The sequence below is a fragment of the Pseudocitrobacter faecalis genome (genome assembly GCF_965231525.1).
Lineage (GTDB): Bacteria > Pseudomonadota > Gammaproteobacteria > Enterobacterales > Enterobacteriaceae > Pseudocitrobacter > Pseudocitrobacter faecalis.
This window is the reverse complement of the sequence record NZ_CBDDNJ010000002.1, coordinates 4601254-4658126: the sequence shown is the minus strand read 5'-3', so window position 1 is coordinate 4658126 and position 56873 is coordinate 4601254. Positions and strand designations below refer to the sequence as shown.

General features: G+C 54.2%; 55 protein-coding genes (2 of these 55 only partly in view). 30 read left to right on the top strand and 25 right to left on the bottom strand.

Going from position 1 to position 56873, the window contains the following annotated elements:
• A protein-coding gene (xylB, locus tag ACOXYR_RS22455) for a xylulokinase (RefSeq protein ID WP_421355867.1) crosses the window boundary here: on the bottom strand, positions 1–520 show its beginning. The gene continues 935 nt to the left of window position 1, outside the view; only the first 520 of its 1455 coding nucleotides appear in the window; its start codon is at positions 518–520; the stop codon falls past the left edge of the window.
• Between the two features lie 90 nt (positions 521–610).
• Positions 611–1933 carry a xylose isomerase gene (xylA, locus tag ACOXYR_RS22450; RefSeq protein WP_108476466.1) on the bottom strand — a complete coding sequence of 441 codons (1323 nt, stop codon included), beginning with the start codon at positions 1931–1933 and terminating at the stop codon, positions 611–613.
• A gap of 350 nt (positions 1934–2283) precedes the next feature.
• Between xylA and xylF the strand changes: the two genes are divergently transcribed.
• The 4 genes from xylF to xylR all read left to right on the top strand — a co-directional run bounded on the left by xylF (position 2284) and on the right by xylR (position 7296).
• Positions 2284–3276: a D-xylose ABC transporter substrate-binding protein gene (gene xylF, locus ACOXYR_RS22445; protein WP_113858359.1), complete on the top strand. Its 993-nt coding sequence runs from the start codon at positions 2284–2286 to the stop codon at positions 3274–3276.
• A 68-nt stretch (positions 3277–3344) separates the two neighbouring features.
• Positions 3345–4886 carry a xylose ABC transporter ATP-binding protein gene (locus tag ACOXYR_RS22440; protein ID WP_421355868.1) on the top strand — a complete coding sequence of 514 codons (1542 nt, stop codon included), beginning with the start codon at positions 3345–3347 and terminating at the stop codon, positions 4884–4886.
• Positions 4864–6045, top strand: a complete 1182-nt coding sequence (gene xylH, locus ACOXYR_RS22435) for a xylose ABC transporter permease XylH (RefSeq protein ID WP_113858357.1) — start codon at positions 4864–4866, stop codon at positions 6043–6045. The genes ACOXYR_RS22440 and xylH overlap by 23 nt, the downstream gene beginning before the upstream one ends.
• A 72-nt stretch (positions 6046–6117) precedes the next feature.
• Positions 6118–7296, top strand: a complete 1179-nt coding sequence (xylR, locus tag ACOXYR_RS22430; RefSeq protein ID WP_108476471.1) for a D-xylose utilization transcriptional activator XylR — start codon at positions 6118–6120, stop codon at positions 7294–7296.
• Positions 7297–7332: 36 nt separating this feature from the next.
• Here xylR and ACOXYR_RS22425 read toward each other — a convergent pair whose 3' ends face one another.
• The gene (locus tag ACOXYR_RS22425) at positions 7333–8187 is read right to left on the bottom strand and encodes a Vmh family MBL fold metallo-hydrolase (RefSeq protein WP_421355869.1); all 855 of its coding nucleotides are present in this window, start codon (positions 8185–8187) and stop codon (positions 7333–7335) included.
• A 114-nt stretch (positions 8188–8301) separates the two neighbouring features.
• Here ACOXYR_RS22425 and ACOXYR_RS22420 point away from each other — a divergent pair, with 114 nt between their 5' ends.
• Positions 8302–9183: a LysR family transcriptional regulator gene (locus ACOXYR_RS22420; RefSeq protein WP_421355870.1), complete on the top strand. Its 882-nt coding sequence runs from the start codon at positions 8302–8304 to the stop codon at positions 9181–9183.
• Positions 9184–9393: 210 nt separating this feature from the next.
• Here ACOXYR_RS22420 and ACOXYR_RS22415 read toward each other — a convergent pair whose 3' ends face one another.
• Positions 9394–10218 carry a protein bax gene (locus ACOXYR_RS22415; protein ID WP_421355871.1) on the bottom strand — a complete coding sequence of 275 codons (825 nt, stop codon included), beginning with the start codon at positions 10216–10218 and terminating at the stop codon, positions 9394–9396.
• A 314-nt stretch (positions 10219–10532) separates the two neighbouring features.
• Here ACOXYR_RS22415 and ACOXYR_RS22410 point away from each other — a divergent pair, with 314 nt between their 5' ends.
• Together ACOXYR_RS22410 and avtA are read left to right on the top strand one after the other, a co-directional pair.
• On the top strand, positions 10533–12566 hold the full coding sequence (locus ACOXYR_RS22410) for an alpha-amylase (protein WP_421355872.1): 2034 nt from the start codon (positions 10533–10535) through the stop codon (positions 12564–12566).
• 172 nt (positions 12567–12738) lie between these two features.
• Positions 12739–13998: a valine--pyruvate transaminase gene (gene avtA, locus ACOXYR_RS22405; RefSeq protein ID WP_108476476.1), complete on the top strand. Its 1260-nt coding sequence runs from the start codon at positions 12739–12741 to the stop codon at positions 13996–13998.
• 39 nt (positions 13999–14037) lie between these two features.
• Here avtA and ACOXYR_RS22400 read toward each other — a convergent pair whose 3' ends face one another.
• Positions 14038–14502: a 4Fe-4S binding protein gene (locus ACOXYR_RS22400; protein WP_421355873.1), complete on the bottom strand. Its 465-nt coding sequence runs from the start codon at positions 14500–14502 to the stop codon at positions 14038–14040.
• Between the two features lie 127 nt (positions 14503–14629).
• Positions 14630–15445, bottom strand: coding sequence for an IclR family transcriptional regulator YiaJ (gene yiaJ / locus ACOXYR_RS22395; RefSeq protein ID WP_108476478.1), 816 nt, complete (start codon positions 15443–15445; stop codon positions 14630–14632).
• A gap of 259 nt (positions 15446–15704) precedes the next feature.
• Between yiaJ and yiaK the strand changes: the two genes are divergently transcribed.
• Genes yiaK through araD form a run of 8 tightly spaced genes read left to right on the top strand, consistent with a single transcriptional unit; the run spans position 15705 to position 23251 of the window.
• A complete protein-coding gene (gene yiaK / locus ACOXYR_RS22390) occupies positions 15705–16703 on the top strand; it encodes a 3-dehydro-L-gulonate 2-dehydrogenase (RefSeq protein ID WP_108476479.1) in 999 nt (332 codons plus the stop codon).
• Positions 16704–16714: 11 nt separating this feature from the next.
• Positions 16715–17182: a YhcH/YjgK/YiaL family protein gene (locus ACOXYR_RS22385; protein ID WP_108476480.1), complete on the top strand. Its 468-nt coding sequence runs from the start codon at positions 16715–16717 to the stop codon at positions 17180–17182.
• A gap of 25 nt (positions 17183–17207) precedes the next feature.
• Positions 17208–18134 (top strand): DUF4862 family protein, encoded by a 927-nt coding sequence (locus ACOXYR_RS22380; RefSeq protein WP_421355874.1) that lies wholly within the window; start codon positions 17208–17210, stop codon positions 18132–18134.
• 37 nt (positions 18135–18171) lie between these two features.
• Positions 18172–19488: an MFS transporter gene (locus ACOXYR_RS22375; protein WP_189624083.1), complete on the top strand. Its 1317-nt coding sequence runs from the start codon at positions 18172–18174 to the stop codon at positions 19486–19488.
• A gap of 55 nt (positions 19489–19543) precedes the next feature.
• Positions 19544–21049: an FGGY-family carbohydrate kinase gene (locus ACOXYR_RS22370; protein WP_421355902.1), complete on the top strand. Its 1506-nt coding sequence runs from the start codon at positions 19544–19546 to the stop codon at positions 21047–21049.
• Positions 21046–21702, top strand: coding sequence for a 3-keto-L-gulonate-6-phosphate decarboxylase UlaD (ulaD, locus tag ACOXYR_RS22365; RefSeq protein WP_189624084.1), 657 nt, complete (start codon positions 21046–21048; stop codon positions 21700–21702). The genes ACOXYR_RS22370 and ulaD overlap by 4 nt, the downstream gene beginning before the upstream one ends.
• Positions 21702–22562: an L-ribulose-5-phosphate 3-epimerase gene (locus ACOXYR_RS22360; protein ID WP_108476485.1), complete on the top strand. Its 861-nt coding sequence runs from the start codon at positions 21702–21704 to the stop codon at positions 22560–22562. Before ulaD ends, ACOXYR_RS22360 begins: the two co-directional genes overlap by 1 nt.
• The gene (gene araD, locus ACOXYR_RS22355) at positions 22556–23251 is read left to right on the top strand and encodes an L-ribulose-5-phosphate 4-epimerase (protein ID WP_421355875.1); all 696 of its coding nucleotides are present in this window, start codon (positions 22556–22558) and stop codon (positions 23249–23251) included. The genes ACOXYR_RS22360 and araD overlap by 7 nt, the downstream gene beginning before the upstream one ends.
• A 5-nt stretch (positions 23252–23256) precedes the next feature.
• Here araD and ACOXYR_RS22350 read toward each other — a convergent pair whose 3' ends face one another.
• Positions 23257–24075, bottom strand: coding sequence for an AraC family transcriptional regulator (locus ACOXYR_RS22350; protein WP_350435527.1), 819 nt, complete (start codon positions 24073–24075; stop codon positions 23257–23259).
• 220 nt (positions 24076–24295) lie between these two features.
• Between ACOXYR_RS22350 and ACOXYR_RS22345 the strand changes: the two genes are divergently transcribed.
• The 3 genes from ACOXYR_RS22345 (at position 24296) to ACOXYR_RS22335 (ending at position 28077) form a co-directional block, all read left to right on the top strand.
• A complete protein-coding gene (locus ACOXYR_RS22345) occupies positions 24296–25696 on the top strand; it encodes an MFS transporter (RefSeq protein ID WP_113858343.1) in 1401 nt (466 codons plus the stop codon).
• A 10-nt stretch (positions 25697–25706) separates the two neighbouring features.
• A complete protein-coding gene (locus tag ACOXYR_RS22340; protein WP_421355876.1) occupies positions 25707–27665 on the top strand; it encodes a glycoside hydrolase family 127 protein in 1959 nt (652 codons plus the stop codon).
• Positions 27666–27765: 100 nt separating this feature from the next.
• Positions 27766–28077 carry a hypothetical protein gene (locus tag ACOXYR_RS22335; protein WP_108476490.1) on the top strand — a complete coding sequence of 104 codons (312 nt, stop codon included), beginning with the start codon at positions 27766–27768 and terminating at the stop codon, positions 28075–28077.
• Here ACOXYR_RS22335 and ACOXYR_RS22330 read toward each other — a convergent pair.
• From ACOXYR_RS22330 to ACOXYR_RS22320, 3 genes are all read right to left on the bottom strand, one after another.
• The gene (locus tag ACOXYR_RS22330; RefSeq protein WP_108476491.1) at positions 28074–28481 is read right to left on the bottom strand and encodes a type II toxin-antitoxin system HicB family antitoxin; all 408 of its coding nucleotides are present in this window, start codon (positions 28479–28481) and stop codon (positions 28074–28076) included. The two genes, ACOXYR_RS22335 and ACOXYR_RS22330, sit on opposite strands and share 4 nt — an antisense overlap.
• A gap of 16 nt (positions 28482–28497) precedes the next feature.
• Positions 28498–28683, bottom strand: a complete 186-nt coding sequence (locus tag ACOXYR_RS22325) for a type II toxin-antitoxin system HicA family toxin (RefSeq protein WP_421355877.1) — start codon at positions 28681–28683, stop codon at positions 28498–28500.
• Between the two features lie 216 nt (positions 28684–28899).
• Complete coding sequence (locus ACOXYR_RS22320; RefSeq protein ID WP_421355878.1) at positions 28900–29640, bottom strand: MipA/OmpV family protein; 741 nt, start codon at positions 29638–29640, stop codon at positions 28900–28902.
• Between the two features lie 124 nt (positions 29641–29764).
• Between ACOXYR_RS22320 and ACOXYR_RS22315 the strand changes: the two genes are divergently transcribed.
• Positions 29765–30739: a LysR family transcriptional regulator gene (locus tag ACOXYR_RS22315; protein ID WP_421355879.1), complete on the top strand. Its 975-nt coding sequence runs from the start codon at positions 29765–29767 to the stop codon at positions 30737–30739.
• On the opposite strand, the gene ACOXYR_RS22310 is transcribed toward ACOXYR_RS22315, so the two are convergent.
• The 9 genes from ACOXYR_RS22310 to ACOXYR_RS22270 all read right to left on the bottom strand — a co-directional run bounded on the left by ACOXYR_RS22310 (position 30736) and on the right by ACOXYR_RS22270 (position 40806).
• A complete protein-coding gene (locus ACOXYR_RS22310; RefSeq protein ID WP_421355880.1) occupies positions 30736–31872 on the bottom strand; it encodes an HlyD family secretion protein in 1137 nt (378 codons plus the stop codon). The genes ACOXYR_RS22315 and ACOXYR_RS22310 overlap by 4 nt on opposite strands.
• Positions 31873–31877: 5 nt before the next feature.
• A complete protein-coding gene (locus ACOXYR_RS22305) occupies positions 31878–32201 on the bottom strand; it encodes a DUF3302 domain-containing protein (protein WP_108476495.1) in 324 nt (107 codons plus the stop codon).
• Positions 32202–32356: 155 nt separating this feature from the next.
• Positions 32357–33895, bottom strand: a complete 1539-nt coding sequence (gene aldB, locus ACOXYR_RS22300; protein ID WP_421355881.1) for an aldehyde dehydrogenase AldB — start codon at positions 33893–33895, stop codon at positions 32357–32359.
• Positions 33896–33989: 94 nt separating this feature from the next.
• A complete protein-coding gene (gene yiaY, locus ACOXYR_RS22295) occupies positions 33990–35141 on the bottom strand; it encodes an L-threonine dehydrogenase (RefSeq protein ID WP_421355882.1) in 1152 nt (383 codons plus the stop codon).
• 167 nt (positions 35142–35308) lie between these two features.
• A complete protein-coding gene (gene selB / locus ACOXYR_RS22290) occupies positions 35309–37165 on the bottom strand; it encodes a selenocysteine-specific translation elongation factor (RefSeq protein WP_421355883.1) in 1857 nt (618 codons plus the stop codon).
• Positions 37162–38553 carry an L-seryl-tRNA(Sec) selenium transferase gene (gene selA / locus ACOXYR_RS22285; RefSeq protein ID WP_421355884.1) on the bottom strand — a complete coding sequence of 464 codons (1392 nt, stop codon included), beginning with the start codon at positions 38551–38553 and terminating at the stop codon, positions 37162–37164. Before selA ends, selB begins: the two co-directional genes overlap by 4 nt.
• 105 nt (positions 38554–38658) lie before the next feature.
• Entirely contained in the window at positions 38659–39267 is a 609-nt protein-coding gene (locus ACOXYR_RS22280; RefSeq protein WP_276219060.1) for a glutathione S-transferase, read from the bottom strand.
• 67 nt (positions 39268–39334) lie between these two features.
• A complete protein-coding gene (locus ACOXYR_RS22275; protein WP_421355885.1) occupies positions 39335–40471 on the bottom strand; it encodes an HlyD family secretion protein in 1137 nt (378 codons plus the stop codon).
• A 5-nt stretch (positions 40472–40476) separates the two neighbouring features.
• A complete protein-coding gene (locus ACOXYR_RS22270) occupies positions 40477–40806 on the bottom strand; it encodes a DUF3302 domain-containing protein (RefSeq protein WP_108476502.1) in 330 nt (109 codons plus the stop codon).
• A gap of 536 nt (positions 40807–41342) precedes the next feature.
• Here ACOXYR_RS22270 and mtlA point away from each other — a divergent pair.
• The 3 genes from mtlA (at position 41343) to mtlR (ending at position 45081) form a co-directional block, all read left to right on the top strand.
• Positions 41343–43250, top strand: coding sequence for a PTS mannitol transporter subunit IICBA (gene mtlA / locus ACOXYR_RS22265; RefSeq protein ID WP_108476503.1), 1908 nt, complete (start codon positions 41343–41345; stop codon positions 43248–43250).
• Between the two features lie 95 nt (positions 43251–43345).
• Positions 43346–44494: a mannitol-1-phosphate 5-dehydrogenase gene (gene mtlD / locus ACOXYR_RS22260; protein ID WP_113858329.1), complete on the top strand. Its 1149-nt coding sequence runs from the start codon at positions 43346–43348 to the stop codon at positions 44492–44494.
• Complete coding sequence (mtlR, locus tag ACOXYR_RS22255) at positions 44491–45081, top strand: mannitol operon repressor MtlR (RefSeq protein WP_108476505.1); 591 nt, start codon at positions 44491–44493, stop codon at positions 45079–45081. The genes mtlD and mtlR overlap by 4 nt, the downstream gene beginning before the upstream one ends.
• A 5-nt stretch (positions 45082–45086) precedes the next feature.
• Here the strand turns inward: mtlR and ACOXYR_RS22250 are convergent, their stop codons facing one another.
• Entirely contained in the window at positions 45087–45302 is a 216-nt protein-coding gene (locus tag ACOXYR_RS22250; protein ID WP_094311752.1) for a hypothetical protein, read from the bottom strand.
• Between the two features lie 271 nt (positions 45303–45573).
• Between ACOXYR_RS22250 and ACOXYR_RS22245 the strand changes: the two genes are divergently transcribed.
• From ACOXYR_RS22245 to trmL, 5 genes are all read left to right on the top strand, one after another.
• Positions 45574–45936, top strand: a complete 363-nt coding sequence (locus ACOXYR_RS22245) for a YibL family ribosome-associated protein (RefSeq protein ID WP_108476506.1) — start codon at positions 45574–45576, stop codon at positions 45934–45936.
• Between the two features lie 326 nt (positions 45937–46262).
• Entirely contained in the window at positions 46263–47918 is a 1656-nt protein-coding gene (gene lldP / locus ACOXYR_RS22240) for an L-lactate permease (protein WP_108476507.1), read from the top strand.
• Positions 47915–48691: a transcriptional regulator LldR gene (gene lldR, locus ACOXYR_RS22235; protein ID WP_108476508.1), complete on the top strand. Its 777-nt coding sequence runs from the start codon at positions 47915–47917 to the stop codon at positions 48689–48691. The genes lldP and lldR overlap by 4 nt, the downstream gene beginning before the upstream one ends.
• On the top strand, positions 48688–49878 hold the full coding sequence (lldD, locus tag ACOXYR_RS22230) for a quinone-dependent L-lactate dehydrogenase (RefSeq protein WP_108476509.1): 1191 nt from the start codon (positions 48688–48690) through the stop codon (positions 49876–49878). The genes lldR and lldD overlap by 4 nt, the downstream gene beginning before the upstream one ends.
• Positions 49879–50113: 235 nt before the next feature.
• Complete coding sequence (gene trmL, locus ACOXYR_RS22225) at positions 50114–50587, top strand: tRNA (uridine(34)/cytosine(34)/5-carboxymethylaminomethyluridine(34)-2'-O)-methyltransferase TrmL (protein WP_108476510.1); 474 nt, start codon at positions 50114–50116, stop codon at positions 50585–50587.
• 1 nt (position 50588) lies between these two features.
• Here trmL and cysE read toward each other — a convergent pair whose 3' ends face one another.
• From cysE to ACOXYR_RS22200, 5 genes are all read right to left on the bottom strand, one after another.
• Entirely contained in the window at positions 50589–51410 is an 822-nt protein-coding gene (gene cysE, locus ACOXYR_RS22220) for a serine O-acetyltransferase (RefSeq protein ID WP_015962494.1), read from the bottom strand.
• Between the two features lie 79 nt (positions 51411–51489).
• Positions 51490–52509, bottom strand: a complete 1020-nt coding sequence (gpsA, locus tag ACOXYR_RS22215; protein WP_113858326.1) for an NAD(P)H-dependent glycerol-3-phosphate dehydrogenase — start codon at positions 52507–52509, stop codon at positions 51490–51492.
• Complete coding sequence (gene secB / locus ACOXYR_RS22210; RefSeq protein WP_041686358.1) at positions 52509–52976, bottom strand: protein-export chaperone SecB; 468 nt, start codon at positions 52974–52976, stop codon at positions 52509–52511. Before secB ends, gpsA begins: the two co-directional genes overlap by 1 nt.
• A gap of 87 nt (positions 52977–53063) precedes the next feature.
• Complete coding sequence (gene grxC, locus ACOXYR_RS22205) at positions 53064–53312, bottom strand: glutaredoxin 3 (RefSeq protein ID WP_108476512.1); 249 nt, start codon at positions 53310–53312, stop codon at positions 53064–53066.
• 11 nt (positions 53313–53323) lie between these two features.
• Positions 53324–53755: a rhodanese-like domain-containing protein gene (locus tag ACOXYR_RS22200; protein ID WP_108476513.1), complete on the bottom strand. Its 432-nt coding sequence runs from the start codon at positions 53753–53755 to the stop codon at positions 53324–53326.
• 250 nt (positions 53756–54005) lie between these two features.
• Here ACOXYR_RS22200 and gpmM point away from each other — a divergent pair, with 250 nt between their 5' ends.
• The 3 genes in view from gpmM to ACOXYR_RS22185 are tightly spaced (at most 9 nt apart) and all read left to right on the top strand, a layout consistent with a single transcriptional unit that may run on beyond the window.
• The gene (gene gpmM / locus ACOXYR_RS22195; protein ID WP_421355886.1) at positions 54006–55553 is read left to right on the top strand and encodes a 2,3-bisphosphoglycerate-independent phosphoglycerate mutase; all 1548 of its coding nucleotides are present in this window, start codon (positions 54006–54008) and stop codon (positions 55551–55553) included.
• Positions 55554–55562: 9 nt separating this feature from the next.
• Positions 55563–56834, top strand: coding sequence for a murein hydrolase activator EnvC (gene envC / locus ACOXYR_RS22190; RefSeq protein WP_421355887.1), 1272 nt, complete (start codon positions 55563–55565; stop codon positions 56832–56834).
• Positions 56835–56836: 2 nt separating this feature from the next.
• Positions 56837–56873: the beginning of a divergent polysaccharide deacetylase family protein gene (locus tag ACOXYR_RS22185; protein ID WP_421355888.1), read on the top strand. It continues 896 nt past the right edge of the window; only the first 37 of its 933 coding nucleotides appear in the window; its start codon is at positions 56837–56839; the stop codon falls past the right edge of the window.

Here is a 56873-nt window from a genome sequence, read left to right as displayed (position 1 = left end):
TGCCCGCCGCGTCAGACATGTCGCTGGCGAATTCACCGGTAATACGCAGGCGCAAATAATCTTTTGGCAGCAGGACTTTATCGACCTGAGCAAAAATCTCCGGCTCGTGGCGCTTCACCCACAACAGTTTCGGCGCGGTAAAGCCGGGCATCATCAGGTTGCCGGTAATCTGGCGGGAATTTTTCACGGCCTCTTCCAGCAACTGGCACTCTTGCGCGCAGCGGCCATCGTTCCACAGAATTGCCGGTCGAAGTACGCGCTGCTGCTTGTCGAGAAGGGTTGCGCCGTGCATCTGCCCGGCAATGCCTAACGCTTTAACATCCTGTAGGCTGTGCTGTTGCGCGAGCGCTTTAATCGCGCGATCGGTCGCCAGCCACCACTGCTCCGGATCCTGTTCAGACCACAGCGGATGCGGGCGCGAAACGGTGAGTTTTTCCGTTTGCGAGGCGACAACGTCTCCTGCCTCATTGAGCAGGATAGCTTTGACGCCGGAAGTACCCAGATCAATCCCAATATACATAGCGATCGTTCCTTACAAAAAGCCCGGTTTCGCTCACGCTTACCGGGCCTGCATAATCAGGCCGGACGAAAAATCGCCCGGCGGCTTCCATTATTTGTCGAACAGGTAATGATTCACCAGGTTTTCCAGCAGTTCCTGATGACCGCTCTGATGCTGCGGTGCCAGTTGATGCTGCTCGGCATATTTTGCCAGTTCCTGCAGCGACATCTGCCCTTTCAGGATTTGCTGACCCAGTTCACCGTTCCAGCCCGCGTAACGTTTGGCCACACGTTTATCCAGCTCGCCGCCTTCAATCATACGCGCCGCCACCTTCAGCGACAGCGCCATGGTGTCCATCGCGCCAATATGGCCGTAGAACAGGTCATATTTATCGGTGCTCTGACGGCGAACTTTCGCGTCAAAGTTCAGGCCGCCGGTGGTGAAACCGCCCGCCTTGAGAATTTCGTACATCACCAGCGCATTCTCTTCCACACTGTTCGGGAACTGGTCGGTATCCCAGCCCAGCTGCGCATCGCCGCGGTTGGCGTCAACGGAACCAAACAGACCCAACGCAATTGCGGTAGCGATTTCATGGTGGAAAGAGTGACCTGCCAGCGTCGCATGGTTCGCTTCGATGTTCAGTTTAATCTCTTTTTCCAGGCCGAACTGTTTGAGGAAGCCATAAACGGTCGATGCATCGTAATCATATTGATGCTTGGTCGGTTCCTGCGGTTTCGGTTCGATAAGCAGAGTGCCCTGGAAGCCAATTTTATGTTTGTGCTCAACCACCATCTGCATGAAGCGGCCAATCTGCTCGCGTTCCTGACGCAGGTCGGTGTTCAGCAGGGATTCGTAGCCTTCACGGCCTCCCCACAGCACGTAGTTCTCGCCGCCCAGTTTGTGGGTCGCGTTCATGGCGGTGAAGACCTGAGTCGCCGCCCAGCTAAAGACTTCCGGGTCTGGGTTCGTTGCGGCACCTGCGCCGTAGCGTGGGTTAGTAAAGCAGTTCGCCGTACCCCACAGCAGCTTCACACCGCTCTGCTGCTGTTTTTCGGCCAGCACGTCTACCATCTGCGCGAAGTTGTTCAGGTACTCTTTTAGCGACGCGCCTTCCGGTGACACATCCACGTCGTGGAAGCAGTAATAAGGTACGTTCAGCTTATGGAAGAATTCAAATGCGACATCCGCTTTGCGTTTCGCCAGTGCAATGGCTTCGCCCGGTTGCTGCCACGGGCGGTCGAATGCGCCCACGCCAAACATATCTGCGCCATTCCAGCAGAAGGTGTGCCAGTAGCAGGCGGCGAAGCGCAGGTGATCTTCCATCCGTTTACCCAGCACCAGTTCGTCAGGGTTGTAGTGACGGAAAGCCAGCGGGTTTTCCGTTTTCGGGCCTTCGAAACGAACACGATCCAGTTGGTCGAAATAAGCTTGCATAATGAACTCCATAATCAGATACGCGGCGAGGAATAATTCGTTATCTAATACTGAGTTCAGATTTTCTGTTCCTCAATTACGTTATTTCACACTGCGATTAAGAGAATCCACAAACGTGCGCTGGCTCTCAAAATAAAACCGCTCGCAAAATTTATGTAAATTTCTCTTAGGCGATATATAAAACTCGATCAAGCTCATAAATTGACAATTAAACCAAATATCGTAATGGGAAGATAAAAATCTGTAATTGCCAGCACCGCGTTCTATGTTAAAAATTTGCTGCGTGTTAAGTCGTGCTTGTTTCTTTTATCGCCAATCTCATTACCTACCCTACAAAAGGCATTACGACTATGAAAATCAAGAACCTTTGCCTCACGCTCTGCGCATCCCTTCTGCTTACCAGCATGGCGAGCAGCGCAAAAGAAGTCAAAATCGGTATGGCCATCGACGATCTGCGTCTTGAGCGCTGGCAGAAAGACCGCGATATTTTTGTTAATAAAGCAGAATCGTTAGGCGCCAAAGTATTTGTACAATCGGCCAATGGAAACGAAGAAACCCAGATGTCGCAGATTGAGAATATGATCAACCGTGGCGTCGATGTTCTGGTGATTATTCCTTACAACGGTCAGGTACTCAGTAACGTTATTAAAGAAGCCAAACAGGAAGGGATTAAAGTTCTGGCTTACGATCGCATGATCAATAACGCTGATATCGATTTCTATATCTCTTTCGATAATGAAAAAGTGGGCGAAATGCAGGCCCAGAGTCTGGTCAATCAGGTGCCACAAGGTAACTATTTCCTGATGGGCGGCTCACCGGTGGATAATAACGCCAAACTGTTCCGCGCGGGCCAGATGAAAGTCTTAAAACCGTATATCGACAGCGGCAAAATTAAAGTCGTGGGCGATCAGTGGGCTGACGGCTGGTTACCGGAAAACGCGCTGAAAATTATGGAAAACGCCCTCACTGCCAATAATAACAAAATTGATGCTGTAGTGGCCTCAAACGATGCGACCGCCGGCGGTGCGATTCAGGCACTGAGTGCACAGGGGCTGGCGGGCAAAGTCGCTATCTCCGGGCAGGATGCTGACCTTGCGGGCGTGAAGCGCATTATGGCTGGTACGCAAACCATGACGGTGTATAAACCGATCACCACGCTCGCGACTACCGCCGCTGAAATCGCCGTTGAACTCGGCAACGATCAACAACCGAAATCTGACGCCACGCTGAATAATGGCCTGAAAGATGTGCCATCTCGCCTGCTGACGCCAATTGAAGTGAATAAGACCAATATTGATCAGACCGTCATTAAAGACGGGTTCCATAAGAAGAGCGAACTTTAATTCCCCTGCCCCGGCAACGGGGCAGTCGTTCTCGTTCGGCCTGAATGATCGGCTTACGTGGAGCAGCTATGTCTTATTTACTTGAAATGAAAAATATCACCAAAACCTTTGGCACGGTGAAAGCGGTGGATAACGTCAGCCTGCGTTTAAACCCTGGCGAGGTGGTATCGCTGTGCGGTGAAAATGGCTCCGGAAAATCGACGCTCATGAAAGTTCTGTGCGGTATATACCCACACGGCAGCTACGACGGCGAGATTATTTTTGCCGGGGAAAGGCTTACCCCGACGCATATTCGCGATACCGAACGCAAAGGCATCGCCATTATTCACCAGGAGCTGGCGCTGGTGAAACACCTTACGGTACTGGAGAATATTTTCCTTGGGGCAGAAATCAGCCGTCACGGCATTCTCGACTACGACGCCATGACCCTGCGCTGCGAAAAATTACTCGCCCAGGTCAGTCTGGCGATTTCACCCGACACCCGCGTGGGCGATTTAGGGCTGGGACAACAGCAACTGGTCGAAATTGCCAAGGCGCTGAATAAACAGGTTCGCCTGCTGATCCTCGACGAGCCGACCGCCTCGCTCACCGAGCAGGAAACTGCCGTGCTGCTGGATATCATCCGCGACCTTCAGCACCACGGCATTGCCTGCATCTATATTTCACACAAGCTCAATGAAGTGAAGGCTATCTCCGACACCATTTGCGTGATCCGCGATGGTCAGCACATCGGCACGCGCGACGCCAGCAGCATGAGCGAGGACGACATCATCACCATGATGGTAGGCCGCGAACTGACGGCGCTCTATCCCAACGAACCGCACACTACCGGTGACGAGATCCTACGCGTGGAGCACCTCACGGCGTGGCATCCGGTTAACCGCCACATCAAGCGGGTAAACGATATCTCTTTCAGCCTCCGGCGCGGTGAAATTCTCGGGATTGCCGGTCTGGTCGGTGCCGGACGTACCGAAGCGGTTCAGTGCCTGTTTGGCGTCTGGCGCGGGCGCTGGGAGGGGAAAATCTTTCTGGATGGCAAACCCGTAACCATTAACACCTGCCAGCAGGCGATTGCCCACGGTATTGCGATGGTGCCGGAAGATCGCAAAAAAGACGGCATCGTGCCGGTAATGGCGGTTGGTAAAAATATGACGCTGGCGGCGCTCGATCAGTTCAGCGGTGCGCTAAGCAGCCTTGATGACGCCCGCGAGCAGCAATGTATTTTACAGTCGCTGCAACGACTTAAAGTCAAAACTTCTTCCCCGGAACTGGCGATTGGCCGTCTCAGCGGCGGTAATCAACAGAAAGCAATTCTGGCACGCTGCCTGTTGCTGAATCCGCGCATTCTGATCCTCGACGAACCGACGCGCGGTATCGACATTGGCGCGAAATATGAAATCTACAAATTGATCAACCAACTGGTGCAACAGGGGATCGCCGTCATTGTTATCTCTTCCGAACTGCCGGAAGTACTGGGTCTGAGCGACCGGGTGCTGGTCATGCACGAAGGGAAACTGAAAGCAGACCTGGTGAACCACAACCTGACGCAGGAAAAAGTGATGGAAGCCGCATTAAGGAGCGAACGTCATGTCGAAAAACAACCCGTCTGAAATCAAGCTGGCGGTGCCGACGTCGGCCCCCACATTTAGCCTGAAGTCGCTGAACTTACAGGTTTTCGTGATGATCGCAGCGATTGTGGTGATCATGCTGTTCTTCACCTGGACGACCGAAGGTGCGTACCTCAGCGCCCGTAACGTCTCTAACCTGCTGCGCCAAACAGCCATCACCGGCATTCTGGCGGTGGGGATGGTGTTCGTGATTATCTCCGCGGAAATCGACCTCTCTGTCGGTTCGATGATGGGGCTGCTCGGTGGTGTCGCGGCGATTTTCGACGTCTGGCTCGGTTGGCCGTTACCGCTGACCATTATCGTGACGCTGGCGATGGGGCTGGTACTCGGCGCATGGAACGGTTGGTGGGTTGCCTATCGGAAAGTACCGTCGTTTATCGTCACCCTCGCCGGGATGCTGGCGTTCCGCGGTATTCTGATTGGCATCACTAACGGTACCACCGTGTCGCCTACCAGCGCTGCGATGTCGCAAATTGGCCAAAGCTACCTGCCTGATGGCATTGGCTTCTCCTTCGGGGCGATTGGCCTGATGGCATTTATTGTCTGGCAGTGGCGCGGGCGCATGCGTCGCCAGAATCTTGGGCTCGCCACACCAGCCTCTACCGGCGTGGTTGGGCGTCAGGCGCTGACGGCGATAATTGTACTGGGTGCTATCTGGCTGTTGAATGACTATCGCGGCGTGCCAACGCCGGTTCTGCTGCTGACGCTGCTGCTGTTGGGCGGAATGTTTATGGCCACGCGTACGGCGTTTGGACGTCGCATTTACGCCATCGGCGGTAACATCGAAGCCGCGCGCCTGTCGGGGATTAATGTCGAGCGCACCAAGCTTGCTGTCTTCGCCATCAACGGCCTGATGGTGGCCATTGCCGGGTTAATCCTCAGCTCGCGTCTTGGCGCGGGTTCACCGTCAGCAGGCAACATCGCCGAGCTGGACGCGATCGCCGCCTGCGTGATTGGCGGCACCAGCCTGGCGGGGGGCGTGGGTAGCGTTGCCGGGGCGGTTATGGGCGCGTTTATCATGGCGTCGCTGGATAATGGAATGAGCATGATGGACGTGCCCACTTTCTGGCAATATATCGTTAAGGGCGCCATTTTGCTGCTGGCAGTCTGGATGGATTCGGCCACCAAACGCCGCGCTTGATACGATGTAATAATGACAATACCGGCCATTAGGCCGGTATTGTCATTCATGATTCACCAGGGAAATTGAACCATGTTTGAAAAGCGTCACCGTATTACCCTGTTATTCAACGCGAATAAGGCCTATGACCGGCAGGTGGTCGAAGGGGTTGGCGAGTATTTACAGGCGTCGCAGTCGGAGTGGGATATTTTCATTGAGGAAGATTTCCGCGCGCGTATCGAAAACATCAAAGAGTGGCTCGGTGACGGCGTGATTGCCGATTATGACGACCCCCACATCGAAGCGTTACTGGCCGACGTGAAAGTGCCCATTGTCGGCGTGGGCGGCTCCTATCATCGCCCTGAGCAGTATCCGCCCGTCCATTACATCGCCACCGATAACTATGCGCTGGTCGAAACTGCTTTCCTGCACCTAAAAGAAAAAGGCGTGCACCGTTTTGCGTTCTACGGCTTACCAGGCTCCAGCGGCAAACGCTGGGCGGTTGAGCGCGAATATGCCTTCAGCCAGATTGTGGCTAAAGAGAAATATCGCGGCGTGATTTATCAGGGGCAAGAGACCGCACCAGAGAACTGGCAACACGCGCAGAACCGTCTGGCAGACTGGCTGCAAACCCTGCCGCCGCAAACCGGCATTATCGCCGTGACCGACGCCCGCGCGCGCCATATTCTGCAAGCCTGCGAACACCTGCATATTCCGGTGCCGGAGAAGCTGTGCGTCATTGGTATCGATAATGAAGAGCTGACCCGCTATCTTTCACGAGTGGCGCTGTCATCTGTTGCGCAGGGCGCGCGACAGATGGGGTATCAGGCCGCCAAACTGCTGCACCGCCTGCTGGACAACGAGGAATTACCGCTACAGCGCCTGCTGGTGCCCCCGATGCGCGTCATTGAACGGCGCTCGACCGACTACCGCTCGCTGAACGACCCGGCAGTGATCCAGGCGATGCATTACATCCGCAACAATGCCTGTAAGGGCATTAAAGTGGAGCAGGTGCTCGATTCTGTCGGCATTTCACGATCGAACCTTGAGAAACGCTTTAAAGAAGAAGTGGGCGAAACCATTCATGCGGTGATCCACAGCGAAAAACTGGAGAAAGCACGAAGTCTGCTGATCTCCACCTCGCTGTCGATTAACGAAATTTCGCAAATGTGCGGCTACCCTTCCCTGCAATATTTCTATTCGGTGTTTAAAAAAGAGTACGACACCACGCCGAAAGAGTACCGCGAACAACACAGCGAAGCACGGTTGTAGCCGCTTTAATGCCGGATGGCGCAACGCGCGTCCGGCTTACTTCCATGCCATCTCGCCGGTATTGACCTTTGCGCTCAGTTCCAGCGAACTCTCATCAGCGAGATCCGGATACGCCTTTTTCATCACCTTGATAACACCTGCAGAATCTTTCTGGCTGTTCAGCGCCAGCTCAAATTTCTGCAGATAATCAAGGGTAAAGGTGATGGCTTTCGCCCCGGATGGCAGCTTGCCGAGGTAATGGCCGGGGATCACCGTTTGCGGCTGTTCAGCCTGCATCGCTTTCAGCACGCTGCGCCATTCATTACGGCGCGTCACGGTCTGTGTATCAGCGCTCCAGATATGAATACCGGACGCCACGCCGGTGCCGCCAAGCATCGCCTTATTCGACGGGATCCAAACGTAGGCGGCATAGCTTTCCGGATGTTTGATTTCGACCGCTTCGCCATCAATGGTGAAACGCATGTCGTGTAGCGGTTTTGGCGTATACAGCTGATGCGGCGCATCCGCTTTAAGTTGTGGCCCCCAGTAGGCCAGCTTCGCATCACGCGTAGCCTCAATGTGAGAGACCACCGCTGGCGTCGCAACGATCTCTACATTCGGGAAGGCTTTCACTATCGGCTCAAGGCCAAAATAGAAATCAGGATCACCCGAGGTAATCACAATGCGCGAGAGTTTTTTACCGCTTTCACGAATCATGGCGACCAGCTTTTCACCGTCTTTCACGCTGAACTGGGCATCAAACAATACAGCTTCCGAGGGGCCATAGACCAGCGTTGACGAGACCGGGAAAACGGCATTTTCCTGAGGGTTGTAGGTCTTCATCGTCAGCGGGGCGGCAAAAGTCGTGCTGCTGATAACAAGGGCGGCGATGGCGGTGAATGCACGTTTCATGATGAACCTGATGTTGTTATGTGTGAGGCCGTCCATTTTACGGATTTCACCACCTGTCAGAATTCCCGAAAACCGATATGCTTGGTTTCATAAAACGATCAGCTGGAGCCGTTCATGGACAGAGTCACCGCCGCACGCGTATTTAATCGCATCTGCGAACTGGGCAGTCTGAGCGCCGCATCGCGCGCGCTGGGAATTTCGCGCCCCATGGTCAGCCGCTATCTGGAACAGATGGAACAGTGGGCGGGCGCGCGCTTGATTCATCGCACTTCGCGCCGTCTGACACTGACGCCTGCGGGCGAAGAGATATTGCTCAAGACGCGCCATCTGATTCAGCTGGCGCAGGAAATTGAGCTGCGTAACCAGCAAAATGAACCCTCTGGCGTGCTGCGCGTTGCCTGTGCGCACCTCACGGCCACCTGCATCATTGGGCCGATTGTCACCGAATTTCTGACGCGTTATCCGGCACTACGTCTGGAACTGGATGTGAATAACCATCCGGTGAACCTGGTGAGCGAGCGCATTGATGTGGCCGTGCGCATCACCAATAACCCAGAGCCCGGTACGATTGCCCGTCGCCTGGGCGAGTGCCGCTCAGTGCTTTGCGCCTCGCCGGGTTACCTGGCACACCACGGCACGCCGCTAACGCCTGCCGATCTCGCCCATCATAACTGCCTGCACTACAGCCGTTTCGCCGGGCAGAGTTGGCACTTTACGACTTCCGAAGGAACAGCGGTGTCGGTCGATATCAGCGGCAATTTCAGCGCCACGATTTCAACAGTGTTACTGGATGCCGCCGTGGCAGGCTGCGGGATAGCGATGGTACCGGAAATGGAAGCCAGAGACGCCCTGGCGAAAGGAAGTGTGGTTCCGCTGCTGGCGGAGAATGAACCGGCCAGGCTGGGAATTTATGGTATGTATTTGTCGCGGGAGTATCAGCCTGGAGGATTAAGGCCGTTTCTGGATATGCTGGAGAATGCGTTGTTAGAGGCGTAAAAAAGGGAGCTTTCGCTCCCCGAGACTGATGACAAACGCAACATTGCCTGATGCGCTGCGCTTATCAGGCCTACAAGGGTTCTGCAATATATTGAATTTGCACTATTTTGTAGGCCGGATAAGGCGTTTTTGCCGCATCCGGCAAGAATAAAGCGCACTTTGTCAGCAATCTGAGGGAGCTTACGCTCCCTTTAGCATTCCAGATGAGGATTACATATGCGCCGCAATCAGACGCTGGTTATCCTGGTACATCGCGAACAGATAGTTGTTGTAGCTCGAACCTTTGGTGGAGTATCCCTTCAGCTTATGAATCATTGCGCTGGCGGTCACTTCCTGGTCCGCCTTACGCAACTGCGCGCGAGACTTACGGAATGACGAGTATGCCGGATGGGTATTCAGGTTCATCGCGTAGGCCTGGACAGACGCTTTGACAGAATCAAAGTGCGAGTAGCCATTCACTTTACCGGAACCATTTTTACACTTGCCGGAACCACACTTCATCCCGAACAGATTGTTGTTGGCGCGCGCCAGTTTTGACGTCCCCCAACCACTTTCTGCCGCAGCCATGGTGGCAACCATGCTGCCCGGAATGATGTCGACGCGTTCAAGCAGTGAATTCCACGGCACCTTGCGGGTATTACCGTTCCACTTCACCTTGTAACGCGTAGTGATATCTTTCAAACGCGCACGCTCAGACGGCGACCAGCGGCCTTCGTACTGTTTTGAAATCAACCAGTTACGATCGGCAGTGATTGCTGCATTTTGGCTTGTAATATAAGGCATTACCGTCCGGAGAAACGCTCTTTTCCTTGGGGTTCCGGAAGGGTATTTTCGCAAATCAGGAAGTGAACTGCTCTTTACACTATTGCGAGAATACTCTTGTTTACTGCTAACCTTAGTACTACTAACCTTTTTAACTGAGGCTTTATGATGCTCTGTTACTGTGTGAGTCTTCGCTAACACCCCACCAGAAAAAATCATGGTGAGTAACATAAGTATCGCTGCCCCATATCGTCGAATGGGAGTCGATATCATTAGGTCTCCTGGTCGGATTTATGCATTCCAACACCTTATTTTTGTCTCGAAATTGAGAGTTGAATCTCAAATCATACCAAAAATAGCCCGCCTGCGCACCTTGCTGAATAGTCTTAGTCCTAAACAATGGCACAACTTTGCCATGGGCAAAAACCATAGTCCTAATAGTAATCATTAGAAATGATACGGTTATCGCACTTTTTACTGAATTTTGACGCCCGTCACTCACCCCTTTTTATCCTCCCCCTGAGGGGATGAGGCCTGCACCGCGAATTGCTGCCACACTGTTGAAAAAAACCGCGACAGGACCCGACATGAAACTCGCTGTGCTTGTACCGCTACTGCTTCCGACTTACGCCTTCGCCGCCTGGACAGTGAATGACTTCCCGGCATTTGCCCCTGAAGGTACCGGTAAATTCGTCAGTCAAAAAACACTCGCGAAGAGTACTCGCCCTCTGACATTAAATTTTGACCAACAGTGCTGGCAGCCTGCCGCAGGTATTAAGCTTAATCAGATGCTCTCACTGGAGCCCTGCAAGGGCGATGCGCCCCAGTGGCGCATCTTCCGTGACGGCAATTATCAACTGGAGATAGACACCCGCTCCGGCACGCCGACGCTGTCGATTTCAGTTCAAAGTGCAGCTCAGAGCAGTAGCGCACAGGCCGCGATTCGCCAGTGTCCGCGCTGGGATGGCAAACCGTTAACCCTTGACGTCAGCCACACCTTCGCCGAAGGCAGTAACGTGCGGGATTTCTACAGCGGCCAAACGGTGCAGGTAAAACAGGGAAAAATCACTCTGCAGCCAGCACCAGAAAGCAATGGCCTGTTGCTTCTGGAAAGCGCAGACACCACCAAACCTGCCCCCTTTAGCTGGCATAACGCCACGGTCTATTTCGTACTGACCGACCGTTTTGTTAACGGTGACCCGAGTAACGACAACAGCTATGGTCGTCGCAAAGATGGCATGCAGGAGATAGGCACTTTCCACGGCGGTGATCTGAAAGGGCTCACCAGCAAGCTCGATTACCTGCAACAGTTGGGCGTAAACGCGCTGTGGATTAGCTCCCCACTGGAGCAAATTCACGGCTGGGTGGGGGGTGGCACGAAAGGTGATTTCCCCCACTACGCGTATCATGGCTACTACACCCAGGACTGGACAAAACTCGACGCCAATATGGGTGACGAAAACGATCTACGAAATCTGGTAGACGGTGCACACCAGCGCGGCATGCGGATTCTGTTTGACGTGGTGATGAACCACACGGGCTATGCCACGCTCGCCGATATGCAGCAGTTCCAGTTTGGCGCGCTGTATCTGGAAGGTAACGATATCGAAAAAACGCTCGGCAAGAACTGGACAGACTGGACGCCGGGCCCGGGTCAAACCTGGCATAGTTTTAACGATTACATCAACTTCAGCGATAAAGCCGCATGGGAAAAATGGTGGGGGAAAGGTTGGATCCGCACCGATATCGGCGACTACGACAGCCCCGGTTTTGACGATCTCACCATGTCGCTGGCTTTCCTGCCAGATTTGAAAACCGAATCCACCGCCGCCGTGGGTCTGCCCAATTTCTATGTCCATAAGCCCGATACGCAGGCCAAAGCGCTAGACGGCTTCACGCCGCGCGATTACCTCACCCACTGGCTGAGCCAATGGGTACGCGATTACGGCATCGACGGTTTCCGCGTGGACACCGCCAAGCACGTGGAGATGGCGGGCTGGCAGCAACTGAAGACGCAATCCAGCCAGGCGCTGGCAGAATGGAAAAAAGCGAACCCGGACAAAGCGCTGGATAACGCCCCCTTCTGGATGACCGGCGAAGCCTGGGGCCACGGCGTGATGGAGAGCGACTATTACCGCCACGGCTTCGACGCGATGATTAACTTCGATTATCAGGATCAGGCGGCGAAGGCGGCAGATTGCCTGGCGAATATCGACCTCACCTGGCAACAGATGGCCGACAAATTACAGTCGTTTAATGTGCTGAGCTATCTTTCATCGCATGACACCCGCCTGTTCCGCGAGAAAGGTAACAACGCCGCCGAGCTTTTGCTGCTGGCCCCCGGTGCGGTGCAAATCTTCTATGGCGACGAGTCGAATCGTCCGTTTGGCCCAACCGGCTCTGACCCGCTTCAGGGTACGCGCTCAGAGATGAACTGGCAGGATATCAGCGGGAAATCTGCCGTAAGCGTCGCGCACTGGCAGCGTTTAGGCCAGTTCCGCGCTCGCCATCCGGCGGTGGGTGCGGGTACACAAACGACGCTGACGCTCCCGCAGGGCTATGGATTCGTGCGGCAAAACGGTGACGATAAAGTGATGATTATCTGGGCCGGGAATCGCTAAAATCCGCTATTCGGCCCGTTCTCCCCAGAGCGGGCCACCACAACATAAAGCTCCATATACGTAGATATTCGTAGCCGGTTATTCCGACACGCCTGACGTTAAGCCATTTGCACCGCGTGGACGGTGGCGTTATGGTGAGCCTCTTTACAGCAATGGCAGTTGATGATCCGCGATGAAATTTTCACTTTTCGGCGATAAATTCGCCCGCCATTCAGGCATTACGCGCCTGATGGAAGACCTGAACGATGGCCTGCGCACACCAGGCGCAATCATGCTCGGCGGCGGTAACCCCGCGCAAATCCCCCAGATGAATGCGTACTTCAACAACCTGTTGGCGGATATGCTTGAAAGCGGTAAAGCCACGGATGCGCTATGTAATTACGACGGTCCTCAGGGGAAAAGTGAACTACTCTCGGCGCTGGCCGAAATGCTGCGCGAAGAATTAGGTTGGGATATTGAACCGCAGAATATTGCACTGACAAACGGCAGCCAGAGCGCGTTTTTCTACTTGTTCAATCTCTTCGCCGGTCGCCGCGCTGACGGCACCACCCGCAAGGTGCTGTTCCCGTTGACGCCGGAGTATATTGGCTATGCCGATTCCGGCCTGGAAGATGAGCTGTTCGTCTCTACGCGCCCGAATATCGAGCTGCTGCCAGACGGCCAGTTTAAATATCACGTCGATTTTGACCGCCTGCCGATTAATGAAGAGACGGGGATGATTTGCGTCTCGCGCCCAACCAACCCAACCGGCAACGTCATCACCGACGAAGAAGTGCTGCGTCTGGACGCGCTGGCGAATCAACACGGCATCCCGCTGGTGATTGATAACGCCTACGGTCTGCCGTTCCCGGGCATTATCTTCAGCGAAGCACGCCCACTGTGGAACCCGAACATTGTGCTGTGCATGAGCCTCTCCAAACTGGGCCTGCCGGGCAGTCGCTGCGGGATCATCATCGCCAACGAAGAAATCATCACCGCCATCAGCAACATGAACGGCATCATCAGCCTTGCGCCAGGCGGAATGGGCCCGGCGATGATGTGTGAAATGATTAAACGTCGCGATCTCCTCAAGCTGTCAGAAACGGTTATCAAACCGTTCTACTATCAGCGCGTTCAGGAAACGATCGCCATTATTCGCCGCTATTTGCCGGAAGAACGCTGCCTGATCCACAAACCAGAAGGCGCAATCTTCCTCTGGCTGTGGTTTAAAGATTTACCGATCACCACCGAACTGCTCTATCAGCGCCTGAAAAAACGCGGCGTGTTGATGGTGCCTGGCGACTACTTCTTCCCGGGGCTGGAAAAACCGTGGCCGCATACGCATCAGTGCATGCGCATGAACTACGTGCCGGAGCCAGATAAAATTGAAGCTGGTGTGAAAATTCTGGCGGAAGAAGTGGAACGCGCGTGGCAGGAAAGTAACTGCATCTGACCCGTAACGGGCCTGCTCCAGTGCAGGCCCCGTTAACCATCAGATAAATGCCGAATTCACCTTTATTCGGCTTGTGTCCACACAGCGCAATGCCGATGTCGGACACGCCTCAACACACGCTGGCCCCTGCGCGCGATGCTGACATAAATCGCACTTAATCGCCTGGGGCCGCGCATTCTGCACGACGACACGCATCGCGCCAAACGGGCACGCCACCATGCAGCTCTTACAACCAATGCAGCGCTGCTGTTCAACGGAAATGTACTCTTTTTCGCGGCGAATCGCCCCTGTTGGGCACACGTTCATGCATGGCGCATCTTCACATTGATGGCACGCCACGGCAGAGGAGAACGTATCGCCTTTCACCACCTGAATGCGGGGAAAGAAGGCCTCACGTGATACCGCCGCGCAATCCTGCTGCGCCTGATGTGATACCACACAGGCCACTTCGCAGGTACGGCAACCGATGCACTTGCGCGCATCCGCAACAATAAACGGGTTCATTCTCCACTCCATCCGGGGCTCAAGGCTTAAGAGTGCCAGAGCGGATGGCAGGTACGCTTTGATCCCACGCGGGAAAGGCGTGTTTTTTGTCAGACGCCAGAGAGAGTCTGGCGGTATGCCTGAAACGCTAGCTGCGAACGCTAAAACCGAGTTCGTTAGAGATAGCCAGCGCTGTTTCACGCAGCGGCTTCAGCAGGTTTTTCTCGCCGACCTGTTTGAGGCGCGACGTCGAAAGTGAAATCGAGATGGCATAAGGCACGCGGCCATGAATATCAAACACCGGCACCGCAATACAGGACACGCCTAACTCATTCTCTTCCCGATCCATCGCCATGCTGCTTTCACGAATTTGCGCCAGCTCATCGTACATCGCCGGCAGGCCGGTAATGGTATTGCGGGTCAGCGGCTGGATTTGTTCCTTGTGGCTTTCCCAGTAGCTTTCGACGTAATCCGCATGGCCAAACGCCATGTAAATTTTGCCCATCGCGGAGCAGTAGAGCGGCATATGCTGGCCGATATAGGCACGTGTACGCAGCATGCCGGTGGTCGGTTCCAGCTTATAAATCAAAATCGCATGATCGTCTTCACGGCTGGAGAAGTTCACCGTTTCGCCCGTCGCAAGGTTCAGCGCCTCAAGATGCGGCGCGGCAACGTGAATGATATTGAGCGATGAGAGCGCTTTTTGCCCGACGGCGATAAATTTAGTGGTCAGCCGATAGCTTCCGGCGGCGGGTGCGGGAGTGACATAGCCGCAGGACTGCAAACCTTGCAGCAGGCGGTGAACGGTACTCTTGTTTAACCCAGCCAGCTCAGACAAATGCGCCAGCGGGCAACCGTTGGGGTAGTTACTTAAGATTTCAATCAACATCAACCCACGAAACAGGCTCTGACTTCCTGCTGGCCGCTCTTTTTCTGACGTCATCTCACTCTCTTTATCGCTCATGCCGCTGCTCCCGTTTTTCACGCGCTCTGATGGTAGCGCAAAGTGTGGTTCAGTTCACGATCTGGACAGAAATTTTGTAATCGATTGATTTTACTTCGTTTTGAAAAATATGGAACGGATTGCTTTGTTAAAAAACGATCGCTATATTTGAAATCAGATTTCGCAATGTGAAATATGCAGATCAACAAGCACCCAAAAAAGCTTCCAAACGGCTGCTTGCGCTGATGAAAAATCGAGCAAGATGTACTGGAGATGACGTATGTTAGTTAGCTTTGCAGACCTGAAAAACGAGTTCACCCGCGTCCTGCTGGCGCGTGGCGTCGCGGCAGATACGGCAGAAGCCTGTGCCGACATGTTCGCCCGCACCACCGAGTCAGGCGTCTATTCACACGGCGTAAACCGCTTCCCGCGCTTTATCCAACAACTGGAAAACGGCGACATCATTCCCGACGCCTTACCTGAGCGCATTACCAGCCTTGGCGCGATTGAGCAGTGGGACGCACAGCGTTCTATCGGCAACCTGACGGCGAAAAAGATGATGGATCGCGCCATTGAACTGGCTTCCGATCACGGTATTGGGTTGGTTGCGGTGCGTAACGCCAACCACTGGATGCGCGGCGGCAGCTACGGCTGGCAGGCGGCGGAGAAAGGCTACATTGGCATTTGCTGGACAAACTCCATCGCGGTGATGCCCTCCTGGGGCGCGAAAGCGTGCAACATCGGCACCAACCCGCTGATTGTCGCCATTCCTTCCACGCCGATCACCATGGTGGATATGTCGATGTCGATGTTCTCTTACGGCATGCTGGAAGTGAACCGCCTGGCGGGTCGCCAGCTACCGGTCGATGGCGGCTTTGACGACGAAGGCAATCTCACCAAAGAACCGGGCGTGATTGAGAAAAACCGCCGCATTCTGCCGATGGGTTACTGGAAAGGTTCCGGCCTCTCTATCGTGCTGGATATGATTGCCACCCTGCTCTCTAACGGCGCATCCGTTGCCGAAGTCACCGAAGACAACAGCGACGAATACGGTATCTCGCAGATTTTCATCGCTATTGAAGTCGACAAACTGATCGACGGCGAAACCCGCGACGCCAAGCTGCAACGCATCATGGATTACGTCACCCACGCCGAACGCGCGGATGAAAACGTCGCCATTCGCCTGCCGGGCCATGAATTTACCCGACTGCTGGAAGAAAACCGCCGCAACGGCATTACCGTTGACGACAGCGTGTGGGCGAAAATTAAAGCCCTGTAAGGAGATGCGCCATGATTTTTGGTCATATTTCTCAGCCTAATCCCTGCCGGCTTCCGGCAGCGATTGAAACCGCACTCGATTTTCTGCGCACGACCGATTTCAGCCAGCTTTCACCAGGCGTTGTGGAAATCGACGGCAAAACGATTTTTGCGCAGGTCATTGATTTAACCACGCGCGAACACCATGAAAATCGCCCTGAAGTACATCGGCGCTATCTGGATATTCAGTTTCTGGCATGGGGAGAAGAGAAAATCGGTATTGCCATCGACACCGGCAATAATGAGGTAAGCGAAGAACTTCTTGAACAGCGCGATATTATTTTCTATCACCATAGCGAAAACGAATCGTTTATTGAAATGGTTCCTGGAAGCTACGCCATATTTTTCCCGCAAGATGTTCATCGCCCGGCATGTAATAAAAACCGGGCAACGCCAATAAGGAAAATCGTGGTTAAAGTCGCGGTGTCGGCACTGAATTAACGAACTCAATTTTCAGGAGCGAAAAATGAAGACTCATAACGCCGGTTATATTATCGGCGCGTATCCCTGCGCGCCGTCATTCCACCAGCAAAGTGAAGAGCAGGAAGCTGAATTCTGGAAGCTGCTTGCCGACACGCCGCATTTTCGCGGGCTGGAACAACCGTGCCTGGAAAATCTCCATCCTTTTGGCGATGAATGGTTGTTAAAACACACGCCCGGTGAATGGAAAATCGTGGTCACCGCCGTCATGGAAACCATGCGCCGCCGAGGGGGAAACGGTGCCTTTGGCCTGGCCTCTGCCGATGAAGAGCAGCGCCAGCAGTGCGTGGCATATTATCGCCATCTGCTCAATAAAATTACTGCGGTCAATAAGGCGCACTCCGGCAAAGTTATCGCGCTGGAAATGCAGGCCGCACCGCAGGCAGGAAACGGGAATGTCCAACAGGCTACAGACGCTTTTGCCCGCTCAATCAACGAGATTACAGCCTGGGACTGGCCGTGCGAACTGGTGCTGGAACATTGCGATGCGATGACTTCCGCTGCACCGCGTAAAGGCTTTCTGCCGCTGGAAAACGTGCTGGATGTCCTCGCCGATCGCGACGTGGGCGTTTGTATCAACTGGGCGCGTTCCGCCATTGAGGGCCGCAACACCACATTACCGCTTGAACATACGCTAAAGGCCAAACAGGCCGGGAAACTGCGCGCGCTGATGTTCTCCGGCACCACATTACAAGGTGAATATGGAGAATGGCAGGATCTGCATGCGCCGTTTGCGCCCTTCTGCCCGGACAGTTTAATGACTGCGGAACACGCCAAATCACTCTTTAATGCGGCGGGGCCTGCAACCTTACAATTTTCCGGTATCAAATTACTGGAAATTAATGCTAATGCCTCCGTTAACCACCGCGTAGAAATACTGCGCGACGGCATAAGCCAGTTACAGAAAATCTAATAATAAAAACATTTATCCTCTTTATGAGAACCTTATTATGAATAATTCATCATCTGTACCTACAGTAATACCACACCAGCGCTGGCTCAGAATTATTCCACCGATTCTGATCGCCTGTATTATTTCCTATATGGACCGCGTTAATATCGCCTTTGCTATGCCAGGCGGTATGGACGAAGAGCTCGGTATTTCCGCCACCATGGCGGGGCTGGCGGGCGGTATATTCTTTATTGGTTATCTCTTTTTGCAGGTTCCCGGTGGCAAAATTGCCGTTCACGGTAGCGGCAAGAAATTTATCGGCTGGTCGCTGGTCGCCTGGGCAGTGATTTCCGTCCTCACGGGCGTGATCACCAACCAGTATCAATTACTGGTTCTGCGTTTCTTACTCGGTGTGGCAGAAGGCGGCATGTTGCCGGTGGTGCTCACCATGATCAGTAACTGGTTCCCGGATGCCGAGCGGGGGCGTGCGAACGCGATTGTTATTATGTTCGTTCCCATTGCCGGGATTGTTACGGCCCCGCTTTCGGGCTGGATCATCACGGCACTCGACTGGCGCTGGCTGTTTATCATTGAAGGTCTGCTCTCTATCGTCGTGTTGGTATTGTGGTCGCTGACCATCTATGACCGTCCGCAGGAAGCGCGCTGGATTAGCGAAGCCGAGAAAAACTGGCTGGTGAAAACGCTGGCCGCAGAGCAGCAGGCGATTGCCGGTAAAGAAGTCCGCAATGCATCACTGAGCGCGGTGCTTTCCGATAAAACCATGTGGCAGCTTATCGCGCTCAACTTCTTCTATCAGACCGGTATTTATGGCTACACCCTGTGGCTGCCAACCATTCTCAAAGAGTTAACCCACTCCAGTATGGGTCAGGTAGGGATGCTGGCGATTCTGCCTTATGTCGGCGCGATTGCCGGGATGTTCCTTTTCTCCTCGCTGTCGGACAAAACCGGCAAACGCAAGCTGTTCGTCTCTTTGCCGCTGATCGGTTTCGCGCTCTGCATGTTCCTTTCTGTCGCCCTGAAAGAGAACGTCTGGCTGGCCTATGCCGCTCTGGTGGGCTGTGGTTTCTTCCTGCAATCCGCAGCGGGTGTGTTCTGGACCATTCCGGCACGCCTGTTCAGCGCGGAAATGGCCGGTGGCGCGCGCGGCGTGATTAACGCCCTTGGCAACCTCGGCGGCTTCTGCGGCCCCTATGCAGTCGGCGTGCTGATTACCCTCTACAGCAAAGACGCTGGCGTGTACTGCCTGGCGGTATCTCTGGCACTGGCGGCCATTATGGCCCTGCTGCTGCCAGCGAAATGTGATGCCGGCGCAGCACCTACAAAAGCCGTCACACCACACAAACACGCAGCATAAGAAATTCGCCCGGTAGGCTCTGCTTGCCGGGCGCGTCAGCACACGGGAAAGAATGATGAGTGATAAAGAAACCTTCTGGCTGGGTATCGATTGTGGCGGTACTTATCTTAAAGCCGGGTTGTATAACCGCCAGGGAGAGGAGTTCCGCGTGGAGCGCCAGTCGCTGCAGACGCTCAGCCCAAAACCGGGTTATGCCGAGCGGGATATGTCGTCGCTGTGGCAGGCCTGCGCCGATACTCTGCGAAAGCTGATGCAAAACAGCGGCATCAGCCCCCATCAGGTGCAAGGCGTAGGCATTTCCGCTCAGGGTAAGGGGCTGTTTCCTCTTGATAAAAACGATGAACCGCTCGGTAATGCAATTCTGTCGTCCGATCGCCGGGCATTGGAGATTGTCCGTCAGTGGCAGCAGGATGGCATCCCGGAAAAACTCTACCCGCACACCCGCCAGACCTTATGGACCGGTCACCCCGTTTCGCTGCTGCGCTGGCTAAAGGAGAACGAGCCGCAGCGTTATGCGCAAATCGGCTGCGTGATGATGGGCCACGATTTTCTGCGCTGGTGCCTCACCGGTGTGAAAGGCGCGGAAGAGAGCAATATCTCTGAATCCAATCTCTACAACATGGACAGCGGGCGCTACGATCCACAACTCACGCGCTGGCTGGGTATCAGCGAAATTGACGACGCGCTTCCTCCTGTCGTCGGCTCGGCAGAAATATGCGGGGAAATCACCCCTCAGGCGGCCGCTATTACCGGTCTGGCGGCGGGAACCCCCGTTGTCGGCGGATTGTTTGACGTGGTTTCCACCGCACTCTGCGCGGGCCTTGAAGATGAGCACACGCTTAACGCCGTGATGGGCACCTGGGCGGTGACCAGCGGTGTCACTCAAGGGTTACGCAACCATGAAGCGCATCCTTATGTTTATGGCCGCTATGTGAATGACGGCGAATACATCGTTCACGAAGCCAGCCCCACGTCATCCGGCAATCTGGAATGGCTCACCGCACAATGGGGCGATATCTCCTTTGATGAGATAAACCAGTCCGTTGCCAGCCTGCCAAAAGCGGGAAGTGACCTTTTTTTCCTGCCTTTTCTCTACGGCAGCAACGCCGGGCTGGAGATGACCAGCGGCTTTTACGGCATGCAGTCACTACATACTCGCGCGCACTTACTTCAGGCCGTTTACGAAGGTGTGGTGTTCTGCCACATGACCCATCTCAACCGGATGCGCGAACGCTTCTCAGACGTTCACGCCCTGCGCGTCACCGGCGGCCCGGCCCACTCCGATGTATGGATGCAAATGCTCGCCGACGTCAGCGGCCTGACGGTCGAACTGCCGCAGGTGGAAGAGACCGGCTGTTATGGCGCTGCGCTGGCCGCGCAGGTGGGAACAGGCCTTTTCGTCGATTTCCACGCCGCGCAACACGCCCGTCAGCTCACCCTCCGCACGCTGAAGCCCGACGCCGCCGCACACGCAGCCTATCAAAAAAAATATCAGCACTATCAATTTCTTATTGAAGCCCTTCAGGGCTTCCATGCCCGCATTAAGGAGTACAACGCATGAGCATCCCTCTGTTACAACTGGCGCTCGACCACACCAGCCTTCAGGCCGCCCAGCGCGATGTCGCGCTGCTGCGCGACCATGTGGATATCGTCGAAGCCGGAACCATACTCTGCCTGACCGAAGGCCTGAATGCCGTTCGCGCGCTGCGCGAGCAATGCCCCGATAAAATCATTGTTGCCGACTGGAAGGTCGCGGACGCCGGTGAAACGCTGGCACAGCAGGCATTCAACGCGGGTGCAAACTGGATGACCATTATTTGCGCCGCCCCGCTGGCGACCGTCATTAAAGGTCATGAGGTGGCGCAACAACACAACGCCGACATTCAGATTGAGCTGTTCGGCAACTGGACGCTCGACGATGCTCGCGCCTGGTACGCCGCCGGTATCCGTCAGGCTATCTATCATCGCGGGCGCGATGCGCAGGCCAGCGGGCAACAGTGGGGAGAAGCTGATCTGTCGCGCATGAAAGCACTCTCCGATATCGGGCTGGAACTCTCCATCACCGGTGGCGTAACACCTGCTGACCTACCGCTATTTAAAGAGATCAACGCCAAAGCCTTTATTGCCGGGCGAGCGCTGGCTGGCGCAGCGAACCCCGCACAGGTCGCGGCAGAGTTCCACGCGCAGATCCACGCCATCTGGGGAGAGAAATAATGCGTCGTCACCCGTTAGGTATTTATGAGAAAGCGCTGGCGAAAGATCTCAGCTGGCCTGAACGCCTGGTGCTGGCTAAAAGCTGCGGCTTTGATTTTGTCGAGATGTCCGTCGATGAAACCGATGAACGCCTGTCCCGCCTCGACTGGAGCACCGCACAACGCGCCTCGCTGGTCGAAGCGATGCTGGAAACCGGCGTCGCGATCCCGTCGATGTGTCTGTCTGCACACCGCCGTTTTCCGTTTGGCAGCCGCGATGAAAACGTGCGCGAACGTGCGCGCGAGATCATGAGTAAAGCCATCAAGCTGGCACGCGACCTCGGCATTCGTACCATCCAGCTCGCCGGTTATGACGTTTATTACGAAGAGCACGACGAAGGCACGCAGCAACGTTTCGCTGAAGGGTTGGCGTGGGCGGTTGAACAAGCCGCTGCCGCACAGGTCATGCTGGCGGTGGAGATCATGGACACCGCATTTATGAACTCCATCAGCAAGTGGAAGAAATGGGATGAGATGCTCTCTTCACCTTGGTTCAGCGTCTATCCGGACGTCGGTAACCTGAGCGCCTGGGGCAACGACGTGCCCGCCGAGCTGGCGTTAGGCATTGACCGCATCGCCGCTATCCACCTGAAAGATACGCAGCCGGTTACCGAGCAAAGCCCAGGCCAGTTCCGCGACGTGCCGTTTGGCGAAGGGTGCGTGGATTTTGTCGGCGTCTTTAACACCTTACAAAAACTCAACTATCGCGGCGCCTTCCTGATTGAGATGTGGACGGAAAAAGCCAAAGAACCGGTGCTGGAAATTATTCAGGCGCGCCGCTGGATTGAAGCGCGCATGCAGGAAGGAGGATTCACATGTTAGAGCAATTGAAAGCAGAAGTGCTGGCAGCAAATCTGGCGCTGCCTGCGCATCACCTGGTGACCTTCACATGGGGCAACGTCAGCGCCGTGGATGAAAGCCGTAAACGGATGGTGATTAAGCCTTCCGGCGTTGAATACGATGTGATGAGTACGCAGGATATGGTGGTGGTGGATATCGCCACCGGTCAGGTCGTTGACGGGAGTAAAAAACCCTCTTCCGACACACCAACGCATCTGGCGCTCTATCGCCGTTACCCGGAAATCGGCGGCATTGTACATACCCACTCGCGCCATGCCACGATCTGGTCGCAGGCCGGGCTGGATCTCCCCGCGTGGGGCACCACGCACGCCGACTATTTTTACGGTGCCATCCCCTGCACGCGGCTGATGACTGACGATGAAATCAACGGCGAATACGAATATCAGACCGGTGAAGTCATCATCAAAACCTTCGAGGAACGCGAGCTGAATCCAATGCAGGTTCCGGCCGTACTGGTGCATTCTCACGGCCCGTTCGCCTGGGGAAAAAACGCCGCCGATGCCGTTCACAATGCCGTGGTTCTGGAAGAGTGCGCCTATATGGGGCTGTTCTCTCGTCAGCTCGCCCCCCAGTTGCCGGAAATGCAAAATACGCTGCTTGATAAGCATTATCTGCGTAAGCATGGGGCGAAGGCCTATTACGGGCAGTAAGCTCTTTAGCCAGAGTTAATATGCTCCTTACAATACCGCCGCTTCCACGCGGCGGGTGTCAGGCCGGTATGTTTGCGAAATATCTGGCGAAAATAGCCAGGGTCGTTGAAGCCACACTGCTCGGCAACTTCTTTGAGCGATCGGGCATTGTTGCTCAGGAGTTTCTCCGCCGCGCGTACCCGCTGACGATGAATGGCCTCGGTCAGCGTCAGATGGAAAACGCGCCGATAAATTCGCCCGAGATAATCCGCATTACAGTGTAATTCCCTCGCCAGCACCGAGGTTGAGAGCATAAGGTGAAAGCGTGTGCGAATCAGTTGCTGCGCTTTCCACGCCAGCGACGTACTTTCTTCATCCTGCGTTTCCCCTGCCTGACTGCTAAATGCAATATGCTGCAAAATCAGCAGCGCAATCAACTCCAGCGATCCGCTACGCTCAATGCGCTCCTGCTCATGCAGGAACTGGCGAAACAGAGAAATAATATATTGTGGGTCTCGTGACGTTACTTGTTGAGGAATGTTTAACGTGGAATCACTTGCAGGCAGTTGATCAGAGGCGTTAACTTCAAAATGCAGCCAGTAAAATTTTAAATCCGCCGGAAAGTCCTCAACACCAACGTGCCTGCGCCCCGGCCATAACAATAAACTGTCACCCGCCACAACGTTAAAGATACAATTGTCTTCCTGAATCGTTAATGTCCCTTTTTCAACAAAAATAATTTCCCAGGAATTTAGCCTACGCGCGGGATGACGGCCAACGCCGCGGGAGATAAATAACCCGCCATTTTGTACTTTAATCGGAAGCGTCATGGATAAATTGAGCATAAATATTAAATATCTCGCTAAATCTCAGCAAATAATCGCCCTTCATTATTGATTATTAATAAAAAATAATTGTCTCGCTCGATCCGCTTCACACTTTTACGTTAAAGTCGGAATCGTCATCTTTTTATACTTCTTTGTTGCCTTGTTGCCCTTTCTATTCCAGGCAAAAGTAAAAAGGTCATAAAACAAAACAATATCTCCACATTGCGAGGAGTTACCGATGACCTCTACCCCTATAACAACCAGTGACGTTGCGCAACGTGCGCTGGACGATAAATTATCGATTCGAGAAAAAATAGGCTACGGCCTTGGCGATGCTGGCGGAACGATTATTACCTGCCTGATCATGAACTTTTTAACCTTCTTCTATACCGATATTTTTGGTCTGACACCGGCGCTGGTCGGTACACTATTTATTGCGTTACGTATTTTCGACGCGATTTCCGATCCCATCATGGGCGTGCTGGCTGACCGCACGCAGAGCCGCTGGGGACGTTTTCGCCCCTGGCAGCTATGGATAGCGCTGCCTATCGGGATTATTGGCATCCTGACCTTTACCGTGCCCGATGCCAGTATGGGCGTCAAAATCGCCTGGGCTTTCGGCACCTATCTGCTGCTTTCCGTAAGCTACACCGCCATCAACGTGCCCTATTGCGCGCTGATCAACACCATGACCACGCGCCACAGTGAAGTGATTTCATGTCAGTCCTGGCGCTTTGTGCTTTGCGGCGTGGCGGGTTTTCTGGTCTCGGTTGGCCTGCCGTGGATGGTAGCCGAATTTGGACAGGGGAATGCGGCACAGGGCTGGCAGTTGGGCGTAGGTGTACTGTGCGCCATCGCGGTAGTGATGTTCCTTTGCTGTTTCTTCTGGGTTCGTGAACGCGTTTCGCTGGACATGATGGGGAAATTTACCCTACGTCAGCATATTGCCGGGCTGCGTAAAAATGACCAGTTACTGCTGATGCTGCTGATGTCTTTCCTGCTGATCAACGTATTCAACATCCGCGGCGGCGGTTATATGTATTTCATCACCTATGTGTTGCAGGGAAGCACGGCCTATACCTCGCTGTTTTTCACGATGGTGACGTTTGCCTCCATTCTGGGCTCCATCGTTGTAAATCCTCTCTCGCGTCGTATTGATACGGTAAAACTCTACTACTACACCAATCTGGTGCTGGCGGCGTTGGCGGTTGGCATGTGGTTCTTACCCGCAGGCCCGTCTTATCAGTCACTGTGGCTGGCGGTGATCCTGGGGAATGGCATCATCCTCGGCTTCACGCTGCCACTGCATTTCTCGCTGATGGCCTTCTCCGATGACTATGGTGAATGGAAAACCGGCGTGCGTTCCTCCGGGATGAACTTCGCGTTCAATCTCTTCTTTATCAAACTGGCCTGGGCATCCAGCGCCGGAATTATCAGCCTGGTCTTTATCTTTGTCGCCTACCAGCCGGGGGCAGGAAACCAAACGGCTACATCGTTACAGGGAATTACTGCAATGGAGACGCTGCTCCCCGCGCTCTTCCACTTGCTTCTGGCGCTCACGGTTCGCGTGTGCAAGCTCAACAATCCGATGATGGCGCGCATCTCTACCGACCTGCGCGTCCGCCATGTTCAGTCTTAAGGAGTCTGTTATGTCCGTGAAGGAAGTCGACCTGCACCATCTGAAAGTGAACGATCCGTTTCTGGGTCAGTATCAGCAACTGGTGCGCGATGTGGTTATCCCTTATCAATGGGATGCCCTCAATGACCGCATCGATGAAGCGGAACCCAGCCACGCCATAGAGAACTTCCGCATCGCGGCAGGCCAGCAATCAGGGGAGTTTTACGGCATGGTATTCCAGGATAGCGATGTGGCGAAATGGCTGGAAGCCGTCGCCTGGTCGCTGTGCCAGAAGCCGGACGCAGCGCTTGAGAAAACGGCGGATGAAGTCATTGAGTTAGTGGCTGCAGCGCAGTGCGAAGATGGCTATCTGAACACCTATTTTACGGTGAAAGCACCGGGCGAGCGCTGGACGAATCTGGCGGAATGCCATGAACTCTACTGCGCCGGACACATGATTGAAGCGGGCGTCGCCTTTTTCCAGGCAACAGGTAAACGGCGTCTGCTTGAGGTGGTTTGTCGGCTGGCCGATCATATCGATGCGGTCTTTGGGCCAGGTGAGAACCAGCTACAGGGTTATCCAGGCCACCCGGAAATTGAACTGGCGTTGATGCGGCTTTATGACGTTACCGAGGAGCCTCGTTATCTGAAACTGGTGCGCTACTTCGTAGAAGAGCGGGGAAAACAACCGCATTTTTACGATATTGAGTACGAAAAACGTGGCAAAACATCCTACTGGCATACTTACGGCCCGGCATGGATGGTGAAGGATAAAGCCTATAGCCAGGCGCATCAGCCCATTGCTGAACAGCCGAAGGCAATCGGTCATGCGGTGCGTTTTGTGTACCTGATGACGGGCGTCGCACACCTTGCGCGTTTAAGCCGCGATGAAGGCAAACGTCAGGACTGCCTGCGCCTGTGGAACAATATGGCCCAGCGACAGTTGTACATCACGGGCGGCATTGGTTCGCAAAGCAGCGGAGAAGCCTTTAGCAGTGACTATGACCTGCCGAATGACACGGTCTACGCGGAAAGCTGCGCCTCAATTGGGTTGATGATGTTCGCCCGCCGAATGCTGGAAATGGAAGCCGACAGCCAATATGCCGATGTCATGGAGCGCGCACTTTACAATACCGTACTCGGCGGAATGGCGCTGGATGGCAAGCATTTCTTCTACGTTAACCCGTTGGAAGTATATCCAAAGTCACTGAACTTTAACCATATTTATGACCACGTAAAACCTGTTCGTCAGCGCTGGTTTGGCTGTGCCTGCTGCCCGCCCAATATCGCCCGCGTGCTGACCTCGATCGGTCACTATATCTATACGCCACGCGACGAAGCGTTGTACATCAACCTCTACATTGGCAATAGCGTGGAGATCCCTGTTGGCAATGAAACACTTCGCTTAACCATTAGCGGCAACTATCCGTGGCAGGAGCAGGTGAAAATCATCATCGATTCGTCAACGCCGGTTCAGCATACTCTGGCGCTACGCCTGCCGGACTGGTGCGTAAACCCGCAGGTGACGCTTAATGGCGCTGCCGCCGAGGGAACCGTGATGAAGGGGTATTGGCATCTTTCTCGACGCTGGCAAGAAGGTGATACCCTCGAACTCACACTCCCAATGCCCATCCGCCGCGTCTACGGTAACCCACTGCTGCGGCACGTGGCGGGTAAAGTGGCCGTACAACGTGGGCCGCTGGTCTATTGCCTTGAACAGGCCGATAACGGCGAGGAGCTGCATAATGTGTGGCTACCAAAAGAGGCTGAATTTACCGCGTTTGAAGGTAAGGGGCTGTTCAGCCATAAAGTGCTCATTCAGGCACCTGGCTTTAAACAGTCGAGTGTCGACCCGCAGCAGCAGCCTTTATGGCATTATGATGCTTCCCCCGCAACCCGACAGGCGCAAACACTCACCTTTATACCCTGGTTTTGCTGGGCAAATCGTGGTGAAGGAGAGATGCGTATCTGGGTAAACGAAGAGAAATAAACGATGCCATTCACCCGGCAGCACAACAGATGCTTGCCGGGTCAGCCTCATTTCCTCATGATATAATCACACCACTTTACCTTCCCATGAGAAAATAAAAATGAGCAAGGACAGCAGCACCGATGTCACCCTGAAGCGCATCAAACCGTCATCCATCTATCGGCTGATGCTGATAGGCCTGGGTATTCCATTGCAGATTTTTGCAGTGGTATGCGGTGTGATGGGGATCTTTGGCGCCGATATGGTGAAATGGAACGATCAGCCGGTACATGGCATTCTCGCGCTTCCTGCCGCGATATTCAGCGCCCTGTTCGTTACCGTTCTCTTTACCGCATTCCTGGGTTCCGTCACTTGCCTGGGGCTGTGGATCTACAGCCGTTTCCGCCCGCTTGAGGTGAAAACGCTGGATTAACCCGGCAACACTCGCCGTGCAGCTTCAGCCAGAAACGCGCTTCTGTTGGCATAGTCAGGATTGTTACGAACAAACGAGTCAATCTTTTGCAGAAGCCGTTTCGGCATAGTGATGTTAATCCGCTCGGCTCTGCCCTCAAACTGATTCATATTGATGTCGACGAGCAACCATTGCCCGCCGGTATAGTTTTGTGGATCACAAGCCAAATGCGTCTCCACAGAACCCGGTAAGGGCAATTCTTTATTGAGCTCACAAAGCGCTTCAAAATGCGCAACCAACGCCCCTCGCGCATCCTGAAAAGTGTCATCAAGAGAATCCCCCGCGAAATAACAACCCGGTACATCAGGGAAAAAACCACTGCTGCTGCCATCGGGGTCGGTGTGTATATAAGCCGGATAGAACATAAAAACTCCTGGTGATTTACATTTTAATCCCGGCCTGGCGGCAAATCTGGGCCAGGGTTCCCGGTTTAATATCTTTGCGAGGATGCGGTACAGTAACCAGTCCCGCTCGGCTGGGATGATGAAACTGCTTATGGCTTCCCCGGGTACGAACATGTACCCGGCCGTGCTGTTTCAGGATTGCAATAACCTCCGCGCTCTTCACATCCTTGCCCTTTTTTAATTATACACACAATACACACCACACCTACGTCCTCCATCACAATATCGCCGCGCTAAACGTGATGCAGCCAGGAGATTTTGCTTCAGGAAAGTGGCTCGAAAAGAAAAACAGGGAAGCGTGTAATAGGCAGCTTAGAATGCGAATCTCTTCGCAAAACACAGTATTAACCCGGCAACACTCGCCGGGTTAAAACACTTATCAGAAATGCCAGCTCGCGCCGGTCAGGAAGGTAAAACTGTCTTCACGATCGACCATCGGGCTGTTTTTGATGTCATCCGGCAGCACGCTGTACATCGCGCTCGCCTGTAAAATGATGTTCTTCGTTAACGGGTATTTTGCGCCGACGCCCAGGTATGGCGTCCAGCTGTCGTCAGGAGAATATGACGAGAGCCCGCTACGGTGCGATTCCCCGGCAGAGATACCATAGTAGTAGTCGTTAAAGCTTTTATCGTAATAGAGGACGCCCGCGGAAGGCGTGAGCGTCAGCTTACCGAGCGGCATCACGCGGAAGAGCGACATCTCGGCTACCCAGCCATCGCTGTTATCCAGAATATCGGTCGCGGCAGAGACCTTCAGGCTGCCCCATTTTTCGTGGTGATACCACGCGGCCCCCGCCATCGCGGTACTGTCACGCTTATCCAGGTGACGCATTGCATGATCGTCGTTATCCGAAGGAGAAAACTCCAGCGGCATCCATGACGCGGTGATACTGATTTCATCCTTTTCACTCTTTGAAAGGATGTAACCTAAGGTTGTCTGGCGAATATATAAAGATTCACCTTCATAACTGATTAGCGGCACGACATGAGTATTTTCATTATAACCGCGGTACGGTGATTCGTTATATACCGCCCCCGCACCAATAGATAATTCAGACGCTGTTGCAGTTGTCATAAACGACAAAGCAATCAGCGCCGTAGCATTGCGCGTATTTAACATTCCCGGCTGTCCATTTTAAAATAGGAAAAATAAAGCGCGAGAATAATAATGTTTACAAATTCATCAATGCAACGCGCATATTTATATAGTAATATATAAAATCATATATATATCAGGTCTAGCGATGAATAATTTACACCTTAAGCCCCGGGAACTGAAGATTATCTCGGTCATCGCGGCCAGTGAAAATATCAGCCACGCTGCGACAATTCTTGGCATCGCACAGGCAAATGTCAGTAAGTATCTTGCTGATTTCGAATCAAAAGTAGGGCTTAAAGTTTTTGACCGTTCCCCCCGAAAACTGACCCTGACGCCTTTCGGCACGGCCTTACTTCCCTTCATCAATGACATGCTCGATAGACACGAGCAGCTTAATAATTTCATTGCTGACTATAAGCATGAGAAACGTGGCCGGGTGACTGTGTACGCCCCCACCGGGATAGTCGCTTATCTGGCAAAAAATGTCATTGCCAACATTATGGATATTGGTGAGATTACCTTTTCACTAAAAACATACAATCTGGAACCGAAAGCGTTTTATGATGGTGTGGAGTTCCCGGATGATTGCGATGTGTTAATTACTTATGCGCAACCCAAAGATGAGTCATTAGTCGCCAGTTTTATTACGAAATATTCGGTCACCGCGTTTGCCAGCCCCAACTATCTTAATAAACATCCGATTCATGGCCCGGAAGAACTGGCTCAGCATTCATGTATTTTGATTGATTCGATGATGATGGGTGATTCGAATATCTGGCGATTTAGCACCGGAGAAAATAAATCCGCCGTCGACTATCGGGTAAAAGGCAATTACGTTTGCGATAATACGCAATCTGCGCTGGAGCTGGCGCGTAACGATCTCGGTATCGTTTTTGCGCCCAAAGAGAGCGTCAGAAACGATATTCAGGCGGGTACGTTGGTAGCCTGTTTCCCTGACCAGCAGGAGTGGTGGTTAGATCTGGTGGCTATCTTCCGCAAGCGCGAATATCAGCCCTGGCGGGTGCAGTTTATTCTGGATGCTATGCTCAGTGAAATACGCAAGCAGCTTGCTGTGACACGCCTGTTGCCGTCACAGCAACTTCCTGCAAACGATAATTAGTGGTCGAGATAAAGGTAATGTACCCAGCTGGTCATACGCAGCAGTACTTTACGCATCACCGACACATGGCTGAAGTGGTCGGAATAGACCGCTGCCTGCGCGTAAATACCGTCGGGTAGCGCGCTGAGGTCAGCATTTTCGTCCAGCTCAATTGTCGCAATCACCCCTTCCGAACCCGGCGTCGTATTCAGCGACTGCAAGACGCCCGTGGATTGATACGTTCCGCCGGGAACTGCCGGACTGATGGCCGCCAGTTTGCCGCTGAAAACCTGACCCGGTAGCGCATTGAACACCACTTCGGCTTCGTCGCCAGGTGCCAGCCTCAGCAGAGAGTTCTGACGGAACTGGGCAATAATCTGCCGTTTCTGGTCAGGAATAAAGACCATCACCGGGCGCAGCGGCAGCGCGGCGGCGTAGGTTCCCGGTCGAATCAGAACCTGCGTGATGTAGCCGTCGCTGGGGGCGCGAACGACCGTCTGATCCAGGTTGAATTGCGCTTCCGCAAGCTGTGCTTTCAGGCTGGCGATTTGCGAATGTTCGCCCAGCACCATGCTGTCCAGCTCGCTCTGGATCTGTTTCTGTTCTGCCGCCAATGACTTCACCGAAGCTTCCTGCGCCAGATAATTTTGCCGCGCCGCGTCAATATCGCGTTCAGAGAACGGGTTCACTTTGGCCTGGCTGCCCTGAAGATAGCGCTGGTAATCTTTCGCCAGCTTGTCACGCGTCGCTTTCGCCTGCTGCGTGTTGGCCATCATCTCATCAAGCTGTGCCACCAGCGCCTGCTGTTTATGCTCCGCCGTCACAATATCGGCCTTCAGGCGGTCTACACGCGCCTGATAGCGGGTAGGATCAAGCTTAAATAACACCTCGCCTTTTTTAATCAGGGTATTTTTCTTGCCCGTGACCTCCGTTACCACCCCGGTAACCAGCGGAACAACCGGAATAGACACCACCGCTTTTTGCGCTTTAAAGGTATAAGGATGGTTATAATTCATAAGCAGAATTAAACCGCTAACAATAAATATACCGCCCAATGCCGCCGTTGGAATAGTCCATTTATTAACGGGAATTTTGAATATCTTAAACAGTGCCCACGCGAAAGCCACGTAGGTCAGAATAATCAGTAAATCCATAAATATTACTCCGCTGAGGAAGCCTTCGCCTCAGCCAGTTGTTTCTCCAGCCCAGCCACGCGTTCCTGAAGCTGGATAAGCGACGCATCCGGGGTTTGCATTCCCCAGCCGCGCTCAGGTCGATATAACGTTGCCCAAATCCACAGGAAAGGCCAGATAACATGCAGCGTAAAAAGACTCACCCAGCCCGCAACGTGAATGGCGTCAGCGTGGGGGTGATTGCGTTTCTTCGCAATCAGATAAGGAATATCATGTAAGATGATAATCCCATAGAAGATGACCAGGAATACAAATATTAGGACGCCCAGCGCGAAATAATTAAGAAACATAAATCCTCAGAGATTAAAATAAATAATCGGGGGATGGGAAATAGTAGAGGAATTTTTAGATATCAGGCAAACATCTAATTTATATAATGCCATATGGGTTTCGATATACAGCAAGCCCGGCGGGGAAACACCGCCGGGCCGTTAAAACAGGATAATCAGAACAGACCGAGCGGTTTGTCCGAATAGCTTACCAACAGGCATTTAGTTTGCTGATAGTGCTCCAGCATCATCTTGTGGGTCTCGCGGCCAATGCCCGACTGCTTATAGCCGCCAAATGCCGCGTGCGCCGGGTAAGCGTGATAGCAGTTGGTCCAGACGCGCCCGGCCTGAATACCGCGCCCCATTTTGTAAGCCAGATTACCATTGCGACTCCAGACGCCCGCGCCGAGACCATACTGAGTATCGTTAGCTAGCGCCAGCGCTTCTTCGGTGGTTTTAAAGGTGGTAACCGCCAGCACCGGGCCGAAGATCTCCTCCTGGAAAACACGCATGCTGTTCTGGCCAAACAGAATCGTCGGCTCGAGGTAATAGCCGTAGTGAAGCTCACCCTCAAGGCGTTTGCGTCGCCCACCGGTCAGCACGTCCGCGCCCTCTTTCTTGCCGATGTCGATGTAGTTGAGGATGGTCTCCATCTGCCCGTGCGACACCTGCGCGCCCATCTGCGTTACGCTGTCCAGTGGGTTACCGCTACGGATGCTTTCCACCCGGCGAATCGCCCGCTCCATAAAGCGATCGTAGATAGATTCATGTACCAGCGCGCGGCTTGGGCAGGTACACACTTCCCCCTGGTTAAACGCAAAGAGCGCGAAACCTTCCAGCGCTTTATCAAAGAAGGCGTCCTCTTCATCCATCACATCAGCAAAGAAGATATTCGGTGATTTACCGCCCAGCTCCAGCGTGACCGGAATGATGTTCTGCGTCGCGTACTGCATGATTTGCTGGCCGACTTCGGTGGAGCCGGTGAACGCAACTTTGGCGATGCGTTTAGACGTTGCCAGATATTCGCCTATTTCCCCGCCCGCGCCGTTCACCACGTTAATCACACCAGGCGGCAGTAAGTCACCGATGATTTCCATCAGCAGCAGCACCGACAACGGCGTTAATCGCGCCGGTTTCAGGACGATGCAGTTACCTGCGGCCAGCGCCGGGGCCATTTTCCAGCTCGCCATCAGCAGCGGGAAGTTCCATGGGATGATTTGCGCGACCACGCCCAGCGGTTCATGGAAGTGATACGCTACAGTGTCTTTATCCACTTCGCTGATGCCACCCTCCTGCGCGCGAATACACGACGCAAAGTAGCGGAAATGGTCAATCGCCAGCGGCACATCGGCTGCGCTGGTTTCGCGGATCGGTTTACCGTTATCCCAGGTTTCCGCCGTTGCCAGCAGATCGAGGTTTTGCTCCATGCGATCGGCAATTTTCAGCAAGATCCCCGCCCGATCCTGCACGGACATTTGTGCCCATTTATCTTTGGCTTTATGCGCGGCATCTAATGCCAGGTCGATATCACGTTTGCCGGATGAGGCGACTTCACAAAGCAGTTGCCCGGTTACCGGCGTCAAATTCTGGTAATACTCGCCGTCGACGGGTGCAACCCAGTCGCCGCCGATAAAGTTGTCATAGCGAGGTTTAAGCTTAAGAGGAAAACCATACTCGCCCGGTTGAATGCGGGCTGAAGGGGGATTGTTTGTCATCGCCGTCTCTCCTTGCTGTTGCAGTCCTTCAAGGGTAGACGCGGCTGGCGTTTTTTTCGCCAGCCGTACATAGGTTTACGACAACGGTCACGAATTACATTGCAGCGCGGTAAATCGCCATAATTTCGTCGTGAGTTGCCTGAATCGGGTTAGTGAAACCACAGGCATCTTTCAGGGCGTTAGTCGCCAGAACCGGGATATCTTCTTCTTTCACGTTCAGGTCACGAAGGCCCGCCGGGATGTTGACGTCACGCGCCAGTTTGCAGATGGCGTCGATACACGCTTTTGCACCCTGCTCATCGTTCAGACCCGCAACATCGATGTTCATCGCCTGTGCGCAATCACGCAAACGCGCAGCCGCCACTTTACTGTTGAACGCCTGTACGTGCGGCAGCAGAACCGCGTTGCAGACACCGTGCGGCAGGTCGTAGAAACCGCCAAGCTGGTGCGCCATCGCGTGAACATAGCCCAGCGAGGCGTTGTTAAATGCCATACCGGCCAGGAACTGCGCGTAAGCCATTGCTTCACGGGCTTGTGCATTCGCGCCATCGGCGACGGCAACGCTCAGGTTTTCGGCAATCATGGTGATCGCTTTCAGCGCGCAGGCGTCAGTAATTGGAGTAGCCGCGATAGATACGTAGGCTTCGATAGCATGAGTCAACGCATCCATCCCGGTGGCAGCGGTCAGCGATTTTGGCATGCCGGTCATCAGGGAAGAGTCATTCACGGACAGAATGGGCGTTACGTGTTTATCGACGATCGCCATTTTAATATGACGCGCTTCGTCGGTAATGATGCAGAAACGGGTCATTTCAGACGCGGTGCCTGCGGTGGTATTAATCGCAATCATCGGCAACTGCGGTTTAGCCGAGCGGTCAACGCCTTCGTAATCGCTAATTTGCCCGCCGTTAGACGCCACCAGCGCAATACCTTTCGCGCAGTCGTGTGGAGAACCACCGCCCAGCGAAATGACGCAGTCGCAGTTGTTTTCTTTGAGAATTGCCAGGCCCGCATTTACGTTCGCTGTAGTCGGGTTCGGCTGTACGCCATCATAAATCACGCTGAAAATATCACGCTCAGCCAGGCCCTTCTGCACGTCACCCGCCATGCCCAATTTATTCAGAATGGCATCCGTCACAATTAATGCGCGGCGATAACCGTAGTCGCGCATTGTATCCATTGCACCATTTAATGAATCAGCGCCAATAACATTCACTGAAGGAATATAAAAAGTGGATGCTGCCATGATCGTTCCTTAATTAATGGGAAATTGGCGGCTAGGGTAAGGTAAGGGTTAAACAAAAAATATGATCCATATTCTATTTTTGAAATGGAAAAAATATCGGATGCGTTTTTTCTGCGCATCCGATATTAATCAATATGATTTTTGTATTAATTCATTTAATATTTAAATTAATCGTTACGTTTATTTTCAGGAAAAAGTAGCGCATCGCGTAATAAATGGTCATTTCCCCGACGACGGGTAAAACCGATACGATTAAAATATTCCAGTATTTGAATTGCTAACTTACGGCCCACGTTCAGCTTATCGCGGAAATCTGCAGCGCAGGTTGAACCCTTTTCCTGATCCAGTTCGCGGATCATACTCGCGAAGGTGACGATACGATCGTTACGGTAATAACGATCTTTGACGATCGCCGTAATCATCCCCTGCTGCGCTGCCTGCCGGAGCACCGCGCGCATCAATTGTTCATCGGTTCCGGTTTGCTGGGCTAAATCGCGCACCCACCAGGGTTCATCAGCAAACAGTGGCGCTGCTTTTTGCCATACCACATCCTGTTCATCGGTAAACCCGGCTTTGTGATCCGGTAGATGCAGCCAACCGTGATGGCTGGCTACCACGCCGCTTTCACGCATCTGCTCAATCAGCGTCAGCACCAGCGCTTCATCTTCCATTGGCAGCGCGATGCGGCGCAGGCGCTCACGGCCCGGCCCCGGTTCATCTTTGTGTTGTTCGTGGTAGGTCGCCAGCGCATCCAGCAGTTTACGCTGCCAGCGTGCGGCAAGCGGCGCATCCAGCAGTGCGCTCCCGGCCAGAATATAGCCCGGCTGGTTAATCAGTTGCTGTAGTCCCTGCTCGCTCAACTGCCGTGCCCAGGCAAAATCAGTGAGCTGTACCGCATCGCGTTGCAGATGAACAGATAACGCCTGAGCATCGTTTTCAGCGGTAGCCAGTTCGGCAATCCACGCCAGATATTCGGCTTTACGCTTCCCGCGACGCGGTGAATTGAGCGTCACCACGCGCGCGCCCGCAAGGGTAAGACGCGCTGAAATATCGCGCAGCACCAGACGGTCGTTGTCGGCCAGATACAGTGGCGTATCCAGTACCAGTTCCGCCAGATTGTTCTCCAGTAGCGAGACGCGCCCGGTGATATGGCTGGCGGCATGGTGAATATGCAGCGGCTGCCATTGGGTGAGCGGCACATGGCTGTGCAACTCGACAATAACCCGCTCAACGGGCGCGGGCGGTTCCTGCGATAGCAGCCAGTCGCCGCGATTCAATTCTTCTTTCTGCGCATCGCCGACGATATTTAGCGCAATACGTTGCCCGCCGTGCGCCTGTTCGGTCGCCTGGTTTTGCGCGTGGATACCACGCACGCGCATCGGTTTATCGACGCCCGTCAGCCACAACGTATCGCCCACATTTACGTCACCGGAAAGCGCCGTCCCGGTGACCACCAGTCCGGCCCCTTTCACTGTGAATGCGCGGTCAATCGCCAGACGGAAGCGCTGGTTTTCCGGATTCACACGCTCCGGTAGTTGCAGCAGATGCGCGCGCAATTCATCAATGCCCAGCCCTGCGGTGGCGGCGGTTTCGAACAGCGTGGCATCGTCAAAACCGTATTCACGCAATACCGAGTCTATCTCGTGACGCACTTCCACCACGCGCGCCGCATCGACGCGATCGGTTTTCGTTAGCGCCACCGTCAGCGTCGGCTTGCCGGTCAGTTGCAGGATCGCCAGATGTTCGCGCGTTTGCGCCATTACACCGTCGTCACAAGCCACCACCAGCAGGGCATGATCGATACCCCCCACGCCCGCCAGCATGTTAGAGAGAAATTTCTCGTGCCCCGGCACATCAATAAACCCGAGCACCCGCCCATCGGGCTGCGGCCAGTAGGCGTAGCCCAGGTCGATGGTCATCCCGCGTGATTTCTCTTCCGGCAGGCGGTCGGCGTTAACGCCGGTAATCGCCTGCAGCAGCGTGGTTTTGCCGTGGTCAACGTGCCCGGCGGTGGCAATAATCATTTCAGCAACATCTCCAGAAAACGTGATTCATCCTCAAGACAGCGCAGGTCGAGCCATAATCGCCCGTCGTAAATGCGCCCGATAACCGGCACCGGCAGACTGCGCCAGCGGTTAGCCAGTGTTTCAAGGCGGCTACCGCGCCCGTCTTTAGGGGTAAAGGTGATGGCGGCACTCGGCAGGCGATCGACGGGCAAGGAGCCACTGCCGATTTGTGAGGCACATTCCATCACCGTAACAGAAAATTCGTCACCATAGCGCTGCGTAAGCGGTTCACGCAGACGTTCGGCCTGCGCGTGGATTTCATCCGCGCGGCGGTTAAGCAGACGCAGTGTCGGCAGGTCGCTGGCGAGGCGTTCAGGATGCAGATAGAGGCGCAGTGTCGCTTCCAGCGCCGCCAGCGTCATTTTATCGGCACGCAGCGCGCGCTTGAGCGGATGCTGCTGTAGCTGGGCAATCATCGCTTTCTTACCGACGATAATCCCCGCCTGTGGGCCGCCCAGCAGTTTATCGCCGGAGAAACTCACCAGGCTGACGCCTGCGGCAATCATCTCCTGCGGCATCGGTTCTTTCGGCAGGCCGTACTGGCTTAAATCGACCAGCGAACCACTGCCTAAATCCGCCACCACCGGGATATCCAGCTCGCGGCCAATTTCAGCCAGCTCGGCTTCTTCTACGGTCTTAGTGAAGCCTTCAATGCTGTAGTTGCTGGTATGCACCTTCATCAGCAATCCGGTGTTTTCATTCACCGCCTGACGATAATCTTTGGCATGCGTGCGGTTGGTGGTGCCGACCTCATGCAGCTCGCAACCCGCCTGACGCATCACGTCCGGGATGCGGAACGCGCCGCCAATTTCCACCAGCTCGCCGCGTGAGACGACGACTTCTTTGCCGCTCGCCGTGGCCGCCAACATCAGCAATACGGCAGCCGCGTTATTGTTAACGATACAGGCATCCTCTGCGCCCGTCAGGCGGCAGAGCAAATCCGCCAGTGCGCGATCGCGATGACCGCGCCCGGCACCGTCGAGGTCATATTCCAGCGTCACCGGGTCGCGCATCACCTGCGTCACCGCGGCAATGGCGGCTTCCGCCTGCTGGGCACGCCCAAGATTAGTGTGCAGCACCGTACCGGTCAGGTTAATGACCGGGCGGATCGCGCTTTGCGTATCCGCGACAAAACGACGCGTCACTTCCCCTGCCCAGTCGTCACTCCAGCCTGGAAGCTCGCCGGTATCGCGGATCGCCTGACGCGCTTCATCCTGAAGCTGGCGGAGTTGTTCCACCACCTGCGAATGGCCGTGGTTTTCCAGAAGGGAAGCAAAGGCGGCATCGCGCAGTAAGCGGTCGGTCGCAGGAAGCTGGCTGTACAGTGAGCGAGTATCGGTAGTCATGAGTTGGCCTGACGGTTAACGATTTTCCCCCCTCCCGACGGGAGAGGGAGTCCATAGTGAGGAGGGATTGTACAGCGTACGACCATGAAGTGTTATAGCGCGTAATCAAGCCTTTGGCGGTTCCGTCCGGGCAAAACTTTCGCGCTGGAACAACGTTTCCACCAGTTTGACCAGATTGGGCCGGTCAACGCACCAGCCCGGCGCAATGCGGCGGAAGTTAAGATAGCTAATGGCGCAGGCGATGGCGATCGTCGCCAGATTTAACGTATCGGTGCTGAACGTGCCCTCTTTCAGATGCGTTTCCAGGGCGTCCAGGCTGCGGCTGATTTTCTCGCGCTGGCGCAGGCACTCCGCTTCCGACTGCTGTGCTGGCGGGCGGGCCAGTTCACGCACCGCCACCAGCCCGGCATCCATAATGCCGTCGGCGAGTGCTTCTAATTGACGTACTTTAAGGCGCGCAAGCGGGTCAGACGGCAGCATCTGCGGCTCAACATTCAGCAGTTCGATGTACTCGGCAATAATCGGTGAGTCAAACCAACACTCACCGTCGTCAGTCATTAATGCCGGCACCTTGCCCAGCGGATTGTACTGCGCCACGCCATTTTCCAGGTTATAGGGCAGTTCATTGATAAATTCGAAAGAAATGCCCTTTTCCAGCAATAAGATAGAGATTTTGCGTACGAAAGGGCTGGTATAGCTGCCGATGAGTTTCATGCCATGTCCTTTTTGCCAACGAAAGGGTAAGTATGGCCCAGCCACTGGCAAAAAGATGCTTTTAACATCAATGATCGAGGTAAAGATAGTGCATCCAGCTTGTCATTCTGAGCAGCACTTTGCGCATTATTGACAGGTGCTCAAAGTGATCGGAATAGACCGCCACCTGAGCGTAAATGCCATCTGGTAGCGCGTCCACCTCCCCCTCAGGCTGGAGCTCGATCAGAGCCATTACGCCATCGGTGCCGGGGACAATATTGAGCGACTGCAGCGTACCCTGCGCCTGATAAGAACCGCCGGGCACAACGGGCAGAATGCTGGTCAACTTTCCGCTAAACACCTGACCCGGCAGCGCATTAAAGACCACTTCCGCTTCATCGCCGGGTTTTAATCGCAACAGGGAGTTTTGTCTGAACTGAGCCACAATCTGGCGTTTTTGCTCCGGCACGAACACCATGACCGGGCGCAGCGGTAGCGCGGCGGCATAAGTGCCGGGGCGGATCAGCACCTGGGTAGCGAAACCGTCACTGGGTGCGCGGATAATGGTCTGATCGAGGTTAAATTTGGCTTCCGTAAGCTGCGCGCGCAGGCTGGCAACCTGAGACTGGTCGCCGTTCACCACGCTATCCAGTTGGCTTTTAATTTGCGATTGATCGGCAATCGACGCTTTAACTAATGCATCCTGCGCCAGATAGTTTTGTCGGGCGTTGTCGATATCGCTTTCTGAAAACGGATTTACCCGCGCCTTACTTCCCTGCAAATATCGCTGATAATCTTTATACAGACGATCGCGTTCTGCCGAAACGCGCGTGGTATTTGCCAGCGCTTCATCCAGTTGTCCTTTCAAGACCTGCGTATTGTGCACCGCCGTGACTAAATCAGCCTGAAGTCGGTCAACGCGCGCCTGGTAGCGTGTCGGGTCTATTTTAAACAGCACCTCGCCTTTTTTAATTAGCTGGTTATGTTTATTTGTCACCTCACTCACCACGCCGGTCACCTGAGGAGTAATCGGAATAGAGATAACCGCCTTCTGCGCCTGAAAGGTATAGGGGTGGTTATAGTTCATCCCTAATATCAGCGCACCGACAATAAATACCCCGCCTAATACGGCGGTAGGCACCGTCCATTTATTTACCGGGATCCTGAATATCTTAAAAATCGCCCATGCCAGCGCGACGTAGGTCAATATAATTAGCAGATCCATGATGGCTATTCCCCTGAAGGCGTTTGCATTTTTTTCAGTTGTTTTTCAAGCTCTTCAACGCGTTGCCGCAGCGCATCTTCACCTTCATGCGCGGGAGGGTGTTGCATTCCCCAGCCGCGATCGGGGCGATAAAGCGTCGCCCAGATCCACAGAAACGGCCAGAGAACGTGTAAGGTAAAAAGACTCACCCAGCCCGCGACATGAATCGCATCGGCGTGGGGATGATTGCGTGCCTTCGCAATCATGTAGGGAATATCGTGAATAATAATAATGCCGTAAAAGATAACCAGGAAAACAAAGATCAGAATGCCAAGCGCAAAGTAATTCAGGAACATAGCCGTAACCTCAAATTCACGCTGTCGATAGTGAGCACGCTATACAATTTAAAGCGTAGACGGTGTCTACTTTGAACATAATCGGCAATTAATCGTTCTGCCATAATCCTCATTCATTATTCTTTTTTGTGTGATGTTACTCAGTTACAGAGGGTGCTCATCACAGCAGCAGAACTTGCCACGGATCACATCTTGTTTTGGCGACCTGAAAATATCTTGTGAACTCAATCACAAAAAACAAACAAACCATCAAGAGCAAAATGTGATTAACATCACATTTACATGTGTTCTGCGGTGCTTTTTCCTGCTGTGTTGTTTTTTTACACAGTGGTTTTGTGATGGTGATCACTCAAAATCATCAGGTACATCCTATATTTGTGTGATCTAAGTCACATGAAGACCCGCTATCTGGACAGCTTAACGATTCAGTGCCAGATTTCGCATCATCAACCAGGGTTCGGCTACTACCTCTGCCGCCAATTAACAATAAACTTCAGGTGTTCAACCTGCGGGCAAACAGAAACAAGGGGTGTTTTATGTCATCCGATATCAAGATCAAGGTGCAAAGCTTTGGTCGCTTCCTCAGCAACATGGTGATGCCAAATATCGGCGCGTTTATCGCGTGGGGTATTATCACCGCGTTATTTATTCCAACAGGGTGGTTGCCGAACGAAACGCTGGCGAAGCTGGTTGGCCCGATGATCACCTATCTGCTGCCGCTGCTCATCGGTTATACCGGTGGTAAGCTGATCGGCGGCGAACGTGGCGGCGTGGTCGGTGCGATTACCACCATGGGTGTTATCGTCGGTGCAGATATGCCGATGTTCCTGGGCTCCATGATTGCAGGCCCGTTGGGCGGCTACTGCATCAAGAAATTCGACGCCTGGGTAGATGGTAAAATCAAATCCGGTTTTGAGATGCTGGTGAATAACTTCTCCGCTGGCATCATCGGTATGATCCTCGCTATTCTGGCCTTTATGGGCATCGGCCCGGCGGTTGAAGTGCTGTCCAAGCTGCTGGCGGCTGGCGTTAACTTCATGGTTGTACACGACATGCTGCCGCTGGCATCTGTTTTTGTAGAACCGGCTAAAATCCTGTTCCTGAACAACGCCATTAACCACGGTATCTTCTCGCCGCTGGGTATTCAGCAGTCTCATGATCTCGGCAAATCGATCTTCTTCCTGATTGAAGCCAACCCGGGCCCGGGGATGGGTGTTCTGCTGGCGTACATGTTCTTCGGTCGCGGCAGTGCTAAACAGTCTGCGGGCGGCGCGGCAATCATCCACTTCCTGGGCGGTATTCACGAAATCTACTTCCCGTATGTGCTGATGAACCCACGTCTGATTATTGCCGTTATTCTGGGCGGTATGACTGGCGTGTTCACCCTGACCATCCTGAACGGCGGTCTGGTTTCTCCGGCTTCCCCTGGCTCCATCCTGGCCGTACTGGCGATGACGCCAAAAGGCGCATACTTCGCCAACATCGCGGCTATCGTTGCGGCAATGGCGGTCTCCTTCATCGTTTCTGCCATCCTGCTGAAAACCAGCAAAGTGAAAGAAGAAGATGACATCGAAGCGGCAACCCGTCGTATGAATGACATGAAAGCTGAATCCAAAGGCGGTACTCCGCTGGCGGCGGGCGACGTCACCAACGACCTGAGCCACGTGCGTAAAATCATCGTTGCCTGTGATGCCGGTATGGGTTCCAGCGCAATGGGGGCGGGCGTGCTGCGTAAGAAAGTGCAGGATGCGGGCCTGAGCAACATCTCTGTGACCAACTGCGCAATTAACAACCTGCCGCCGGATGTTGACCTGGTCATCACTCACCGCGACCTGACCGAACGCGCAATGCGTCAGGTACCGCAGGCGCAGCATATTTCGCTGACTAACTTCCTCGACAGCGGCCTGTATACCAATCTGACCGAACGTCTGGTTGCGGCACAGCGTCACACTGACAACGAAGTGAAGGTGAAGGACAGCCTGAAAGACAGCTTTGACGACACCAGCGCCAACCTGTTTAAACTCGGCGCGGAAAACATCTTTTTGGGCTGCAAGGCGGCCACGAAAGAAGACGCGATTCGCTTCGCTGGTGAGCAACTGGTGAAAGGCGGCTATGTAGAGCCAGAGTATGTGCAGGCGATGCTGGATCGTGAAAAACTGACGCCAACTTACCTGGGCGAGTCCATCGCGGTACCGCACGGCACTATTGAAGCCAAAGATCGTGTGCTGAAAACCGGCATCGTGTTCTGTCAGTATCCGGAAGGCGTGCGCTTCGGCGAAGACGAGGATGACATTGCCCGTCTGGTGATTGGTATCGCCGCTCGCAACAACGAGCACATCCAGGTGATTACCGGCCTGACCAACGCGCTGGATGACGAATCCGTCATCGAACGTCTGGCCAGCACCACCAGCGTAGAAGAAGTTCTGGCGCTGTTGCAGAAGTAAGGCTCTATTCCCTCTCCCATTGGGAGAGGGTTAGGGTGAGGGAAAAGCCTCACCCCAGCCCTCTCGGGTCAAAAACATTAATGAAGGTTAATACTATGAAAGCATTACATTTTGGCGCAGGTAATATTGGACGTGGCTTTATCGGCAAACTGTTGGCCGACGCAGGCATTACATTGACGTTCGCCGATGTAAACCAGGTCGTTCTGGATGCCCTGAATGCCCGTCATAGCTATCAGGTTCACGTTGTGGGTGAAAATGAGCAGGTTGATACCGTTTCTGGCGTTAACGCGGTCAGCAGCATTGGTGACGACGTTATCGACCTGATTGCCCAGGTTGACCTAATTACCACCGCCGTGGGCCCGGTTGTACTTGAACGGATTGCACCGGCTATCGCCAAAGGTCTCGCGAAACGCAAAGCGCAGGGCGTCAATACCCCGCTGAACATTATTGCCTGTGAAAACATGGTGCGCGGCACCAGCCAGTTGAAAGGCCACGTAATGGCCGCCGTTGCCGAAGACGAAAAAGCCTGGGTGGAAGCGAACGTCGGTTTCGTGGATTCCGCCGTTGACCGTATCGTGCCGCCGTCTGCCTCTGCAACCAATGACCCGCTGGAAGTGACCGTTGAAACCTTCAGCGAGTGGATCGTCGATAAAACCCAGTTCAAAGGCACGCTGCCGAACATTCCGGGCATGGAATTAACCGATAACCTGATGGCATTTGTCGAACGTAAACTCTTCACGCTGAACACAGGTCATGCTATAACCGCCTACCTCGGCAAAATGACCGGGCATCAAACTATCCGCGACGCGATTCTCGATGAGAAAATCCGCGCGGTAGTAAAAGGCGCGATGGAAGAGAGCGGCGCGGTGCTGATCAAACGCTACGGTTTTGATGCGCAAAAACATGCCGCATACATTCAGAAAATCCTCGGTCGTTTTGAAAACCCGTATCTGAAAGATGACGTTGAGCGTGTAGGCCGTCAGCCGCTGCGTAAACTGAGCGCGGGCGACCGTCTGATTAAACCGCTGCTGGGCACGCTGGAGTACGGTTTGCCGCACGTTAACCTGGTGAAAGGTATCGCCGCAGCGATGCATTTCCGCAGTGAAGACGATCCGCAGGCGCAGGAACTGGCCGCGCTGATTGATGAAAAAGGCCCGCAGGCCGCGCTGGCGCAGATCTCTGGTCTGGACGCAAACAGCGACGTGGTGAAAGCCGCCGTCGCCCTCTATAACGCCAGCAAATGATGCAAGACCCGGCGCAGGCTATCCTGCGCCTGAATACTAGATTGTCAGATATGCAGGCAATAATGGAAGAAACACAGGCTTTTGAAAACCGTGTGCTTGAGCGTCTGAATGCTGGCAAAACCGTCAGAAGCTTCTTGATTGCCGCCGTCGAGCTACTGACCGAGGCGGTCAATATTCTGGTGCTTCAGGTGTTCCGCAAAGACGATTATGCGGTGAAATACGCCGTCGAACCGCTGCTGGACGGTAGCGGCCCGCTGGGCGATCTTTCGGTCCGGCTCAAGCTTATCTATGGGCTGGGCGTGATTAGCCGTCATGAGTATGAAGATGCGGAGCTGCTGATGGCACTGCGTGAAGAGCTGAACCATGACGGCAGCGAATATGCCTTCACGGATGATGAAATTCTTGGGCCGCTGGGTGAGCTGCACTGCGTCTCTGCCCTGCCGCCCGCGCCGCTTTTTGACGATAGCGATGCCGACCTGCTGGCAATGCAAAAACAGCGCTATCAACAGGTCGTTCGCTCAACGATGGTACTTTCTCTGACCGAGCTGATTTCCCGAATCAGCTTGAAAAAAGCCTTTCAGAAATAACACCGTCAAACTTCTTTCGCCTGGTTTTCGACCGGCTGATAAAGTTTGCGGTAGTGTTCTAATCGCTCCAGAAACATCGCCGCTTTCTCTTCCGGGATCTCTTCCGGTACGTGACTCAGGCGAGGTGATTTCTTCAGATACTCCATAAATGCCTGACTGGACGCCATAAAATCGACGGCTTTGTCGATGACTAGTGGTACGTTTTCGCCAAGTTTGCCCATAACGTAGTCCTCCTCATGATTCCTCTCTTCAGAATGGACAATTAAGGGCGATCCGTTTGAGGAAAATGTGCGGATTCTCGTGACGGCATGCTAAAAAAGAGATCTGCATAACCATTTCTCTTAAATTACAATAAATTCATGGGATTACTAATAATACGCTGGTAAATAAGTACAGATGTAATAAGACTATTTTATATAATTCGCTATCGGTTATGATCGCTGTCGCGCATACTATGCGCTATTACGTCATTTTTTTATCAGATATCCGCAAATGAAAGAAATCGAAAAAAACGAAATCAAACGCCTGAGCGACCGTCTGGACGCGATCCGTCATCAACAGGCTGAACTGTCGCTGGTTGAAGGCGCCGAGAAATACGCCGAGCTGGAAACCGAAAAAGAGAAGCTGGAAGTTGAAATCGCGCGTCTGCGCGAAGTGCACAGCCAGAAACTGAGCAAAGAAGCGCAGAAACTGATGAAGATGCCTTTCCAGCGTGCCATCACCAAAAAAGAGCAGGCCGACATGGGCAAGCTGAAGAAAAGCGTGCGTGGGCTGGTCGTGGTTCACCCCATGACCGCGTTGGGTCGCGAGATGGGTCTCGAAGTGATGACCGGTTACGCCAAAACTGCGTTCTGATCGATACAGATGATATCCGGTGGTGCTTCGCTTACCGTGCCTGGCTGACAGGTCATTACCGTTGGCCGGATAAGCGTAGCGCCATCCGGCAATTCTTTTCTCCTCACCCAATTGGCCCAACCAATTCTGTTATTTCCTTCCAGTGGTTCACAATCTCGCTATTTATTCATACAATATCGTTGCTAGAACATAACAATTAGTTAACCATTCATTGTCATTATCCCTACACCATCATATTGGAAGGGCCACTTTTACATAAACTGTGATGCCGAGATGAGCGCAGACTCACCGCAAAGCAGGGTATTGGCCCCCAGGAGACCTGCACAATGAGCCTCTGGCAACAAAACTATGACCCGGCCAATAACATCTGGTTGTCGAGCCTGATAGCATCGCTACCGATCCTCTTTTTCTTCTTCGCGCTGATTAAGCTCAAGCTGAAAGGCTATATCGCCGCCAGTTGGACCGTCGCCATCGCGCTCGCCGTCGCCCTGCTGTTCTACAAAATGCCGGTGGATAACGCGCTGGCGTCGGTGGTCTACGGCTTCTTCTATGGCCTGTGGCCGATTGCATGGATTATTATCGCCGCCGTTTTCGTCTACAAAATTTCGGTGAAAACCGGGCAGTTCGACATCATCCGATCATCAATACTGTCCATTACACCCGACCAACGTTTGCAGATGCTGATCGTCGGTTTCTCCTTCGGTGCCTTCCTGGAAGGCGCGGCTGGGTTTGGCGCACCGGTGGCGATTACCGCCGCGCTGCTGGTTGGCTTAGGCTTTAACCCGCTGTATGCCGCGGGCCTGTGCCTGATCGTTAACACGGCACCAGTAGCCTTTGGCGCGATGGGCATTCCAATTCTGGTCGCCGGACAGGTCACCGGCCTGGATAGTTTTGAAATCGGCCAGATGGTAGGCCGTCAGCTTCCGTTCCTGACCATTATCGTGCTGTTCTGGATCATGGCGATTATGGACGGCTGGCGTGGGATTAAAGAGACCTGGCCTGCGGTAATGGTTGCTGGCGGTTCGTTTGCGATTGCTCAGTACCTCAGCTCTAACTTTATTGGCCCGGAACTGCCGGACATTATCTCTTCGCTGGTTTCTCTGGTCTGCCTGACGCTGTTCCTGAAACGCTGGCAGCCGGTACGTATTTTCCGTTTTGGCGATATGGGCGCGTCCCAGGTTGACCAGACGCTGGCGCGCACCAACTATACCGCCGGGCAGATTGTTCGCGCCTGGTCGCCGTTCCTGTTCCTGACCGCCACCGTTACGCTGTGGAGTATTCCGCCGTTTAAAGCGCTTTTCGCGCCGGGCGGTGCAATGTATGAATTCGTGATTAATATTCCGGTTCCGTACCTCGACAAGCTGGTTGCCCGTATGCCACCGGTGGTAAGCGAAGCCACGGCCTACGCGGCGGTCTATAAATTCGACTGGCTGTCGGCTACGGGTACAGCGATTCTGTTCGCAGCACTGCTGTCTATTGTCTGGCTGCGCATGAAGCCGAAAGACGCTATCAGCACTTTCGGTACCACGCTCAAAGAACTGGCGCTGCCGATTTACTCCATCGGGATGGTGCTGGCGTTCGCGTTTATCTCGAACTACTCCGGACTGTCATCGACGCTGGCGCTGGCATTAGCGCATACCGGTCATGCGTTTACCTTCTTCTCACCGTTCCTCGGCTGGCTGGGCGTATTCCTGACCGGTTCAGATACCTCATCAAACGCGCTGTTTGCCGCATTGCAAGCCACCGCTGCACAGCAGATTGGCGTCTCTGACGTGCTGCTGGTTGCCGCCAACACCACCGGCGGCGTGACCGGCAAGATGATTTCGCCGCAGTCTATCGCCATCGCCTGTGCGGCGGTGGGTCTGGTGGGCAAAGAGTCGGATCTGTTCCGCTTTACCGTGAAACACAGCCTGATATTCACCTGCATGGTGGGCGTAATTACCACGCTTCAGGCCTATGTCTTAACCTGGATGATCCCATGATAGTGATGCCCAGACGCCTGTCCGACGAGATTGCCTCTCGCGTACGGGCGCTGATTGAAGAACAACAGCTGGAAGCGGGCATGAAGTTGCCCGCCGAACGCCAGTTAGCCGCTCAGCTTGGCGTGTCGCGCAATTCCCTGCGAGAAGCGCTGGCGACGCTGGTCAGTGAAGGCGTGCTGCTCAGCCGTCGCGGCGGCGGCACGTTTGTGCGCTGGCCACATGAAGCGTGGTCAGAGCAAAATATCGTTCAGCCGCTGAAAACGCTGCTGGCCGATGACCCGGATTACAGCTTCGACATTCTGGAAGCGCGCCACGCCATTGAAGGCAGCACCGCCTGGCACGCCGCCATGCGCGCAACGGAGGCCGACAAAGAGAAAATCACCCTCTGCTTTGAAGCAACACTCAGTGAAGACCCGGATCTCGCCTCGCAGGCCGATGTCCGTTTTCATCTGGCCATTGCCGAAGCCTCACATAACGTCGTGCTGCTGCAAACCATGCGAGGTTTCTTCGATTTGCTGCAATCCTCAGTGAAGCAAAGCCGCCAGCGCATGTATCTGGTACCACCGGTCTTTGCCCGCCTGACCGAACAACATCAGGCCATTCTCGATGCCATTGTGGCCGGTGACGCCGAAGGTGCGCGCCAGGCGATGATGGCCCATTTAGGTTTCGTCCACACCACCATTAAACGTTTTGATGAAGATCTGGCTCGCCAGGCACGCATCACCCGCCTGCCCGACGACCACGCTGAAAATTCCAGGGAGAAAAAAGCATGATTATTTCAGCCGCGAGTGACTACCGTGCCGCCGCCGAGCGCATTCTGCCGCCGTTCCTGTTCCACTACATCGATGGCGGCGCGTATGCGGAATACACCCTGCGCCGCAACGTGGAAGATTTATCTCAGGTGGCACTGCGCCAGCGTGTGCTGAAGAACATGGCCGATCTCAGCCTGGAAACCACGCTGTTTAAGGAAAAGCTCTCCATGCCGGTCGCCCTTGCGCCGGTTGGCCTGTGCGGTATGTATGCCCGTCGCGGCGAAGTGCAGGCCGCGGCGGCGGCCGATGCTCACGGTATCCCGTTTACGCTCTCGACCGTCTCCGTCTGCCCCATAGAAGAGGTCGCGCCAACCATCAAACGCCCGATGTGGTTCCAGCTGTACGTGCTGCGCGACCGGGGTTTTATGCGTAATGCGCTGGAACGCGCAAAAGCGGCGGGTTGCTCCACGCTGGTCTTTACGGTTGATATGCCGACACCGGGCGCGCGTTACCGTGATGCCCATTCTGGCATGAGCGGCCCAAATGCCGCGATGCGTCGCTACTGGCAGGCGGTCACGCATCCGCAATGGGCGTGGGATGTCGGCCTGAACGGTCGTCCGCACGATCTGGGTAATATCTCCGCCTACCTCGGCAAACCAACCGGACTGGAAGATTACATCGGCTGGCTGGCGAACAACTTCGATCCGTCGATTTCGTGGAAAGACCTGGAGTGGATCCGTGAATTCTGGGATGGCCCGATGGTGATCAAAGGGATCCTCGATCCGGAAGATGCGCGCGATGCGGTGCGCTTTGGCGCGGACGGCATTGTGGTCTCCAACCACGGTGGTCGACAGCTGGATGGCGTGCTTTCTTCTGCCCGCGCGCTGCCGGCAATTGCCGATGCGGTGAAAGGCGATATCGCGATTCTGGCTGACAGCGGTATTCGCAACGGGCTGGATGTGGTGCGCATGATTGCGCTGGGCGCAGATACCGTTCTGCTGGGCCGTGCGTATCTTTATGCGTTGGCAACGGCGGGTCAGGCGGGCGTGGCGAATCTGCTTAGCCTGATTGAAAAAGAGATGAAGGTGGCGATGACGCTGACCGGCGCGAAAACGATTGGTGAAATCAGCCGCGATTCACTGGTGCAGGAGCTGGGTAAAACCTTGCCAGCAGCACTGGCCCCGCTGGCGAAGGGGAATGCGGCGTAGGAGGCTTACCCCTCACCCCGGCCCTCTCCCACAGGGAGAGGGAGAAAACCCACACCGTGCACGATTTGTCCCCTCTCCCTCAGGGAGAAAACCCTCACCATGCACGACCTGTCCCCTCTCCCTCAGGGAGAAAACCCTCACCATGCACGACCTGTCCCCTCTCCCTCAGGGAGAGGGTTAGGGTGAGGGTGACGTTATTTTCTGCTATCCTGCCCACCGCATTTAAGGGGGCAGCATGCTTAACATCGTTTTATTCGAACCAGAAATCCCGCCAAATACTGGCAATATCATCCGCCTTTGCGCCAACACGGGCTTTCGTCTGCACATCATCGAACCGATGGGGTTTACCTGGGACGATAAGCGTCTGCGCCGCGCGGGACTGGATTATCACGAATTTACTGCCGTCACGCGTTATCAAAACTACGACGCGTTTTTTGAGGCAGAGAAACCCCAGCGACTGTTTGCTCTGACTACCAAAGGCACGCCCGCGCACAGTGCGGTGAGCTACCAGGATGGCGACTATCTGATGTTTGGCCCGGAAACGCGCGGCCTGCCAGCGTCTATTCTGGATGCCCTGCCGCCGGAACAAAAAATTCGTATTCCGATGATGCCGGACAGCCGCAGCATGAACCTGTCAAATGCGGTGTCGGTGGTGGTGTATGAAGCGTGGCGCCAGCTGGGATATCCGGGCGCCATTTTACGAAGTTAAATTAAATCCCGTCGCCATACTCAAACGTATGGTGAATGCCGTTGAAGTGTTGATCCATATCCATCGACGGCTTATCGCTGTCTGGCTTGCCGACAATACGTGCCGGTACGCCAGCAGCGGTCGTGTGCGGCGGCACGGGTTGCAGAACCACAGAGCCTGCACCAATTTTCGCGCCGCGTCCGACTTCAATATTACCGAGGATTTTCGCGCCCGCGCCAATCATCACGCCTTCGCGGATTTTCGGGTGACGATCGCCGCTGGTTTTACCGGTACCCCCCAGGGTGACCGATTGCAGAATCGAGACGTCGTTCTCAATCACCGCCGTTTCACCCACGACGATGCCGGTGGCGTGGTCGAGCATGATGCCACGGCCAATTTTCGCGGCCGGGTGGATGTCAACCTGGAACGTCACAGAGACCTGATTTTGCAGGAAGATTGCCAGCGCACGTCGCCCCTGCAACCACAGCCAGTGGCCGATACGGTAAGCCTGCAATGCGTGAAAGCCTTTCAGGTAAAGCAGCGGCGTGGAGTATTTATCTACCGCCGGGTCACGCGTGCGCACCGCCTGAATGTCACAGGCTGCAGACGCGATCATTTCCGGGTCAGCCGCGTAGGCTTCTTCCACCACTTCGCGAATGGCGATGGCAGGCATAATCGGTGATGCCAGCTTGTTAGCTAACATGTAGCTAAGAGCGCTGCCGAGATTTTCATGCTTGAGTAGCGTCGCGTGATAAAAGCTGGCCAGCATCGGCTCACAATCGGCCAGTGCCCGGGCTTCGGCTTTAATGTTGTTCCAGACAATCTCCAGTTCTTCACACGACATTGCTTACTCCAGACGATAATGAATGACCGGCCAGTTCTGTGCCAGCCGGGTCATTTGAGGTGACAAAGGTTTCCTGTATTTACTTGCCGCTGCGTTCGTCCTTGCGAGCACGACCCAATAACGTCAATGCTGCCTCGCGCGCGCTTTTTCCGCAATACAATACCTGATAAATTTCCTCGGTTATTGGCATTTCGACACCCACACGGTGTGCCAATTCGCGAACTTCCTTAGTATTACGGTAACCTTCGACCACCTGGCCGATTTTATCCTGCGCATCCTGAACGTCTGCACCTTGCCCCAGCGCCATGCCGAAACGACGGTTACGCGACTGGTTGTCGGTACAGGTCAGCACCAGATCGCCTAACCCGGCCATTCCCATAAAGGTGACCGGATCAGCGCCCAGCGCCGCGCCCAGACGTGACATTTCCGTCAGGCCACGGGTGATCAGCGCCGTACGGGCATTCGCGCCAAAACCGATGCCGTCCGAGATCCCCGCGCCAATAGCGATGACGTTTTTCACCGCCCCGCCCAGCTGCACACCGATAAAATCAGGGTTGCTGTAAACGCGGAAACTTTTGCCACAGTGCAGCAGTTGCTGCAGGTCGTCGGCAAATACCGGGTCGGTTGATGCCAAAGAAATTGCAGTCGGCAAGCCTGCTGCCAGTTCTTTCGCAAACGTTGGGCCGGAGATCACCGCCAGCGGAATATCATCGCCAAGGGCTTCTCGCGCCACGTCCTGCAACAGACGCCCCGTTTCCGCTTCCAGCCCTTTCGTCGCCCACACCACGCGCGCATCACTGCGCATCAGCGGTTTCATCTGACGCAGTACCTGCCCGAATACATGGCTTGGCACAACGACCAGAATATTGCGGCTGGCGGCCAGCGCCGTCGCGAGATCGCTTTCGAGATGCAGAGAATCCGGGAAGGGAACATCGGGAAGAAACGCCACGTTGCAGCGGTCACGCTGTAACGTCGCGATATGTTCGGGGTCGTGGCCCCAGAGTACGACCTGGTGGCCGTTTCTTGCCAGCGTGATGGCAAGAGCGGTGCCGTACGAGCCGGCACCGATCACAGTCATTGAAGCATTAAGTGCGTTCATCAGGCATCCTGATGTTGTTCTGCACCTTCACCGGACTGCTGCTGCAAGTAGTTCATGAACAGCGCATCAAAGTTAACCGGCGCAAGGTTCAGCTGCGGGAAAGTCCCACGGGAAACCAGACTGGTGATGCATTCACGCGCATACGGGAACAGGATATTCGGGCAGTAAGCACCCAGGCAGTGCGCCATCTGAGTACCTTCGATACCTTCGATGGAGAAAATACCACCCTGCTGAACTTCACACAGGAAGCCCGTTTCTTCGCCCAGCGTCGCCGTTACGGTGACACGCAGCACCACTTCAAACACGCCTTCCGCCAGTTGGTTGGAAGCCGTATCAAGATCAAGTTTAACCTCTGGTTGCCAATCTTTCTGGAAAACGTGCGGTGCATTTGGCGCTTCGAAAGATACGTCCTTGGTGTAGATACGCTGGATCTGGAAATTCATTTCGGTGTTGTTTTGCTCAGACATGTGTAAAAACCCTTTCGTGTTGTCCTTAAAATACGCGTTATTCTTCAAGCCGATACGTGTCGGCATGACGCTCACGCAAATGCGTTATCACAGCAGGGGATCAAGTCCACCACGTGCATCAAGCGCATACAAGTCATCACAGCCGCCAATGTGCTGTGCATCAATAAAAATCTGCGGAACCGTCGTGCGGCCACTGCGCTTAATCATCTCTTCGCGTTTTTCCGCGTCGCCATCGATCGGCAGCTCATGGAAGGTAACGCCTTTGCTGCTCAGCAATGCTTTCGCGCGATGGCAAAACGGGCAGGTCGCTTTGGTATAGATTTCGATAGTAGCCATGACAATTCTCCTTACTTACCGCGAACTAAAGGAAGATTTTCGCCGCTCCAGCCTGCAATACCTTCTTTCAGCACATAAACCTGTTCAAAACCCGCTTTAATCAGCGCGTTTGCGGATTCCTGTGCCTGCATGCCAGAACCGTCGGTGACGATCACCGGCTTATTCTTGTGCTTGTCTAGCTCACCCACGTTGTTGGCTTTCACTTCCGCCGGCAGCAGGTTGATGGAGCCTGCGATGTGGCCTTTACGGAAATCATCGCGCTGACGCAGGTCGACAACCACCGCGTCTTCTTTGTTGATAAGACGCGTAGCTTCACCACGGGTAATCACTTTAACTTTAGACGCCAGGCCTTTAAACGTGGTGAACAATACAGCCACCAGTAAGGCGATCCATGCGATGCTCAGCACAGGGTGACGGCTAACAAATTGCATAATTTCTTGCATGGGGGGTAACGACTCCCGACTTAATGATTAAAAAACCAGGGAAGGAGTATACCTGTGCAGTGGAGCAAATACAGCCAGGCCGCGCGATGTAATCTATTTTCTGCGGCGTACTCCGGAAAAAATGCCACAAAAGCGCCCTTTCATTGCTTAATCCTTCCCCTTTTTTTGATCTTCAGTGGCTGTTTGATCGATTCAGCTGTAGTAAAATTACGCAAAATTTTTTATCTCCTTCGAGCATGAGGTTGTCGCAATGTCGGTTTCTAAAAAACCTATGGTACTGGTAATCCTTGATGGCTACGGTTATCGCGAAGAACACCAGGATAACGCTATCTTCAGCGCAAAAACCCCTGTCATGGACGCCCTGTGGGCCAAACGTCCACACACTCTGATCGACGCATCCGGTCTGGAAGTTGGCCTGCCTGATCGTCAGATGGGCAACTCCGAAGTGGGTCACGTGAACCTGGGCGCGGGCCGTATCGTGTATCAGGATCTGACCCGTCTCGACGTGGAAATTAAAGATCGCGCATTCTTCGCGAACCCGGTGCTGTGCGGCGCGGTTGATAAAGCCGCGAAAGCAGGCAAAGCCGTGCACATTATGGGTCTGCTCTCTGCGGGCGGTGTTCATAGCCACGAAGATCACATTATGGCGATGGTTGAACTGGCTGCCGAACGCGGTGCGGAAAAAATCTATCTGCACGCATTCCTCGATGGCCGCGACACGCCGCCACGCAGCGCTGAAGGCTCGCTGAAAAAATTCGAAGACAAATTTGCCGCCCTGGGTAAAGGCCGCGTAGCGTCTATCATTGGCCGTTACTACGCTATGGATCGCGACAACCGTTGGGATCGCGTTGAACAAGCCTACAACCTGATGACCCTGGCCAAAGGCGAGTTCCAGTTTGACACAGCGGTAGAAGGCCTGCAGGCGGCCTACGCACGTGACGAAAACGATGAGTTCGTGAAAGCGACCGTTATCCGCGCAGCAGGCCAGGCCGATTCTGCAATGGAAGACGGCGATGCGCTGATTTTCATGAACTTCCGTGCTGACCGCGCGCGTGAAATCACCCGCGCATTCGTAAACGCTGATTTCGACGGTTTCAAACGTCAGAAAGAAGTGAAACTGGGCGACTTTATCCAGCTGACCGAATACGCAGCCGACATCAAAGCACCGTGCGCTTACCCGCCGGCGTCTCTGGCAAATACCTTCGGCGAGTGGATGGCGAAAAACGATAAAACTCAGTTGCGTATCTCCGAAACCGAGAAATACGCACACGTCACCTTCTTCTTTAACGGCGGTGTAGAAGAACCGTTCAAAGGTGAAGACCGCATTCTGATCAACTCCCCGAAAGTCGCAACCTACGATCTGCAACCGGAAATGAGCTCCGAAGAGCTGACCGAAAAACTGGTCGCGGCAATCAAGAGCGGTAAATACGACACCATCATCTGTAACTACCCGAACGGCGACATGGTCGGCCACACCGGCGTGATGGATGCGGCAATTAAAGCCGTTGAAGCGCTGGATAATTGTGTCGATCAAGTTGCGAAAGCGGTTGAATCCGTTGGCGGCCAGTTGCTTATCACCGCAGACCACGGTAACGCTGAACAGATGCGTGACCCGGCGACTGGGCAGGCGCATACAGCCCATACCAACCTGCCGGTTCCGCTGATCTACGTTGGCGAGAAAAATCTGAAAGCAGTCGACGGCGGCAAGCTTTCCGATATCGCACCAACTATGTTGGCGCTGATGGGCATGGAAATCCCGCAAGAGATGACTGGTAAGCCGCTGTTCATCGTGGAATAATCCCTCCCCATGAGGGGAAAGGCGATATTTGTACTTAAAGGGGCCGCGGTTACACTGCGGTCCATCTTATACGCCAGCGCACTCAGCGCTGGCGTATTGCTGTGCGCGTCATCTGCCCACGCCGATGACCGCTCACAGTTGCAATCAATTCAGGCCGATATTGCCGCCAAAGAGCGCGCAGTACGCCAACAGCAACAGCAACGTTCCTCTCTGCTCGCCCAGTTGAAAGCGCAGGATCAGGCCATCGCCGCCGCCGCGCGTCAGCTTCGCGAAACGCAAACCACCCTGACACAGCTTAATAAGCAAATCGACGAAATGAACGCCTCGATTGCTAAACTGGAAGCGCAGCGCGCCACCCAGGAGCGCAATCTTGCCGCCCAACTCGACGCCGCGTTCCGTCAGGGTGAACATACTGGTATTCAGCTTATTCTCAGCGGCGAAGAGAGCCAGCGCGGTCAGCGCTTACAGGCTTACTTTGGCTACCTCAATCAGGCGCGCCAGGAGACCATCGCCGAGCTGAAACAGACGCGCGAGCAGGTTACCGCGCAGAAAGCCGAGCTGGAAGAGAAACAAAGCCAGCAACAAACGTTGCTGTATGAACAAAAAGCGCAGCAGGCGAAACTTGAGCAGGCGCGCAGCGAGCGTCAGAAAACGATCGCCGGGCTGGAATCCTCTATCCAGAAAGGTCAGCAGCAGTTAAATGAACTGCGTGCTAACGAGTCTCGTTTACGTAACAGCATCGCCCGCGCCGCGGCGGCGGCCAAAGCGCGCGCCGAACGTGAAGCCCGTGAAGCCGATGCGGTTCGCAACCGTCAGAAAGAAGCCACCAGCAAAGGCAAAACGTACAAACCAACTGAAAGCGAACGCTCGCTGATGTCGCGCACGGGTGGCCTTGGCGCACCGCGTGGCCAGGCATTCTGGCCGGTTCGCGGCACCACGCTGCACCGTTACGGCGAACAGTTGCAGGGTGAGCTGCGCTGGAAAGGGATGGTTATCAGTGCCTCTGAAGGCACTGAAGTGAAAGCCATCGCCGATGGCCGTGTGATCCTCGCTGACTGGTTGCAGGGCTACGGTTTGGTCGTGGTGGTGGAACACGGGAAAGGCGATATGAGTCTTTACGGCTATAATCAGAGTGCGCTGGTCAGCGTAGGTACGCAGGTTCGCGCCGGACAGCCGATTGCGCTGGTTGGTAACAGCGGAGGTCAGGGTCGACCGTCGCTCTATTTCGAAATTCGCCGCCAGGGTCAGGCGGTCAATCCACTACCGTGGTTGGGAAGATAAGTTTGCTTCAATTTCGCAGGATCCTTCTTCTTGGCGCCC

What these genes read in the sequence shown, in the direction of transcription:
- xylA (WP_108476466.1), bottom strand. Translation starts at nt 1,933, where the DNA reads ATGCAAGCTTATTTCGACCAACTGGATCGTGTTCGTTTCGAAGGCCCG.
- xylF (WP_113858359.1), top strand. Translation starts at nt 2,284, where the DNA reads ATGAAAATCAAGAACCTTTGCCTCACGCTCTGCGCATCCCTTCTGCTT.
- ACOXYR_RS22440 (WP_421355868.1), top strand. Translation starts at nt 3,345, where the DNA reads ATGTCTTATTTACTTGAAATGAAAAATATCACCAAAACCTTTGGCACG.
- xylH (WP_113858357.1), top strand. Translation starts at nt 4,864, where the DNA reads ATGTCGAAAAACAACCCGTCTGAAATCAAGCTGGCGGTGCCGACGTCG.
- xylR (WP_108476471.1), top strand. Translation starts at nt 6,118, where the DNA reads ATGTTTGAAAAGCGTCACCGTATTACCCTGTTATTCAACGCGAATAAG.
- ACOXYR_RS22425 (WP_421355869.1), bottom strand. Translation starts at nt 8,187, where the DNA reads ATGAAACGTGCATTCACCGCCATCGCCGCCCTTGTTATCAGCAGCACG.
- ACOXYR_RS22420 (WP_421355870.1), top strand. Translation starts at nt 8,302, where the DNA reads ATGGACAGAGTCACCGCCGCACGCGTATTTAATCGCATCTGCGAACTG.
- ACOXYR_RS22415 (WP_421355871.1), bottom strand. Translation starts at nt 10,218, where the DNA reads ATGATATCGACTCCCATTCGACGATATGGGGCAGCGATACTTATGTTA.
- ACOXYR_RS22410 (WP_421355872.1), top strand. Translation starts at nt 10,533, where the DNA reads ATGAAACTCGCTGTGCTTGTACCGCTACTGCTTCCGACTTACGCCTTC.
- avtA (WP_108476476.1), top strand. Translation starts at nt 12,739, where the DNA reads ATGAAATTTTCACTTTTCGGCGATAAATTCGCCCGCCATTCAGGCATT.
- ACOXYR_RS22400 (WP_421355873.1), bottom strand. Translation starts at nt 14,502, where the DNA reads ATGAACCCGTTTATTGTTGCGGATGCGCGCAAGTGCATCGGTTGCCGT.
- yiaJ (WP_108476478.1), bottom strand. Translation starts at nt 15,445, where the DNA reads ATGAGCGATAAAGAGAGTGAGATGACGTCAGAAAAAGAGCGGCCAGCA.
- yiaK (WP_108476479.1), top strand. Translation starts at nt 15,705, where the DNA reads ATGTTAGTTAGCTTTGCAGACCTGAAAAACGAGTTCACCCGCGTCCTG.
- ACOXYR_RS22385 (WP_108476480.1), top strand. Translation starts at nt 16,715, where the DNA reads ATGATTTTTGGTCATATTTCTCAGCCTAATCCCTGCCGGCTTCCGGCA.
- ACOXYR_RS22380 (WP_421355874.1), top strand. Translation starts at nt 17,208, where the DNA reads ATGAAGACTCATAACGCCGGTTATATTATCGGCGCGTATCCCTGCGCG.
- ACOXYR_RS22375 (WP_189624083.1), top strand. Translation starts at nt 18,172, where the DNA reads ATGAATAATTCATCATCTGTACCTACAGTAATACCACACCAGCGCTGG.
- ACOXYR_RS22370 (WP_421355902.1), top strand. Translation starts at nt 19,544, where the DNA reads ATGAGTGATAAAGAAACCTTCTGGCTGGGTATCGATTGTGGCGGTACT.
- ulaD (WP_189624084.1), top strand. Translation starts at nt 21,046, where the DNA reads ATGAGCATCCCTCTGTTACAACTGGCGCTCGACCACACCAGCCTTCAG.
- ACOXYR_RS22360 (WP_108476485.1), top strand. Translation starts at nt 21,702, where the DNA reads ATGCGTCGTCACCCGTTAGGTATTTATGAGAAAGCGCTGGCGAAAGAT.
- araD (WP_421355875.1), top strand. Translation starts at nt 22,556, where the DNA reads ATGTTAGAGCAATTGAAAGCAGAAGTGCTGGCAGCAAATCTGGCGCTG.
- ACOXYR_RS22350 (WP_350435527.1), bottom strand. Translation starts at nt 24,075, where the DNA reads ATGCTCAATTTATCCATGACGCTTCCGATTAAAGTACAAAATGGCGGG.
- ACOXYR_RS22345 (WP_113858343.1), top strand. Translation starts at nt 24,296, where the DNA reads ATGACCTCTACCCCTATAACAACCAGTGACGTTGCGCAACGTGCGCTG.
- ACOXYR_RS22340 (WP_421355876.1), top strand. Translation starts at nt 25,707, where the DNA reads ATGTCCGTGAAGGAAGTCGACCTGCACCATCTGAAAGTGAACGATCCG.
- ACOXYR_RS22335 (WP_108476490.1), top strand. Translation starts at nt 27,766, where the DNA reads ATGAGCAAGGACAGCAGCACCGATGTCACCCTGAAGCGCATCAAACCG.
- ACOXYR_RS22330 (WP_108476491.1), bottom strand. Translation starts at nt 28,481, where the DNA reads ATGTTCTATCCGGCTTATATACACACCGACCCCGATGGCAGCAGCAGT.
- ACOXYR_RS22320 (WP_421355878.1), bottom strand. Translation starts at nt 29,640, where the DNA reads ATGTTAAATACGCGCAATGCTACGGCGCTGATTGCTTTGTCGTTTATG.
- ACOXYR_RS22315 (WP_421355879.1), top strand. Translation starts at nt 29,765, where the DNA reads ATGAATAATTTACACCTTAAGCCCCGGGAACTGAAGATTATCTCGGTC.
- ACOXYR_RS22310 (WP_421355880.1), bottom strand. Translation starts at nt 31,872, where the DNA reads ATGGATTTACTGATTATTCTGACCTACGTGGCTTTCGCGTGGGCACTG.
- ACOXYR_RS22305 (WP_108476495.1), bottom strand. Translation starts at nt 32,201, where the DNA reads ATGTTTCTTAATTATTTCGCGCTGGGCGTCCTAATATTTGTATTCCTG.
- aldB (WP_421355881.1), bottom strand. Translation starts at nt 33,895, where the DNA reads ATGACAAACAATCCCCCTTCAGCCCGCATTCAACCGGGCGAGTATGGT.
- yiaY (WP_421355882.1), bottom strand. Translation starts at nt 35,141, where the DNA reads ATGGCAGCATCCACTTTTTATATTCCTTCAGTGAATGTTATTGGCGCT.
- selB (WP_421355883.1), bottom strand. Translation starts at nt 37,165, where the DNA reads ATGATTATTGCCACCGCCGGGCACGTTGACCACGGCAAAACCACGCTG.
- selA (WP_421355884.1), bottom strand. Translation starts at nt 38,553, where the DNA reads ATGACTACCGATACTCGCTCACTGTACAGCCAGCTTCCTGCGACCGAC.
- ACOXYR_RS22280 (WP_276219060.1), bottom strand. Translation starts at nt 39,267, where the DNA reads ATGAAACTCATCGGCAGCTATACCAGCCCTTTCGTACGCAAAATCTCT.
- ACOXYR_RS22275 (WP_421355885.1), bottom strand. Translation starts at nt 40,471, where the DNA reads ATGGATCTGCTAATTATATTGACCTACGTCGCGCTGGCATGGGCGATT.
- ACOXYR_RS22270 (WP_108476502.1), bottom strand. Translation starts at nt 40,806, where the DNA reads ATGTTCCTGAATTACTTTGCGCTTGGCATTCTGATCTTTGTTTTCCTG.
- mtlA (WP_108476503.1), top strand. Translation starts at nt 41,343, where the DNA reads ATGTCATCCGATATCAAGATCAAGGTGCAAAGCTTTGGTCGCTTCCTC.
- mtlD (WP_113858329.1), top strand. Translation starts at nt 43,346, where the DNA reads ATGAAAGCATTACATTTTGGCGCAGGTAATATTGGACGTGGCTTTATC.
- mtlR (WP_108476505.1), top strand. Translation starts at nt 44,491, where the DNA reads ATGATGCAAGACCCGGCGCAGGCTATCCTGCGCCTGAATACTAGATTG.
- ACOXYR_RS22250 (WP_094311752.1), bottom strand. Translation starts at nt 45,302, where the DNA reads ATGGGCAAACTTGGCGAAAACGTACCACTAGTCATCGACAAAGCCGTC.
- ACOXYR_RS22245 (WP_108476506.1), top strand. Translation starts at nt 45,574, where the DNA reads ATGAAAGAAATCGAAAAAAACGAAATCAAACGCCTGAGCGACCGTCTG.
- lldP (WP_108476507.1), top strand. Translation starts at nt 46,263, where the DNA reads ATGAGCCTCTGGCAACAAAACTATGACCCGGCCAATAACATCTGGTTG.
- lldR (WP_108476508.1), top strand. Translation starts at nt 47,915, where the DNA reads ATGATAGTGATGCCCAGACGCCTGTCCGACGAGATTGCCTCTCGCGTA.
- lldD (WP_108476509.1), top strand. Translation starts at nt 48,688, where the DNA reads ATGATTATTTCAGCCGCGAGTGACTACCGTGCCGCCGCCGAGCGCATT.
- trmL (WP_108476510.1), top strand. Translation starts at nt 50,114, where the DNA reads ATGCTTAACATCGTTTTATTCGAACCAGAAATCCCGCCAAATACTGGC.
- cysE (WP_015962494.1), bottom strand. Translation starts at nt 51,410, where the DNA reads ATGTCGTGTGAAGAACTGGAGATTGTCTGGAACAACATTAAAGCCGAA.
- gpsA (WP_113858326.1), bottom strand. Translation starts at nt 52,509, where the DNA reads ATGAACGCACTTAATGCTTCAATGACTGTGATCGGTGCCGGCTCGTAC.
- secB (WP_041686358.1), bottom strand. Translation starts at nt 52,976, where the DNA reads ATGTCTGAGCAAAACAACACCGAAATGAATTTCCAGATCCAGCGTATC.
- grxC (WP_108476512.1), bottom strand. Translation starts at nt 53,312, where the DNA reads ATGGCTACTATCGAAATCTATACCAAAGCGACCTGCCCGTTTTGCCAT.
- ACOXYR_RS22200 (WP_108476513.1), bottom strand. Translation starts at nt 53,755, where the DNA reads ATGCAAGAAATTATGCAATTTGTTAGCCGTCACCCTGTGCTGAGCATC.
- gpmM (WP_421355886.1), top strand. Translation starts at nt 54,006, where the DNA reads ATGTCGGTTTCTAAAAAACCTATGGTACTGGTAATCCTTGATGGCTAC.
- envC (WP_421355887.1), top strand. Translation starts at nt 55,563, where the DNA reads ATGAGGGGAAAGGCGATATTTGTACTTAAAGGGGCCGCGGTTACACTG.